The 57671-nt window shown below is 52.1% G+C and carries 57 protein-coding genes and 1 pseudogene (2 of these 58 cut by a window edge); 20 read left to right on the top strand and 38 right to left on the bottom strand.

The genetic code is table 11. The features are described 5' to 3' along the window. The 4 genes in view from frdA to frdD are tightly spaced (at most 10 nt apart) and all read left to right on the top strand, a layout consistent with a single transcriptional unit that may run on beyond the window. On the top strand, window positions 1-959 hold the 3' portion of the coding sequence (gene frdA / locus ACSF8W_RS20380) for a fumarate reductase (quinol) flavoprotein subunit (RefSeq protein ID WP_500848964.1). 853 nt of this gene lie to the left of the window's left edge; 959 of the gene's 1812 nt are visible here — the last part of the coding sequence; its start codon lies beyond the left edge, outside the window; it ends in the stop codon at window positions 957-959. Continuing rightward, window positions 959-1699 carry a succinate dehydrogenase/fumarate reductase iron-sulfur subunit gene (locus ACSF8W_RS20375; RefSeq protein ID WP_428478433.1) on the top strand — a complete coding sequence of 247 codons (741 nt, stop codon included), beginning with the start codon at window positions 959-961 and terminating at the stop codon, window positions 1697-1699. The genes frdA and ACSF8W_RS20375 overlap by 1 nt, the downstream gene beginning before the upstream one ends. Before the next feature lie 2 nt (window positions 1700-1701). Beyond that, entirely contained in the window at window positions 1702-2085 is a 384-nt protein-coding gene (gene frdC, locus ACSF8W_RS20370; protein ID WP_047874550.1) for a fumarate reductase subunit FrdC, read from the top strand. A 10-nt stretch (window positions 2086-2095) separates the two neighbouring features. Next, window positions 2096-2458, top strand: coding sequence for a fumarate reductase subunit FrdD (gene frdD / locus ACSF8W_RS20365; protein ID WP_428478432.1), 363 nt, complete (start codon window positions 2096-2098; stop codon window positions 2456-2458). Window positions 2459-2564: 106 nt separating this feature from the next. Here frdD and ACSF8W_RS20360 read toward each other — a convergent pair whose 3' ends face one another. Together ACSF8W_RS20360 and efp are read right to left on the bottom strand one after the other, a co-directional pair. Further along, on the bottom strand, window positions 2565-3953 hold the full coding sequence (locus ACSF8W_RS20360) for an SPFH domain-containing protein (RefSeq protein ID WP_500848963.1): 1389 nt from the start codon (window positions 3951-3953) through the stop codon (window positions 2565-2567). A gap of 213 nt (window positions 3954-4166) precedes the next feature. Beyond that, window positions 4167-4733, bottom strand: a complete 567-nt coding sequence (gene efp, locus ACSF8W_RS20355; protein WP_500848962.1) for an elongation factor P — start codon at window positions 4731-4733, stop codon at window positions 4167-4169. Window positions 4734-4766: 33 nt separating this feature from the next. On the opposite strand from efp, the gene epmB reads away from it, so the two are divergent. The 3 genes from epmB (at window position 4767) to ACSF8W_RS20340 (ending at window position 8076) form a co-directional block, all read left to right on the top strand. Then, window positions 4767-5789 (top strand): EF-P beta-lysylation protein EpmB, encoded by a 1023-nt coding sequence (gene epmB / locus ACSF8W_RS20350; RefSeq protein WP_500848961.1) that lies wholly within the window; start codon window positions 4767-4769, stop codon window positions 5787-5789. A 721-nt stretch (window positions 5790-6510) separates the two neighbouring features. Next, window positions 6511-7419: a 30S ribosomal protein S6--L-glutamate ligase gene (gene rimK / locus ACSF8W_RS20345; RefSeq protein WP_428478428.1), complete on the top strand. Its 909-nt coding sequence runs from the start codon at window positions 6511-6513 to the stop codon at window positions 7417-7419. Between the two features lie 150 nt (window positions 7420-7569). After that, window positions 7570-8076, top strand: coding sequence for an MgtC/SapB family protein (locus ACSF8W_RS20340; RefSeq protein WP_500849014.1), 507 nt, complete (start codon window positions 7570-7572; stop codon window positions 8074-8076). 901 nt (window positions 8077-8977) lie between these two features. Here the strand turns inward: ACSF8W_RS20340 and groL are convergent. Then, window positions 8978-10624, bottom strand: a complete 1647-nt coding sequence (gene groL, locus ACSF8W_RS20335; protein ID WP_500848960.1) for a chaperonin GroEL — start codon at window positions 10622-10624, stop codon at window positions 8978-8980. Window positions 10625-10665: 41 nt separating this feature from the next. Beyond that, window positions 10666-10956 carry a co-chaperone GroES gene (locus ACSF8W_RS20330; protein WP_428478426.1) on the bottom strand — a complete coding sequence of 97 codons (291 nt, stop codon included), beginning with the start codon at window positions 10954-10956 and terminating at the stop codon, window positions 10666-10668. 210 nt (window positions 10957-11166) lie between these two features. Between ACSF8W_RS20330 and ACSF8W_RS20325 the strand changes: the two genes are divergently transcribed. Beyond that, on the top strand, window positions 11167-12510 hold the full coding sequence (locus ACSF8W_RS20325; protein ID WP_500848959.1) for an MATE family efflux transporter: 1344 nt from the start codon (window positions 11167-11169) through the stop codon (window positions 12508-12510). Between the two features lie 75 nt (window positions 12511-12585). Here the strand turns inward: ACSF8W_RS20325 and ACSF8W_RS20320 are convergent, their stop codons facing one another. Next, window positions 12586-13134 carry an FxsA family protein gene (locus ACSF8W_RS20320; protein ID WP_500848958.1) on the bottom strand — a complete coding sequence of 183 codons (549 nt, stop codon included), beginning with the start codon at window positions 13132-13134 and terminating at the stop codon, window positions 12586-12588. 631 nt (window positions 13135-13765) lie between these two features. Here ACSF8W_RS20320 and aspA point away from each other — a divergent pair. From aspA to ACSF8W_RS20300, 4 genes and pseudogenes are all read left to right on the top strand, one after another. Further along, entirely contained in the window at window positions 13766-15229 is a 1464-nt protein-coding gene (aspA, locus tag ACSF8W_RS20315; RefSeq protein WP_500848957.1) for an aspartate ammonia-lyase, read from the top strand. 102 nt (window positions 15230-15331) lie between these two features. Further along, window positions 15332-16639, top strand: coding sequence for an anaerobic C4-dicarboxylate transporter (locus ACSF8W_RS20310; RefSeq protein ID WP_500848956.1), 1308 nt, complete (start codon window positions 15332-15334; stop codon window positions 16637-16639). Window positions 16640-17257: 618 nt separating this feature from the next. Further along, the gene (locus tag ACSF8W_RS20305; protein ID WP_500848955.1) at window positions 17258-18175 is read left to right on the top strand and encodes a LysR family transcriptional regulator; all 918 of its coding nucleotides are present in this window, start codon (window positions 17258-17260) and stop codon (window positions 18173-18175) included. Window positions 18176-18568: 393 nt separating this feature from the next. Continuing rightward, window positions 18569-19915, top strand: a pseudogene (locus tag ACSF8W_RS20300) (protein-disulfide reductase DsbD); the annotation flags it as partial. A gap of 180 nt (window positions 19916-20095) precedes the next feature. On the opposite strand, the gene ACSF8W_RS20295 reads toward ACSF8W_RS20300, so the two are convergent. After that, the gene (locus ACSF8W_RS20295) at window positions 20096-21232 is read right to left on the bottom strand and encodes a GGDEF domain-containing protein (protein ID WP_500848954.1); all 1137 of its coding nucleotides are present in this window, start codon (window positions 21230-21232) and stop codon (window positions 20096-20098) included. A gap of 183 nt (window positions 21233-21415) precedes the next feature. Here ACSF8W_RS20295 and ACSF8W_RS20290 point away from each other — a divergent pair, with 183 nt between their 5' ends. From ACSF8W_RS20290 to ACSF8W_RS20280, 3 genes are all read left to right on the top strand, one after another. Next, window positions 21416-22054, top strand: a complete 639-nt coding sequence (locus ACSF8W_RS20290) for a response regulator (protein ID WP_500849013.1) — start codon at window positions 21416-21418, stop codon at window positions 22052-22054. Between the two features lie 220 nt (window positions 22055-22274). Next, window positions 22275-22541, top strand: a complete 267-nt coding sequence (locus ACSF8W_RS20285; protein WP_500848953.1) for a DUF4212 domain-containing protein — start codon at window positions 22275-22277, stop codon at window positions 22539-22541. An 11-nt stretch (window positions 22542-22552) separates the two neighbouring features. Next, window positions 22553-24256 carry a sodium:solute symporter family protein gene (locus ACSF8W_RS20280; protein ID WP_500848952.1) on the top strand — a complete coding sequence of 568 codons (1704 nt, stop codon included), beginning with the start codon at window positions 22553-22555 and terminating at the stop codon, window positions 24254-24256. A 197-nt stretch (window positions 24257-24453) separates the two neighbouring features. Here the strand turns inward: ACSF8W_RS20280 and ACSF8W_RS20275 are convergent, their stop codons facing one another. From ACSF8W_RS20275 to flgB, 24 genes are all read right to left on the bottom strand, one after another. Beyond that, window positions 24454-25194, bottom strand: coding sequence for a hypothetical protein (locus ACSF8W_RS20275; RefSeq protein WP_500848951.1), 741 nt, complete (start codon window positions 25192-25194; stop codon window positions 24454-24456). Further along, window positions 25187-26233 carry a plasmid segregation protein ParM domain-containing protein gene (parM, locus tag ACSF8W_RS20270; RefSeq protein ID WP_500848950.1) on the bottom strand — a complete coding sequence of 349 codons (1047 nt, stop codon included), beginning with the start codon at window positions 26231-26233 and terminating at the stop codon, window positions 25187-25189. Before parM ends, ACSF8W_RS20275 begins: the two co-directional genes overlap by 8 nt. A gap of 151 nt (window positions 26234-26384) precedes the next feature. Beyond that, window positions 26385-27599, bottom strand: a complete 1215-nt coding sequence (gene fliB / locus ACSF8W_RS20265; RefSeq protein ID WP_500848949.1) for a flagellin lysine-N-methylase — start codon at window positions 27597-27599, stop codon at window positions 26385-26387. 1 nt (window position 27600) lies between these two features. Further along, window positions 27601-28596 carry a flagellar motor protein MotB gene (locus ACSF8W_RS20260; protein ID WP_500848948.1) on the bottom strand — a complete coding sequence of 332 codons (996 nt, stop codon included), beginning with the start codon at window positions 28594-28596 and terminating at the stop codon, window positions 27601-27603. A 2-nt stretch (window positions 28597-28598) separates the two neighbouring features. Then, the gene (gene motA, locus ACSF8W_RS20255; RefSeq protein WP_500848947.1) at window positions 28599-29447 is read right to left on the bottom strand and encodes a flagellar motor stator protein MotA; all 849 of its coding nucleotides are present in this window, start codon (window positions 29445-29447) and stop codon (window positions 28599-28601) included. Window positions 29448-29458: 11 nt separating this feature from the next. Beyond that, a complete protein-coding gene (locus ACSF8W_RS20250; protein WP_500848946.1) occupies window positions 29459-30214 on the bottom strand; it encodes a FliA/WhiG family RNA polymerase sigma factor in 756 nt (251 codons plus the stop codon). Window positions 30215-30223: 9 nt separating this feature from the next. After that, window positions 30224-30712 (bottom strand): flagellar basal body-associated FliL family protein, encoded by a 489-nt coding sequence (locus tag ACSF8W_RS20245; protein ID WP_500848945.1) that lies wholly within the window; start codon window positions 30710-30712, stop codon window positions 30224-30226. A gap of 58 nt (window positions 30713-30770) precedes the next feature. Next, entirely contained in the window at window positions 30771-31994 is a 1224-nt protein-coding gene (locus ACSF8W_RS20240) for a flagellar hook-length control protein FliK (RefSeq protein WP_500848944.1), read from the bottom strand. Window positions 31995-32008: 14 nt separating this feature from the next. Further along, entirely contained in the window at window positions 32009-32371 is a 363-nt protein-coding gene (locus ACSF8W_RS20235) for a hypothetical protein (RefSeq protein ID WP_500848943.1), read from the bottom strand. A gap of 1 nt (window position 32372) precedes the next feature. Continuing rightward, window positions 32373-32780 carry a flagellar export chaperone FliS gene (gene fliS / locus ACSF8W_RS20230; protein ID WP_500848942.1) on the bottom strand — a complete coding sequence of 136 codons (408 nt, stop codon included), beginning with the start codon at window positions 32778-32780 and terminating at the stop codon, window positions 32373-32375. Between the two features lie 105 nt (window positions 32781-32885). Then, entirely contained in the window at window positions 32886-34448 is a 1563-nt protein-coding gene (gene fliD / locus ACSF8W_RS20225) for a flagellar filament capping protein FliD (RefSeq protein ID WP_500848941.1), read from the bottom strand. A gap of 242 nt (window positions 34449-34690) precedes the next feature. Then, complete coding sequence (locus tag ACSF8W_RS20220; protein ID WP_500848940.1) at window positions 34691-35989, bottom strand: flagellin N-terminal helical domain-containing protein; 1299 nt, start codon at window positions 35987-35989, stop codon at window positions 34691-34693. A 373-nt stretch (window positions 35990-36362) separates the two neighbouring features. Then, entirely contained in the window at window positions 36363-37460 is a 1098-nt protein-coding gene (locus tag ACSF8W_RS20215) for a hypothetical protein (RefSeq protein WP_500848939.1), read from the bottom strand. Window positions 37461-37494: 34 nt separating this feature from the next. Continuing rightward, window positions 37495-38424, bottom strand: coding sequence for a flagellar hook-associated protein FlgL (flgL, locus tag ACSF8W_RS20210; RefSeq protein ID WP_500848938.1), 930 nt, complete (start codon window positions 38422-38424; stop codon window positions 37495-37497). A gap of 12 nt (window positions 38425-38436) precedes the next feature. Next, window positions 38437-39840, bottom strand: coding sequence for a flagellar hook-associated protein FlgK (gene flgK / locus ACSF8W_RS20205; RefSeq protein ID WP_500848937.1), 1404 nt, complete (start codon window positions 39838-39840; stop codon window positions 38437-38439). After that, entirely contained in the window at window positions 39837-40358 is a 522-nt protein-coding gene (locus ACSF8W_RS20200) for a rod-binding protein (RefSeq protein WP_500848936.1), read from the bottom strand. Before ACSF8W_RS20200 ends, flgK begins: the two co-directional genes overlap by 4 nt. A 21-nt stretch (window positions 40359-40379) precedes the next feature. Then, window positions 40380-41501: a flagellar basal body P-ring protein FlgI gene (locus ACSF8W_RS20195; RefSeq protein WP_500848935.1), complete on the bottom strand. Its 1122-nt coding sequence runs from the start codon at window positions 41499-41501 to the stop codon at window positions 40380-40382. Beyond that, window positions 41486-42151, bottom strand: coding sequence for a flagellar basal body L-ring protein FlgH (flgH, locus tag ACSF8W_RS20190; protein ID WP_500848934.1), 666 nt, complete (start codon window positions 42149-42151; stop codon window positions 41486-41488). The genes ACSF8W_RS20195 and flgH overlap by 16 nt, the downstream gene beginning before the upstream one ends. Before the next feature lie 10 nt (window positions 42152-42161). Continuing rightward, window positions 42162-42947 carry a flagellar basal-body rod protein FlgG gene (flgG, locus tag ACSF8W_RS20185; RefSeq protein ID WP_500848933.1) on the bottom strand — a complete coding sequence of 262 codons (786 nt, stop codon included), beginning with the start codon at window positions 42945-42947 and terminating at the stop codon, window positions 42162-42164. A 69-nt stretch (window positions 42948-43016) separates the two neighbouring features. Continuing rightward, on the bottom strand, window positions 43017-43745 hold the full coding sequence (locus ACSF8W_RS20180) for a flagellar basal body rod protein FlgF (RefSeq protein ID WP_500848932.1): 729 nt from the start codon (window positions 43743-43745) through the stop codon (window positions 43017-43019). A gap of 17 nt (window positions 43746-43762) precedes the next feature. After that, the gene (gene flgE / locus ACSF8W_RS20175) at window positions 43763-44971 is read right to left on the bottom strand and encodes a flagellar hook protein FlgE (RefSeq protein ID WP_500848931.1); all 1209 of its coding nucleotides are present in this window, start codon (window positions 44969-44971) and stop codon (window positions 43763-43765) included. 25 nt (window positions 44972-44996) lie between these two features. Then, window positions 44997-45674 carry a flagellar hook capping FlgD N-terminal domain-containing protein gene (locus ACSF8W_RS20170; protein WP_500848930.1) on the bottom strand — a complete coding sequence of 226 codons (678 nt, stop codon included), beginning with the start codon at window positions 45672-45674 and terminating at the stop codon, window positions 44997-44999. 9 nt (window positions 45675-45683) lie between these two features. Then, the gene (gene flgC, locus ACSF8W_RS20165; protein WP_500848929.1) at window positions 45684-46103 is read right to left on the bottom strand and encodes a flagellar basal body rod protein FlgC; all 420 of its coding nucleotides are present in this window, start codon (window positions 46101-46103) and stop codon (window positions 45684-45686) included. Window positions 46104-46105: 2 nt separating this feature from the next. Beyond that, window positions 46106-46480 (bottom strand): flagellar basal body rod protein FlgB, encoded by a 375-nt coding sequence (gene flgB / locus ACSF8W_RS20160; protein ID WP_500848928.1) that lies wholly within the window; start codon window positions 46478-46480, stop codon window positions 46106-46108. A gap of 111 nt (window positions 46481-46591) precedes the next feature. On the opposite strand from flgB, the gene flgA reads away from it, so the two are divergent. The 3 genes from flgA (at window position 46592) to flgN (ending at window position 48114) form a co-directional block, all read left to right on the top strand. Beyond that, the gene (gene flgA, locus ACSF8W_RS20155; protein WP_500848927.1) at window positions 46592-47299 is read left to right on the top strand and encodes a flagellar basal body P-ring formation chaperone FlgA; all 708 of its coding nucleotides are present in this window, start codon (window positions 46592-46594) and stop codon (window positions 47297-47299) included. Window positions 47300-47419: 120 nt separating this feature from the next. Beyond that, entirely contained in the window at window positions 47420-47680 is a 261-nt protein-coding gene (locus ACSF8W_RS20150) for a flagellar biosynthesis anti-sigma factor FlgM (RefSeq protein ID WP_500848926.1), read from the top strand. Continuing rightward, complete coding sequence (gene flgN / locus ACSF8W_RS20145; protein WP_500848925.1) at window positions 47680-48114, top strand: flagellar export chaperone FlgN; 435 nt, start codon at window positions 47680-47682, stop codon at window positions 48112-48114. Before ACSF8W_RS20150 ends, flgN begins: the two co-directional genes overlap by 1 nt. Here flgN and ACSF8W_RS20140 read toward each other — a convergent pair. Genes ACSF8W_RS20140 through ACSF8W_RS20105 form a run of 8 tightly spaced genes read right to left on the bottom strand, consistent with a single transcriptional unit; the run spans window position 48111 to window position 55875 of the window. Beyond that, a complete protein-coding gene (locus ACSF8W_RS20140; RefSeq protein ID WP_500848924.1) occupies window positions 48111-48536 on the bottom strand; it encodes a flagellar FliJ family protein in 426 nt (141 codons plus the stop codon). The two genes, flgN and ACSF8W_RS20140, sit on opposite strands and share 4 nt — an antisense overlap. Further along, window positions 48536-49879, bottom strand: a complete 1344-nt coding sequence (fliI, locus tag ACSF8W_RS20135) for a flagellar protein export ATPase FliI (RefSeq protein ID WP_500848923.1) — start codon at window positions 49877-49879, stop codon at window positions 48536-48538. Before fliI ends, ACSF8W_RS20140 begins: the two co-directional genes overlap by 1 nt. Beyond that, entirely contained in the window at window positions 49872-50582 is a 711-nt protein-coding gene (gene fliH / locus ACSF8W_RS20130; RefSeq protein WP_500848922.1) for a flagellar assembly protein FliH, read from the bottom strand. The genes fliI and fliH overlap by 8 nt, the downstream gene beginning before the upstream one ends. Beyond that, window positions 50579-51586 carry a FliG C-terminal domain-containing protein gene (locus ACSF8W_RS20125; protein ID WP_500848921.1) on the bottom strand — a complete coding sequence of 336 codons (1008 nt, stop codon included), beginning with the start codon at window positions 51584-51586 and terminating at the stop codon, window positions 50579-50581. The genes fliH and ACSF8W_RS20125 overlap by 4 nt, the downstream gene beginning before the upstream one ends. Continuing rightward, window positions 51573-53279, bottom strand: coding sequence for a flagellar basal-body MS-ring/collar protein FliF (gene fliF, locus ACSF8W_RS20120; protein ID WP_500848920.1), 1707 nt, complete (start codon window positions 53277-53279; stop codon window positions 51573-51575). The genes ACSF8W_RS20125 and fliF overlap by 14 nt, the downstream gene beginning before the upstream one ends. 12 nt (window positions 53280-53291) lie before the next feature. Beyond that, complete coding sequence (fliE, locus tag ACSF8W_RS20115) at window positions 53292-53636, bottom strand: flagellar hook-basal body complex protein FliE (protein WP_500848919.1); 345 nt, start codon at window positions 53634-53636, stop codon at window positions 53292-53294. A gap of 29 nt (window positions 53637-53665) precedes the next feature. Then, a complete protein-coding gene (locus ACSF8W_RS20110; RefSeq protein WP_500848918.1) occupies window positions 53666-55105 on the bottom strand; it encodes a sigma 54-interacting transcriptional regulator in 1440 nt (479 codons plus the stop codon). A gap of 11 nt (window positions 55106-55116) precedes the next feature. Further along, a complete protein-coding gene (locus ACSF8W_RS20105; protein ID WP_500848917.1) occupies window positions 55117-55875 on the bottom strand; it encodes an OmpA family protein in 759 nt (252 codons plus the stop codon). 685 nt (window positions 55876-56560) lie between these two features. Here ACSF8W_RS20105 and ACSF8W_RS20100 point away from each other — a divergent pair. Next, a complete protein-coding gene (locus ACSF8W_RS20100) occupies window positions 56561-57463 on the top strand; it encodes a flagellar motor switch protein FliM (RefSeq protein ID WP_500848916.1) in 903 nt (300 codons plus the stop codon). Window positions 57464-57465: 2 nt separating this feature from the next. Then, window positions 57466-57671, top strand: the 5' portion of a protein-coding gene (gene fliN, locus ACSF8W_RS20095; RefSeq protein ID WP_500848915.1) for a flagellar motor switch protein FliN. 154 nt of this gene lie beyond the right edge of the window; the window shows 206 of its 360 coding nt (coding positions 1-206); the start codon lies at window positions 57466-57468; its stop codon lies beyond the right edge, outside the window.

The following is a 57671-nucleotide window of genomic DNA, read 5'->3' as shown; positions in this document are numbered from 1 at the left end:
TGGGTCCACGTGACAAAGTTTCTCAAGCCTTCTGGCACGAGCAGCAAAAAGGCAACACCATCAAGCACCCACTGGGCGATGTGGTTCACCTTGACTTGCGCCACCTAGGTAAAGAATACCTGCACGAGCGTCTACCGTTCATCTGTGAGCTAGCAAAAGCGTACGTGAACGTGGATCCGGCAGAAGAGCCTATTCCAATTCGTCCAACCGTGCACTACACCATGGGTGGTATCGAAACAGACAACCGTAACGAAACCCGCATCAAGGGTCTGTTCGCTGTCGGTGAATGTTCGTCTGTTGGCCTGCACGGTGCAAACCGTCTGGGTTCAAACTCTCTGGCTGAGCTTGTGGTCTTCGGTCGTTTGGCCGGTGAAGGTGCAGCGAAACGTGCAGAAGCATTCCAAGGCTGGAATGACGATGCCATCGCGACGCAAATCGAAGCGGTTCAAGCGCGCATTGATGCCCTAATGGCACAAGAAGGCGATGAAAACTGGTCTGATATCCGTACTGAAATGGGTCACTCCATGGAAGCAGGTTGTGGTATCTACCGTCAGCAAGATTTGATGGAAGCAACGGTTGAGAAGCTGGCTGAACTGCGTAAGCGTTTCAAAAACATCAGCATCAAAGACAAAGGCAAAGTGTTCAACACTGATCTACTTTACGCCATCGAAATCGGTTACGGCCTAGAAGTCGCAGAAGCCATGGCGCACTCTGCCATCAACCGTCGTGAATCTCGCGGTGCACACCAACGTCTTGACGATGGCTGCACAGAACGTGACGACGTGAACTTCCTGAAGCACACGTTGGCCTTCTACAACGGTGATGATGCACCACGCATCGAATACAGCGACGTGACCATCACTAAATCTCAGCCTAAAGCCCGTCTATACGGTGCGGCCGCTGAAGAAGCAGCAGCAAAAGAAGCCGCTGCAGAGCAACAAAAAGAGGAGCAGGCATAATGGCGGACAATCGCATTCAAAAAGTAGAGATCATGCGTTATGACCCAGCCAAAGACGCAGAACCGTACTTTGAGCTATTTGAAGTGCCGTTCAACGACACCATGTCTGTGCTTGATGCTTTGGGTTACATCAAAGATAACCTAGATAAAGATTTGGCGTACCGCTGGTCTTGCCGTATGGCGATTTGTGGTTCGTGCGGCATGATGGTTAATAACGTGCCTAAATTGGCGTGTAAGACCTTCCTACGTGAATACCCGAATGGTCTGAAAATCGAAGCACTGTCTAACTTTGCTATCGAGAAAGACTTGATCGTAGACATGACACCGTTCATCGAGCGTCTAGAAGCGATCAAGCCGTACATCATCGGTAACGATCGTAAGCCAGAAGACGGTCCAAACAATCAAACACCGGCACAGATGGCGAAATACAAGCAGTTCGCTGGTTGTATCAACTGTGGTCTGTGTTACGCCGCGTGTCCACAGTTCGGCCTGAACCCTGAGTTCATCGGTCCGGCTGCACTGACACTGGCACACCGCTACAACCTAGACAGCCGTGACAACGGCGCTGATGAGCGTATGAAGCTGATCAACGGTGAGAACGGTGCATGGGGCTGTACATTTGTAGGTTACTGTTCTGAAGTTTGTCCGAAGAGCGTAGATCCTGCAGCAGCGGTTAACCAAGGCAAAGTGGAATCGTCTAAAGATTTCGTTATTGCCATGCTGAAACCTCAGGAGGCATAAGGATGAGCAACCGTAAACCTTACGTTCGCGAAATGACTCGCACATGGTGGAAGGATCACCCTTTCTACCGCTTCTACATGGTGCGTGAAGCAACTGTACTGCCATTGATTTTCTTCACTATCTGTTTGACCTTCGGTCTGGGCAGCTTGGTGAAAGGCCCTGAAGCATGGGCGGGCTGGCTAGAATTTATGGCTAACCCTGTCGTGATCATTCTGAACATTCTTGCGTTAGCGGGTAGCCTGTTCCACGCACAGACATTCTTCAGCATGATGCCGCAAGTTATGCCTATCAAACTGAAAGGCAAAGCGGTTGATAAGAAAATCATCGTTCTTGCTCAGTGGGCAGCGGTAGCCGCTATTTCACTGTTCGTACTTGTACTTGTTTAAGGAGAGCACTGTGGTCAATCTAAATCCTAAGCGTTCCGACGAACCAGTATGGTGGGGCCTATTTGGTGCAGGCGGTACATGGTTTGCCATGCTAACCCCTGTGACCGTTCTTGTGATGGGTATCATGGTGCCATTGGGCATGCTTGATGCTGACGCCATGAGCTACGAGCGCGTGTCTGGTTTTGTGACCAGCCTGATCGGTGCGTTGTTCACTATCGCGACCTTGGCATTGCCAATGTGGCATGCGATGCACCGTCTACACCACGGTATGCACGATCTGAAATTCCACACCGGTACTGTCGGTAAGATCGCGTGTTACGCAGCGGCCTTCTTGGTATCTGCACTGGCTGTGATCTTTGTCTTCATGATCTAATCGCCTGTTCCCCCAATGAAAAAGCACCGCTCTGCGGTGCTTTTTTTATCCTGTTTTTAATGCTTATATCGCTGCAAGAAAGGCGGCAAGATTCACGTCAGAGAACTTACTCACCCGCAGCCAGCTTCTCACTCTTTTCCACAATGCCCAATGCCCCAAACCCGGTGATCACATCCAGGTTCGTGGTGAGCTTGCCCCCCTCACTGCCACCAAAATAGTTCTTTGGCATTTCAATCTGGTAGTTTTTCAGATTGTTATACAGCGCGGTAGACACATCACGGTTCAACTCAGCCAGATACACATCACGGTTAGACCCGTAGGCATCGTATTTCGCCTTGAGGATCTCCGCTTCTGCCCGCCCTTTAGCGAGAATGGCTTTGGCTTCATATTCCGTCGATAACGAATTGGCTTTCTGGATCGCCAAGTTTGCTTGAGCAATCGCCAATTCTTTTTCTTTGTCGACTTCTGCCAAGCGTTTTTTCTTCTCGACTTCCACAATTTCACGCTCAGCGATCTGACGGGCAATCTCGACTTCTTTTTGCTGCGAGATAATCGCCAACTCTTTATTACGCTGGGCATCTTGCACTTCACGGGTACGCTGAATTTCCTTACGTAACTGCTCCGTTTCAGCCTGTGCCTTAGAGGTTTCCTGCTCCTGAATCGCACGAATTCTATCGGCGACTAACCGCTTTTTATCTGTCAGCAATTTGTCCAGCTGCTCTTCCGGTTGCGGATCGCCAATCGTTACCTGCGTCACGGCAATGCCATACTGGCTCAGCGGGTTATCCTGACGGATTGGCTTACCGTTGGCATCCAACACCGGCACCGTCTTCCATACCAACTGCTGGGTGCGCTGGAGCTGGTTAGAATTGGACTGATTCACCCCCACCGGTGCTAAATCAATTTGTTCCACTTCCACCTGACGGCGTTCCGTCATGTAAATACCATCACGCAATTGATCGCCCAATTTGGATTTAAACTGATTCAGGCCACCTTGGAAGAATTCTTCTCCGGTGTATTGGGTCGCGGTAATCACTGTCACGTTACGGGCATTTTTCACCAACAACGCATCAATCAAATTACTGTTGTTACGAAATTCCTGGTGCATCTTAATAACCGCTTCAGGGTTAAGCGACAGTTTGAAGCGGAAGGTGACCGGGATCTCACCGATATACGTATCGGCAAAACGCACCTGAATCGCCGGTAGGCGCTGATAGAAATCCTCCCCCGTGGTATTGCCATAAGACACCGTGATCACTTGATCATACTGGGTGATTTTGGATAAAAACGGCATCCGAAAATGGATCCCCGGCTGATTAAACACATCCAAATCACCGGTCACATTGTTCTGATGCACATAGGTGTAACCCGCATCCGTCATCAAAATAGACTGGTTGATCACGCCCCCGATCGCCGCCAATCCTAAAATCCCGCCCACCAAAGGCAGCGACACACGCCGTTTCAGCGTCGTTTGTACTTCAGGCTTCATATCCATATTCTCACCGTTATTCATCACAACAACCAACGGGTAGGATAAGAGATCCTCAGCGGGATTTTCAGGGCGTTTGCCGTGCAGGGGGTAAAACTGTCGCCTCACTCGATAAAAACTGCAACAGGGGGTGTATACGCGCCATAAAGGCACGCAAAACACGTTTTTCAGGCAACAAAAAAGGCCGCCTAAGCGACCTTTTTCATCAGCAACGTAAACTTACTTTACGCGACCAACATATTCAGCTGAACGTGTATCCACTTTGATCACTTCGCCGATAGAGATGAACAAAGGAACACGCACTACCGCACCGGTAGACAGTGTCGCAGGCTTACCGCCTGTACCTTGTGTATCACCTTTCAGACCTGGATCCGTTTCAACAACTTCTAGCTCAACGAAATTCTGTGGAGTAATCGCAATCGGGTTGCCGTTCCACAGTGTTAGCGTACAGGTGTTGTTTTCTACCAACCACTTCGCGTTATCACCCGCGGCTTTAACGTCAGCTGCGATTTGCTCGAAAGTTTCATTGTTCATGAAGTGGAAGAATTCACCGTCGCTGTACAAGTAATCCAGCTCAGTATCAATGACGTCAGCAGCTTCAACAGACTCGCCCGATTTGAACGTCTTCTCAAGAACCTTGCCAGAAAGTAGCTTACGGATACGAACGCGGTTGAATGCCTGGCCTTTGCCTGGTTTTACAAATTCATTTTCTAGAATGACACACGGTTCATTATCTAGCATAATTTTCATTCCGCCGCGGAATTCATTGGTGCTGAAAGACGCCATTTCTATCCTCTTAACATCTTCGAGTTGTATTTAATGCCGCACATCATAACCCGAAACGCACCAACTGTTGAGCAAAACTGGCTTAATGAGCTTGCGAATGCGATATCTGATCCGATCCAGCTCCTTAAAACCCTACAAATTGATCCTTCCCCGTGGGAGAAAGGATTGTCGGCACGTCAATTATTTGCACAGCGTGTGCCTAAGAGCTTTGTCGATAGAATGGAAGTTGGCAACCCTCACGACCCATTACTGCGACAAGTACTGCCGTTGGCGGAAGAGTTTGAGGTGCATGACGGCTATTCACAGGATCCGCTGGACGAACAAGACAATGCCATTCCGGGCCTGCTGCATAAATACCGTAACCGCGTGTTAATGATCGTCAAAGGCGGCTGCGCGATAAACTGCCGCTACTGTTTCCGCCGCCATTTCCCGTATCAAGACAACCAAGGCGGCAAGCGTAACTGGCAACTGGCGCTCGATTACATTGCCAGCCAGCCCCAAGTCAACGAAGTGATCCTGTCTGGCGGCGATCCACTCATGGCCAAAGACAGCGAACTGGCGTGGTTACTGGACGGTATTGCCGCGATTCCGCACGTTTCCCGCCTGCGTATCCACTCACGCCTGCCTGTGGTGCTGCCTAATCGCATTACCGACACCTTGTGCCACCTCTTGCAGCAGAGCCGTTTGAACGTGGTGCTGGTCACGCACATCAACCATGCCAACGAAATCGATAACACCTTACGCCACGCTATGCGACAGCTTAAGCTGGCCAATGTCACCCTGTTCAACCAAGGCGTCCTGCTAAAAGGCGTGAATGACAATGTGCCGGCACTGATCGCCCTCAGTGAAGCCTTATTTGAGGCCGGTATTTTGCCGTATTACCTGCATGTGCTTGACCGTGTACAAGGCGCGGCTCACTTTATGGTCGAAGACAATGACGCACGCCAGCTGATGGCAGGCTTAATGGATAATGTGTCTGGTTATCTGGTGCCACGACTAACCCGAGAAATCGGTGGCCGTAGCAGTAAAACCCCCTTGGATTTACACCTCGAATAAGCCCTTTTCGGCCTATCAGGCGTGTTACTCACACGCCTGTTTATTCGGCCATCTATCGACTATGTTGCGCCTTTATTCCCGCCTTTTGGGACCTCATTGAGCCTCCGTTTTTGCCCACTCCGGCATCGTTCATGGCATGGACAGCGCAACCACGTACAGCTTTAAAGAAAAAACCCACCCTTTACCTGCTCAAAACAAGCCATTAATCCAATCACACCAACACCAATCGTAAGGTGTTGTTTTTAAATACATTATTTGCGTGCAGCTTTTTGAGCTTTTTAACGGATTAGCTCGCCACTGCCTTTTTCCTTATTCCTTGATACTGATGCATTCTCCATGGGCTACCTCGACAGCCAAAACGAACAGCTTTTCATTAGAAAAACAGCAAAAAGCCGCACACTTTGAGCAACATAGCAACCCTTACATAGCCAATCATTTAAGTGATTGATTTTTAATGGTTAAATAAGTGTACAGCTTTTCACGCTTTTTGATGGGTAAGCTCACAGAGAGCGTTGCGCCTATAATAGGATAAATAGTCAGCAATTTTACCCTTTACGCATGAAATATTCTTATCGGGGCAATAAAAAAAGATCATGCTCCAAATGCTCGCTTTTTAGACCAATGAAGCGCATAGTCGCGCTCCACTCTGCTTATATAAGTGAAGGCAGCCAAACTTCACGGCATGCAGTCTCACTGAAACATCCTTATAAAGAGTAACGCAATGAAAATTGGCATTCTCTCCCAGAACGAAAACCTATACTCCACCCGTCGTCTACGTGAAGCGATTGAAGAACGTGGCCACGAGGCTGTGATCATTAACGCACTGCGTTGCTACATGAATATCAACTCCGTCAAACCCTCGATTCATTTCGAAGGTCAGGATTTAGTGGATTTTGATGCCATTATTCCGCGTATCGGTGCTGATATTACGTTTTATGGCTGTTCGGTATTACGTCAGTTTGAAATGATGGATGTGTTTTCGGTCAACCAGTCGATTGCCATCACGCGTTCACGTGACAAGCTACGTTCATTGCAGCTACTTAGCCGTAAAGGCGTGGGCATGCCTGTAACGGGTTTTGCAAGTAAGCCGGATGATGTGCCAGATCTGATCAAAATGGTCGGCGGTGCCCCACTGGTGATCAAGCTGCTGGAAGGCACACAAGGGATCGGCGTGGTACTGGCTGAAACCCAAAAAGCGGCAGAGAGTGTGATTGAAGCGTTCATGGGCCTGAAGGCCAACATCATGATCCAAGAATTCATTGAAGAAGCGGGCGGTGCTGACATCCGTTGCTTCGTGATCGGCGACAAAGTGATTGCCGCAATGAAACGCCAAGGCGCAGAGGGTGAATTCCGCTCTAACCTGCACCGTGGTGGCAGCGCATCGCTGATCCGCATTACGCCGGAAGAGCGTAAAACCGCCATTGCCGCGGCGAAAGCCATGGGCCTTAGCGTGGCAGGTGTGGATTTGTTGCGTTCTAACCGTGGTCCATTGGTGATGGAAGTGAACTCGTCACCAGGCCTTGAAGGCATCGAAGGCGCAACCGGCAAAGACATTGCAGGTATGATTGTTGAATACATCGAGAAAAACGCAGGCAAACCTGCTCACCGTCGACGTAACGATCAGCAATAAGCCTCAGCCATCCGCACATGATGTCTGAAACACATTAAAAAGCAGCCTTCGGGCTGCTTTTTCCGTATCGTCACACCAATAACGTTTTTCACCCTCCCTTTTTTACCTTCATTCGATAACACACCCAATAACATCAAGGACAACAACGTGATACTGCCTGACATCCCCCCTTTCACTTGGCCGGCCATTTTACAATGTGCGGTTTGTGGTGCCGTCATTGGTCTAGAACGACAATTGCGCGGTAAACCCGTGGGGATCCGTACCTCAACGCTGATCATTCTCGGCACCTATTTCTTCATCACGCTGGGCGAAACCCTGTCAGCCAATAATGCGGATGTTTCTCGCGTGATGGCACAGGTGATCACCGGCATTGGCTTCCTTGGCGCAGGCGTCATGATGACCCGTGACGGGCAAATCCACGGTGTGACCTCTGCCGCCGTGGTATGGATGCTCGCCGCACTGGGGATCACCATCGGCTTGGGCTACGGACAAAGCGCCATGCTGGTCACAGGCTTGATTGTGCTCATTTTGTTTGGGGTCGATAAACTGGAAAACAGTGTGCGCTTTTTACGTCACGGGGTGCATGCACATCTGTCTGATCGCCGTCAGCGCCATCAGAAAAAAAACGCCGTGCCATCAGGCAACACTGAGCAATAACCCTCAGCAATCCCTCAACGCAAACTCTTGCACCGGCTTCCCCTCGCCCTCATGCATGTACTCTGATCCCTCATCAGTGCATAAAGAGGGCGAGCATCGTCTCCTCTTCTTCCTTCTCTTATTCTTTTCTTTTTCTCTTTATACAATGTACAACAATAAGCCTCATGCGCATCTTTTACCTGTACGCATTTAGGGGGTTCTATCAACCGCCCATAACCACAAATAAGTAATTGTTTTTAAATGATTAAAATAACGTACAGCTTTTTGAGCCTTTTGTTTGAGTAACCCTATATTCCATATTCGTTATTTTAATCACTCCTTTGTCATAAAAAGATCAGCTTTTATCGCGATTAACAGCAAAAAGCTGGACACAAAATGATACCTGTAGGAAAATCGAAATGACGCAACTAAACCATTGTTTTTAAACAAAATTAAAAGCGTACAGCTTTTCAGGTTTTTTGCCAAACGAACCTTAACCAATGCATTATGCCTATGGCTGTCTTTTTAATGTCATACAACGACACGTTGTCGTAAAGGGGACGCATAACATAAGGAAAAGACTATCAGCCGGATCGCCGTCAAACACGTACACCTTTTTTCCGTGGTGTCACCTTTTTGATGTACGAATTTCACTCATAGATAAAATACAACAACCACGAGGCTAAGTAATTGTTTTTAAAGCAATAATTTTACGTACAGCTTTTCGAGGGTTTTGCCCCATAAACTCTGTACACCCACAATAAAAAGACACGTATTGGACGAAGGAGGGATAGATAGCGATATGTATGGAAGATAGAAAGATAAGGAGATAGGAAAGATGAAGCAAATAACAGACATAAAAAAACGGAGACCGACGTCTCCGTTTTTACAAAAGGTGTACTATCTCAAAGAGATAGGGGCATTACATCATGCCGCCCATACCACCCATGCCACCCATACCGCCCATGTCAGGCATTGCTGGTGCATCTTTCATTGGACGGTCAGTGATCATCGCTTCAGTGGTGATCATCAGGCCTGCCACAGAGGCTGCGAACTGCAGTGCTGAACGCGTTACTTTCGTTGGGTCTAGGATACCCATTTCGATCATATCGCCGTACTCACCCGTTGCCGCGTTGTAACCGTAGTTACCTTCGCCCGCACGTACGTTGTTAGCAACCACTGACTCTTCGTCGCCTGCGTTCTTGGTGATTTGACGAATTGGCGCTTCCATAGCACGTAGGGCAACGCGGATACCCACGTTCTGCTCTTCGTTATCGCCAGTTAGGCCCGCTACTTTCGCTGCTGCACGGATAAGCGCAACACCACCACCGGCAACCACGCCTTCTTCTACCGCTGCACGTGTTGCGTGTAGGGCATCTTCAACGCGGTCTTTCTTCTCTTTCATTTCAACTTCAGTCGCGGCGCCGACTTTGATCACAGCAACACCGCCCGCTAGCTTCGCAACGCGCTCTTGCAGTTTCTCTTTGTCGTAATCAGACGTCGCATCTTCAATCTGCTGACGGATCTGAGCAACACGGCCAGAAATCATCGATTCTTCACCAGAACCATCAATGATAGTCGTGGTTTCTTTGGTGATCGTCACGCGCTTCGCTTGACCTAGGTCTTCTAGCTGTACTTTTTCTAGCTCTAGGCCGATTTCTTCAGAAATCACCGTACCAGAAGTCAGTACTGCGATATCTTGTAGCATCGCCTTACGACGGTCACCGAAACCAGGTGCTTTAACCGCAGCCACTTTCACGATGCCACGCATGTTGTTCACCACTAGCGTTGCTAGGGCTTCGCCTTCTACGTCTTCTGCAATGATAAGCAGTGGACGAGAGGCTTTTGCTACGCCTTCAAGGGCTGGCAGTAGCTCACGAATGTTCGATACTTTTTTGTCAACCAACAGAATGAATGGGCTGTCTAGATCAACGCTGCCCGCTTCTTGGTTGTTGATGAAGTAAGGAGAAAGGTAACCGCGGTCAAACTGCATACCTTCAACCACATCAAGCTCGTCTTGCAGTGCTTGACCTTCTTCTACCGTGATCACGCCATCACGGCCGACTTTTTCCATCGCTTCTGCAATCAGGTTACCGACTGTCGAATCAGAGTTCGCAGAAATCGTACCGACCTGTGCAATCGCTTTAGTGTCAGCACACGGTACAGACAGATTTTTTAGCTCTTCAACCGCAGCAACGACGGCTTTGTCGATACCACGCTTAAGATCCATTGGGTTCATACCCGCAGCAACGGCTTTTAGGCCTTCAGCGATAATCGCTTGTGCCAAAACAGTTGCAGTTGTGGTGCCGTCACCTGCCGCGTCATTCGCTTGAGAGGCCACTTCTTTCACCATTTGTGCGCCCATGTTCTGGAATTTGTCTTCCAGTTCAATTTCACGCGCAACAGACACACCATCTTTGGTGATCGTTGGGGCACCGAAAGATTTATCCAGTACCACGTTACGGCCTTTAGGGCCCAATGTTACTTTTACCGCGTCAGCCAGAATGTTTACACCTTCTAGCATCTTAATGCGTGCATCGTTACCAAACTTTACGTCTTTAGCAGCCATGTCAGTCTTCCTTTCTTAATTTTTAATTTGAGGTGATCGGATTATTCAACGATTGCCATGATGTCATTTTCAGACATGATCAGAACGTCTTTACCATCAATTTTTTCAGTCTTCGTGCCGTAGCCTTCAGCAAAGATCACGGTATCGCCCACTTTAACGTCCAGTGGCTGTACAGTACCGTTTTCAAGAATACGGCCTTTGCCTACTGCAAGTACGGTACCGCGCGTCGATTTTTCTGCCGCAGAACCAGTTAGGACGATGCCGCCAGCAGATTTAGATTCAACTTCTTGGCGTTCAACGATAACTCGGTCATGTAATGGACGAATGTTCATCGGTCGTCTCTCCTGATTTAGGTAATAACTATACGATTAATAAGGCAAGCGCCCTGTGGCGACTTACTTTTTCTGTTACCTAGACATGTTGGGTCGAATTTTGAGAACCCAAGTGCTGGGGGGCAATTTTTTCTAAAATATCTGCCAGAATTTTTGCTCGATCACACTCTTTGCATTAGGGTAGGCAAGCATTCCAACCCCGAGATCATTATGGCTGTAGCAAACACGCCCGATAAACACGGGCTATTGTCTGATCCGATCCCAGCTGCACTTCAACGTCTGGCCATTCCGATGATTTTCGGCATGGTGGCCATCTTGATGTTCAATCTGGTCGATACCTTCTTTATTTCACTGCTAGGCACCGATGCCTTAGCCGCGGTCAGCTTTACCTTTCCCATCACCTTTGCCCTGAACTGCATCACGATGGGGATCAGTGTCGGGATCTCCACCAGCATTGCCCGCTTACTGGGCGCGGGCGACAATCACAGCGCTGCCCGGCTGACCACCCACGGCTTATTATTGGCGGTGGTGATGGTCATGGTGGCTGCCACGGTGGGCTTTTACACGATTGAGCCGTTGTTTTCATTGATGGGCGCAAAAGCCAGTCTATTGCCGACCATTTACGATTACATGTCTGTCTGGTACCTCGCCATCCCGTTACTGGTGATCCCGATGGCGGGCAACAGCGCCATTCGCGCCACGGGCGACGCCAAAACCCCCGCCAAGATCATGATCTTAGCGGGGGCGATTAATGGTGTACTGGATCCTTTACTGATCTTTGGCGCCGGCCCCGTGCCGGCATTGGGGGTAAAAGGGGCCGCGATTGCCAGTGGGATCAGCTGGGCGTTTGCCTTGATAGGCTCACTGCACGTTCTTATTCGCCGTGAAAAGCTGCTGGCACGCCCCCAACCTCGCGCGTTATGGCACGATTGGCAGCAAATCTTGCAAATTGGCACCCCAGCCGGGCTCTCTAACGCCTTAAACCCATTATCCGGCACCCTACTAATGAGTTTGCTGGCCGCACAAAGCACGGCGTCGGTGGCAGCCTACGGTGCCGCAATGCGGATCGAGTCGATCCTCGTCACGGTAATGATAGCGTTGGGATCCGCACTGATGCCGTTCATGGCGCAAAACCTCGGGGCAGATAAACCGGAGCGGGCGTTTGGTGCGCTGTTTACCGCCATGCGCTTTGCGATTTTGTTCCAACTGCTGATTTTTATCATGATGGTGCCGCTGAGCTGGCCGCTGTCATCCCTGTTCAGTCAGGATCACGCGGTGCAATCGCAGCTCTGGCATTATTTGGTGGTGGTACCGGCCAGTTATGGTCTGCAAGCGGTGTGTATGTTGCTGATCAGCGCCCTGAACGCCCTCCACCGTCCGCTGGATGCATTGATCTGGAACGTGATGCGCCTGTTCGGCTTATTGCTGCCAGCAGCGTGGGTGGGGAGCCATTGGTGGGGCACGGAAGGGCTATTCATCGGTATCGCTCTGGCCAACATAATAAGTGGCTTAGCTGCCTATTTTTATGCACTCACACTGCGCAAGAATATGTGAACAGCATGAACAAAAAAGACAGCCTAGGCTGTCTTTTTTTTATTGTTGCAAAGTGTGTCGTCGTGACGCCATGCCCTACGGCAAGCGGGGTGAGTCATCATCATTACGGGGTTTATTGGCATCTTTACGTTCAAACTCGCCGTCAAACACATCCCCTTGCTGGCTGTCTTGCTGGAACGGGTTGCGCTCGAACGGATCGCGTTGCTGTGACTGGAACGGGTCCTGCCCACCGAAACCAGCACTAAAGCCCGCTCCAGACTGCATGCCCTGCACCTTCACGCGGCTCATTAGCTGTTTCGCCAGCCACGCACGCGGTGCCGGTAACAAGACGGCCATCCCCATGGCATCGGTCATGAAGCCCGGTGTTAACAGCAATACGCCCGCGACGGCCAGCATCACCCCTTCGACGATCTGCTGGGCCGGCAATTCACCTTGCTGCAAACGACTCTGCACCGACAGTAACGTGGCGATCCCTTGGCTGCGCACCAAGCTGGCGCCAACAAAGGCGGTAAGCAAGACCAGCCCGACGGTCGGCCATAACCCTAAAAATCCCCCCACCTGAATAAACAGGGCGATTTCGATAATCGGCACGGCAATAAAAAGTAACAAAAGTATCGGAAACACGATTTACCTCTAGCTGGTTAGCAGTTATACCCAAGCGGCCTCATCGTTTTAATATATAGACGATGATCGGTCACTTTTGCCGTCGCGCACACCACTGTGTGTTGACGCCCTCTGTATTGTCCGGATTACACGTACAAGCAACACGTTTTCTCCATCAATTTGTGAGGCAGCTTGGGTATAAACGTTGCTTTCTGCCAGCAATGGCTATCGCCACATACCCATTTCATCCCGTGCATAGCGTGGGGCGGGCTTACCTATCTTCTATATGGGGCTCCCGTGGATGATTTCAATCTTTCCCTGACCATGCGCAAGACGCATCGCGGCGATTCCCTTTCCACCCTCATAAACAGAAATTTCACATTCTGTTATATTTGGTCATTTTTCATCATAAATTCACGTGCTACTGTTAACAGTTTTTGTGAGCCATATCGCATTACAATGCAAATGTTTTCAGTCAGATTCAAAAAGTGATCTGGGTTATGTTTTTACCCCTAAAGGGGAGTATTATCGGCTTCAGATTATAGATGTCAGGTACGATCATCTAGCCAAAATCTCTGCGGAATGGATTCTAAAGTGTAAGAATTGGCTCAATATTTGAATTTAATTAGCAGATTCCCCTAAGGCTCTCCTCATGTCTCAGATGATTGATTTAGAACAAAATGAAGCAATGCTAAACAACGTTGCAACCCGTATCGAAGAAGATCTTCTTGGTGAACGTCACGTTCCTGCTGACGCTTACTGGGGTGTGCACACGCTACGTGCCGTTGAAAACTTCAACATCTCTCAAACGACAATTTCTGACGTGCCAGAATTTGTTCGCGGCATGGTTTTCACTAAGAAAGCTGCAGCAATGGCGAACAAAGAGCTAGGCGCTATCCCTTCAGAAGTGGGCGAATACATCATTAAAGCGTGTGATGTGATCCTTGAAACAGGCAAGTGCATGGATCAGTTCCCTTCTGATGTTTATCAGGGTGGCGCGGGCACGTCTGTTAACATGAACACTAACGAAGTGATCGCTAACCTTGCACTTGAACTGATGGGCAAGGAAAAAGGCGAATACGACATCGTTAACCCGAACGACCACGTGAACAAGTCACAGTCTACAAACTGTGCTTACCCAACCGGTTTCCGTGTTGCGGTATACAACAGCATCATGCAAATGCTTGACGCGTTGGCTTACCTACAAGAAGCGTTCGACGCAAAAGGCGTTGAATTTGGCGACATCCTGAAAATGGGCCGTACCCAGCTTCAAGACGCCGTACCAATGACTGTGGGCCAAGAGTTCCGTGCATTCGCTATCTTGCTAAAAGAAGAAATCAAAAACCTTCAGTACACAGCACAGCTACTACTGGAAGTTAACCTAGGTGCAACCGCTATCGGTACAGGCCTAAACGCAGCAACCGGTTACCAAGAGCTTGCGGTTCAGCGTCTTGCTGAAGTAACAGGCCTACCATGTGTACCTGCAGAAGACTTGATTGAAGCAACGTCTGACTGTGGTGCTTACGTAATGGTACACGGTGCACTTAAGCGTACTGCCGTGAAACTGTCTAAGATCTGTAATGACCTTCGTCTGCTGTCTTCAGGCCCACGCGCTGGCTTCAACGAATTGAACCTACCTGAAATGCAAGCGGGCTCTTCAATCATGCCTGCTAAAGTTAACCCTGTAATCCCAGAAGTGGTTAACCAAGTGTGTTTCAAAGTGATCGGTAACGACACCACTATCACTTTCGCAGCAGAAGCGGGTCAGCTTCAGCTAAACGTGATGGAGCCAGTTATTGGTCAAGCACTGTTTGAATCTATCGACCTACTGAAAAACGCATGTGTTAACCTGCGTGACAAGTGTATCGATGGCATCACAGTGAACAAAGAAGTGTGTGAATACTTCGTGTTCAACTCTATCGGTATCGTGACTTACCTGAACCCGTTCATCGGCCACCACGAAGGTGACATCGTTGGTAAGATTTGTGCAGAAACCGGTAAGAGCGTACGTGAAGTTGTCCTAGAGCGCGGTCTACTGACTGAAGAGCAACTAGACGACATCTTCTCTGTGCAGAACTTGATGCACCCAGAATACAAAGCTCAACGTTACAACTAATTAGTAACCTAAAGCTCGGCGGATTTTCAGGATGAAGATCCGCCTTTTTTTTGCTACAGATTCCCTTTTTAACATTTTTAACACTTCAGACAGGACAATCTTATGGTTGGTATAGAACTTTTAGTCGTTCTCGCGTTTATCTATTTGGGTGCGCGTATTGGCGGTATTGGTATTGGTTTAGCCGGTGGTGCCGGTGTGATCGTGCTTTCTCTGATTTTGGGCATGCCGACAAGCCAAAGCTACATCCCTATCGACGTTATTTTGATCATCATGTCCGTGATCACCGCGATTGCCGCAATGCAAGTGGCCGGTGGTATGGATTGGCTGGTCGAACTGGCCGAAAACTTCCTGCGTAAAAACCCGAAACACATTACGTTTTACGCGCCTATCGTGACTTACATGATGACGTTGATGGCCGGTACTGGCCACACGGCGTTCTCAACACTTCCCGTTATCGCTGAAGTCGCTAAAGAGCAGGGCATCCGTCCTTCTCGTCCACTGTCTATTGCCGTGGTAGCGTCACAAATTGCGATCACAGCTTCGCCTATCTCCGCAGCGGTTGTTTTCTTCTCAGGCCTTCTTGAACCGCTCGGAGTAGGCTATCTAACCCTACTGGCTATCTGTATTCCAACCACGTTTGTGGCGTGTATGGTCGGTGCGTTTGTGGCGAACTTCCTTGGCTGCGAACTGAAAGATGATCCTGTGTACCAAGAGCGCCTTGAAAAAGGCCTGATCAAGCTACAGGGTTCCACCAAGCGTGAAATCCCAGCGACAGCGAAGAAAGCAACATTTATCTTCCTGACTGCTATCGTGATTGTTGTGGGCTACGCCGCGGCAATTTCTGACTCTATTGGCTTGATCACCGATCCTGCACTGGGCCGTAACGAAGCCATCATGACATTCATGCTGGCAGCCGCAGCGGCTATCGTGTTCACCACCGGTATCGATGCATCGAAAATTCCATCAGCACCGACGTTCCGCTCAGGTATGACAGCGTGTGTGTGTGTGTTGGGTGTGGCATGGTTGGGTTCAACCTTCGTTAACGGTCACGTTGATGGCATCAAAGAAGTGGCAGGCGAGCTATTGAGCGACTACCCATGGATGCTGGCACTGGTTCTGTTCTTTGCCTCTATGCTGCTGTACTCACAAGGTGCAACCACCACAGCATTGATGCCTGCGGCACTGGCGATTGGTGTGGCACCGCTAACGGCTATCGCGTCTTTCGCAGCAGTAAGTGCACTGTTCGTACTACCAACTTACCCAACGCTACTGGCGGCGGTTGAGATGGATGACACAGGTTCAACTCGTATCGGTAACCTGGTCTTTAACCACCCATTCTTCATTCCGGGTGTGGTCACGATTTCAACCTCGGTTATCCTTGGTTTCATCGTGGGCGGCATGGTGCTGTAATCTGCCCCCATGCATCAAAAAGGCTGCCCTCAGGCAGCCTTTTTTGTATCAATGTCAGAGTCAGGTAAGCGCAATAAAACAGAGGCGGTATCAAGCCAGCTATCACTGCATACAATACCGAACAGAGACATCATTGAGGCTTGATATAACAGCCATTAGGAGTTAGTGAACACTTACACTATCAAGGGATTCACGACGCATCACACCGCCATAATACCGCGTTGCCCTCCCCGTTTTTCGGGATCGACAACGCGCTGCCGCTTATTGGCAAAATACATGGACAGAATACGCAGATACATCAAAGAAAAAACGACGAAGATAAAGAAGAATACATGCGATGGGGTTCAAGGGATGAACGACTGAAACGGAGTGACTCGGACGTCAGAAGAATAAGTGAAATAAGTGTCTCCGCCCCATCCTAGGGCGAAGACCGTGGATAAAAACGGATTCCCATCGTTTTTATCCTATCCGGTAACGTGTTAATCCCAACACGGTCACCGGCATCATGTCTCTTTTTTGCTACAGAGCAGGCCAGACAGGCAGCCTGCCCAAGTATAGTAGCCCTTGGGAACGCTGAACGATAGAGGTAAAAGCGTTATGCAGCGATGCAAAAATGGTATGAAATTAGACGACCTGCGCACCCTGATTGCGATTGCCCAACACGGCAGTTTCCGCGCGGCCGCCGATGCACTCGACATCCCCCCTGCGACCCTCAGTCGCCGCTTGCAGCGACTGGAAGATACACTGGGTAGCCAGTTGGTGATCCGCGACAGCCGCAATGTCGCCCTGACCCCGCTCGGGCACGATTACTACGAACGCTGCCAGCCATTATTGGAACAACTGGAAGCGGCCACTACCGAGTTGCATGACAACAGCCACAGCCAGCCGCGTGGGGCTTTGCGCATCTCCGCGCCGGTCGGGTTGCTCACCTATCAGCTTATGCCGTTGTTTAATCAGTTTCTGGCGCAGCACCCGGAGATCACCTTGTCGCTGACCCATTTGTCGAACCAACACCACGATTACAGCCCTGAGCAGTACGATGTGGTGTTTCGGGTCGGCCAACAGCCAGACTCCAGTTTCGCCGCGGCGAAAATCGGGGAATCTCAGCGTATTTTGGTCGCCAGTCCAGCCTACTTGGCACAGTTTGGTGAACCTGCTCATCCGGACGATCTCAATCACCATTCTCGCTTAGCCAGCGTGCCAGAGTTTGAGTGGGCACTGACTTGCGATAACGCCAAGCATCCCGATGAAATACTCTGGATCAACTCGCCGGTCAAAATGGCGATTGCCGATCTCAACAGTATCAAACAAGCCGCGATCCACAGTTTAGGCATTGCCAGCCTGCCGAACTATGTGGTGGACGATGCGCTGCAAAATGGCCAGCTGGCCACCATGATGGACGGCTGGCACTCGCCGCCTCGGCCGATTTATATGCTGTATCAAGGCATGGGCTACATTCCCGCCCACGTCCGCCAGTTCATCGATTTCATGCGCGACAGTCTCGTGAAGCAGCGCCCACTCGCTGACATGGACTGAAACAGAACGCTGCTCAAGGCGGTTTGAAAGGGTATAGTGAATAGACTGACACGCGATGGTGAGCCCTCTTTGATGACCCTTTTCCGCTTTGCTCCGCGCGGCCTTGGCCGCACTTTCGTCACCCTGCTCTGCGCAGGTTTACTACTCGGTACAGGCTGGCTACTCACCAGCCTGCCTGCGCAAGCCTTCGGCCAGCCCACAGAACCGACAAGGGTTCAGGTGGCAACGGTACAAGAGGCCGCTGTTCAGGTAACAACTACGGCACAAACTCTGGCGCTAACTCAGGCGAGAGAGACGACCGTTGAAACGACGGCTGTAATGACGACCCCCTCCAGCGAAGTGTTTACTTACTTACAGAACACGTCTTCACCAGGGAATCACACCGCCTTACCCGCTTCATCCCCCCCTGCCTCCCAACAAGATCAACTGGCCTCAGGGCTGGCCGAGCAATGGTGGACACCGCTGCTGTTCTTGGCACTGGGTGTCGGATTAGCCTTCACACCGTGCGTGCTCCCCATGTACCCCATCTTAAGCAGCATCGTGTTGGGCAACGGACAACTCAGCCACCGCCGCGCTTTTGGCTTGGCCTTCACGTACGTACAGGGCATGGCGCTGACCTACACCGTACTGGGGTTAGTGGTTGCTTCGGCAGGCATGCAATTTCAGGCCGCGATGCAGCATCCGTACATCCTGATCGGCCTCAGCGGCCTGTTCGTGGTGTTGGCACTGTCAATGTTTGGCGCGTATACCCTGCAACTGCCCAGCCGCGTACAAACCTGGCTCAATGGCCTCAGTAACCAACAACAAGGGGGCCACCGTGGCGGAGTCTTTGTGATGGGGGCGATATCCGGTTTAGTCTGCTCCCCCTGCACCACCGCCCCGCTTTCCGGCGCGCTGATTTATGTCGCGCAAAGTGGGGACTTACTGACCGGCGCCATTGCCCTGTACGCCTTGGCGATCGGCATGGGGATTCCCCTGATGTTGGCGGCCATGTTTGGTAACAAGCTACTGCCCCAAGCGGGACCATGGATGACGTACGTTAAAACCGTGTTTGGCTTTGTTCTGCTCGCCGTGCCGCTGTTTTTGCTCGAACGCATCCTGCCCGCACACATCATGCCAATACTGTGGGGCAGCTTAGGGATCGCCACCTTTGGCTGGCTGTACTACGTGAAGATGATGCTCGATAAGGCACAACAGCGTAAAACCGGCCAAGCCAAAACACGGTTAGATCAGAAAGCCCCCCTCCGTACGTGGCACAGTTCCGCACTGGGTGTGGTGGCGTTTTTAGGGATGTTTGCCTCTGCCGTGCCGATTTACCAGCAGCTGGTCGACATATCGGCCGCCTCTCCTGCCGTGAGCGTGACCTTCAAGCGTATCGAGAATATTGATGATTTGGCGATCGCCTTGGAAGATGCCCGCGCTGAGGGCAAACCGGTGATGCTCGATTTCTACGCCGACTGGTGCGTGGCATGTAAGGAATTTGATGAGCACACGTTTCACGATCCCGAGGTGGCGCAGCAGTTGGATCACTTCGTCCTGTTGCAAGCGGATGTCACCGCCAACACCCGCACCGATTTCGAGCTGCTACAAGACATGGATGTGCTCGGCCTGCCGACGGTCGATTTCTGGGATGCCGAGGGCAACCGTCTTGAGCGGGCCCGCCTGACCGGCTTCACGAAGGCGGCGCCTTTCCTCGCTCACCTTCGCGATCATCAGCTCTACACGCCCCCGTCGCCTTAATCGGGCTTCTTAATCGGGGATCTTAACCGGCAAAGACAAAAAAAGCGTCTGAGAAATCAGACGCTTTTTTTTATTGACCATAAACGGTGAGTGAGTATGTCTGCTGACAGCTCACGCTTCGCTTTCTCTCATGGCATCACAACATCACGGTACTCGGTACTCGGTACTCGGTACTCGGTACTAAGTATCAGGATCTGGCTGCCAGACCACAATCTCTTCCGTCTCACGCTCATGCAGGCTATCAAGCTGTTGGGTCAATGCTCGCTTAAACTGCTTAGCCGACACATCCGGCTGCCATTCCATCACCAAGCCTTTCACCAGCACTGGCTTTTTCAGCCGCGCCTGAATCGTGTCATCGCAACTTTGGTGAATCAGCCCTTGCAGACGTTCAACCACCACGCGTGCCCCGTCGAGATCCGTATCGGGCAGTAACACCACAAATTCATCCCCATTCAAACGGGCCAGAAAATCACGCGGGCGGAAAATGCCCCGTCGCAGGCTGCGCCCCACTCGCTTTAGTACGGATTTCGCCGCGTCCTGTCCGTAAGTCATGCCGTACCAACGCAAGGGATCAATGGTTAATGACACCAAGGTCAATTGTTTGTTTTCACGGCGTGCCGACAACACCTCACGCTCAATCACCATGTCGAAATGCTTGCTGTTTTGCAGGCCGGTCAGGGGATCAATCAGCGCCACATTGGTCAATTCCAGCCGCAAACGCTGCTCTTCATAACCGTGCCACACCGACGAATGGAACCAGAAATAGAGGTATTCCCGCACCATGATGACAATCAACAACCGCACCAGCACCGTGAACAGAATCAAGGATTCCGGCATCCCCGTCACCACCATGTCCGACACCACCCAGGCCACCAGCACCGGTAACACCGCCAGGTATGTCGCACTCCGGTAACTGAAAAAAGCGATAACGGCAATGATGATAAACAGATCGCTGTACAGCGCCACGGAAGCCAGATGGGTACCGTAAAGCGGCAAACTGAATAACCCCGCCCAGCCGCAGCCATACACCCCCGCCAATATCGACGAGATGATCTGCCAGCGCTGCATGGCGGGCAACGTCTGCTGAAGCAACGCCAGTGCCCCCAGTACCGCCAACACCGACACCGCAATCCAAAGGAGGGTGCCCTCCGCGGCGGCCGGCACCGCAGTGCGCACGGCAAACACTTCAATCGTGACCAACAAAAACAAGGTGAAAAATGTAAACGAGGCTAACTTCCAGCCCTGCCGCTGACGAAAATATTGCTGAAATTCAAAATAGCTTTGCCCATCCATATCCGTGGTTAACAACGGGGCCATAATCCATGCTTCTCAAAAAGGTAAAATGCTTTAATTCACAGCGACCGCGTGGGGGAAAACTTAACGTCTCGAGATCTCAAATTCATGATCATCAATGATCCAGCACTGATCTTGCGTGTTAACAAATTGATCTCTTTTTGCACCAATGATAGCGTGGTAAAAAACAACAAGATGTATCTGCACATGGACGCTCACTACACCATCGTTATTGCCGACGACCACCCGTTGTTCCGTAATGCGCTGTTTCAATCAGTGCACATGGCCATCAGCGGCGCCACACTGCTTGAAGCAGACTCCCTCACCAGTTTACTGACCTTGCTGGAAAAAGATCCCGAGGTCGACTTACTTCTGCTTGATCTGAAAATGCCCGGTGCCAATGGCATGTCTGGCCTGATCCAGTTACGCAGCCAATACCCGGATCTGCCCATCGTGGTCATTTCTGCCAGCGAAGAAACCAACGTGATCCGCCAAGTTCGCAGCCATGGTGCGTTTGGTTTTATCCCCAAATCCAGTGATATGCGGGCGTTGATCAGCTCGCTCAACCAAGTGCTTGATGGGGAACCGGTCTTCCCGGACGGGCTGGGTGAGGTTGATGCCGAATACCACGCCCTCACCGAACGCATTGCCGCCCTCACCCCGCAACAATACAAGGTGTTAGGCATGCTCTCCGACGGGTTACTCAACAAACAAATCGCCTATGAGCTCAATGTGTCGGAAGCCACCATCAAAGCCCACATGACCGCGATTTTTCGCAAATTAGGGGTAAAGAACCGCACCCAAGCGGTCATCTTGCTGCAACAGATGGATCTCACACCGCAATAAAAAAGGGAAAAAATGCCTGTCGCTATATAGACCTTTGGCTAAGACGGCTTTTTCCGTATAGACCCCAATCCCTGCTCAAACTCACAAAATCGCCGCCAGAACGGCGATTTTGTCGTTCTCCGCTCGACTAAAGTTGGACTGTGCCACGCGCCAAACGTTGCTATTGTCATCTCGTAACATTTCATTAACGTAGAAAGTAACGACATGAAAGGAGATAAGAATGGCGTTTGAATCCAAGGAGCAGGCACAAGCCTACTGGAAAGAAAACCTCGCCACGATGGGCTCGCTACTGGCCATCTGGTTTCTCGTGTCTTACGGCGCCGGCATTATGTTTGTCGATGCCCTCAACCACATTCAATTTGGGGGCTTTAAGCTGGGCTTCTGGTTCTCACAACAAGGTTCCATTTACACGTTTGTCGCGCTGATCTTTGTCTACGTGGTGCGTATGAATGCGCTTGACCGTAAATTCAACGTACAGGAAGACTAAGGGAGAGAGTCATGGAAATCCAAACTTGGACATTTATCTTGGTCGGCATCACGTTTGCCGTCTACATCGGCATCGCCATCTGGGCACGTGCCGGATCCACCAGTGAGTTTTACGTCGCCGGTGGCGGTGTCCACCCGATTGCCAATGGCATGGCGACCGCCGCGGATTGGATGTCAGCCGCATCGTTCATTTCAATGGCCGGTATCATCTCTTTCATCGGTTACGATGGCGGTGTGTACCTCATGGGCTGGACCGGTGGCTACGTGCTCCTTGCGCTCTGTCTTGCGCCTTACCTGCGTAAGTTCGGCCAGTTTACCGTGCCGGATTTCATCGGGGAGCGTTACTACTCCAAAACCGCCCGTATGGTGGCCGTGTTCTGTGCCATCTTCGTCTCGTTCACTTACGTGGCCGGTCAGATGCGTGGTGTCGGCGTGGTGTTTGCCCGCTTCCTGGAAGTGGACATCAACATGGGTATCATCATCGGGATGGGTATCGTGTTCTTCTACGCGGTCTTGGGCGGCATGAAAGGGATCACCTACACCCAGGTAGCTCAATTCTGTGTCCTCATTTTTGCTTTCCTGGTTCCTGCGATTTTCACCTCTATCATGATCACCGGTAACCCGGTGCCACAAATTGGCCTCGGCTCTACCGTCAGCGGCTCAGAAACCTATGTCCTGGATAAACTCGATGGCTTAACCACAGAACTCGGCTTCACCGCCTACACCGACGGCTCGAAAAGTATGGTGGATGTGTTCTTCATCTGTGCCGCACTCATGGTCGGTACGGCAGGTCTGCCTCACGTTATCATTCGCTTCTTCACCGTGCCACGCGTAAAAGATGCCCGTATCTCTGCTGGTTGGGCACTGCTGTTCATCTCTCTGCTGTACACCACCGCACCGTCTGTGGCCGCGTTTGCCCGCGTCAACATGATTGAAACCATTAACGGACCAGACATGAAAGGTGTCGCGGCAGAGCAAGCCCCAAGCTGGGTGACGAACTGGGAAAAAACCGGTCTGGTTAAATGGGAAGATAAAAACAACGACGGCAAAATGTTCTACTCTGGCGATGAGCGTAACGAGATGGACATCAACCGTGACATCATCGTACTGGCAAGCCCTGAGCTGGCAAGCCTGCCAAACTGGGTCGTTGCCCTGCTGGCAGCGGGTGGCTTAGCCGCGGCCCTATCAACGGCAGCCGGTCTGCTACTGGTGATATCCACCTCTATCTCGCATGACTTACTGAAGAAAGGGTTCCGCCCGAACATGACCGACAAACAAGAACTGCTGGCTGCCCGTATCGGTGCTGCTGTAGCGATTGTCGGGGCCGGTTACCTTGGGATCAATCCACCGGGCTTTGTGGCACAGGTGGTCGCGTTCTCCTTCGGTCTGGCAGCCGCCTCGTTCTTCCCGGCCATTATTCTGGGTATCTTCTATAAGAAGATGAACAAAGAAGGCGCGATTGCAGGGATGATCACCGGTATTGCTTTCACCGCGACCTACATCATCTACTTCAAGTTCATTAACCCAGCCGCGAGCACACCAGAAAACTGGTGGTTCGGTATCAGCCCAGAAGGCATCGGTACGCTCGGTATGTGTCTGAACTTTGTCGTCTCGATTGTTGTGAACAAGTTCACTGCAGAAGTACCTGAAGATGTTCAAGAGATGGTGGAGTCAATTCGTTACCCGAAAGGCGCTGGCGAAGCACACGATCATTAATCGTCAGTATCGAGCAGCGAGATCCTAGAACCTAGATTCTAAAATCTAGGAACTAGAAACTAGAAACTAGAAACTAGAAACTAGAAACTAGAAACTAGAAACGTATTCCAACACACCTCCTAACGACAAAACGGCGCCCGAAGGCGCCGTTTTTATTTGGGGGTATATCGCGAACAGGGCGATAAAAAAGCAGGCCGTTAGAACAAGCCTTTCTTCTTCACCTTACGCATACTGGCAATTTGTTCGCTCAGGTTCGGGCCGGCATCCGGCTCCGCCACAGGCTCTACCGATGCCGCTTTTACACCACTGTGTTGCAGCGCTCGGATCATCTGGCTTTGGGCAGAAATCAATGCCTTCAGCTCGGCAATTTCTGCCGCCTGACTGTGCGCCTGATGCTGCGCCTGCATTTCACTGGCCAACTGCGCCACGATATCGGCCGTCAGATCTGCCTTCAAGCTCGCCATCTCATCCTGCATCGCAGACAGGGCATCACCCTCCGGCTTGTCAGGGGTTGCTATGGCATGTTGCAAGCTATCCAACTGGGTCGAAACCGACTGCTGAAAACGGGCCAATTCCTGGCTTAGCGCCGCCTGCTGATCATCCGCTTTTTCTGCAACCGTCGCTTGCCCCGGCAACACCAAACCACACATTTTCAGCTTCTGCGCCAACATCTCCATGTGGATCGTCTGCTCAGATAACACCGCGGATAATTGGCTGGTCAATGCCGGGCTCAGCAAATGCAAAAACAGCCCGGATAAATAGATATCCTTATGCCGATGCAGGTTGTGATGCAGCTCTTTGCCCGCGCTTGGGGTTTCGACTAACTGTCGACGTTCTTCCACCCAGCGCTGCATAATGCCGACCGCATAACGGTCAGCATCGGAATTCACCGGATCAAGAAAGAGAGAGCAATTAACCCGCTTGAGCTGATTAGTCATCAGCAACCTCAATGAGGGTCTCTGGGTTGACATCCACATCGATGTCATCAGCGTGGTACATGCACAATTCACGCGCCAAGGCTGACTGTGATTCATTGATCAACACCACGCGCTCACCCAAGGTCGCATACGCTTCGGCAATCGCAGGGTAAATCAATGGTGCGCCGCCGCCCACCAAGTACACACGGTTCGGGTTCTTGGCAAACTTCTTCGCTTCATGCGCAACTGCACTGCCTAGCTCGGCTATCTTGTTTTCGATCTTGGTCAGAATGGTGTCGATTTGCGATTCATCATTCACGACTTCTTTGACAAAATCCATGTTGTGACGGTGCTTGATCAGCTCGTTCGCCACCAAGTAGCTCGCATCGCTGTCTGCGGCTGCCAACGCTTTACGCGCCGCATCCGTCACCATAGACACACCAATTTCTTTGTTACCGTACACCGCTGACACGTCATCAAACTCGCCAACTACCACGCCCATATCCAGCGTTGTGCCACCACAGTCAATCACCAGTGAACGGGTAAACTCATTGCAGTTTGAGTTCATCAGGGTAGACAGAACCGCCGGTACGCTTTCCGGCATCACGTTCACGTCCACAATCTGGAACAGTTCGCCTTTGTTCAGTTCAATCGCACGCATCAGGTTCTGGCGTTTTTTCTCGATATTCGCTTCATCACGCTGGCAATCTTCCGGATCATAAAATTCCGTGATCGGCAGTGTCACCACCAAGGTCACCGGACAAGGCGTAATACCCGTTTGTAGCAACGCATGGTGTACCGCCAACAAGTTCAGATCATCGTACTGGTAATCCACGTGCGTGGTTTCCAGTGCTTTATCTGAGGTGGCATCATAGGTGTATTTCGTCGTACCAATAGTGTAGTTATACACCTGCTTATCACGGCGCAATGCGGCACTCTTCCAGTCTTTACGGAAAGAGTTCGGTGAAACAATGGTCTTTAGCTGGTTTTGTTCAATCCAGCTTACCTTTACATTGGTAGAACCATCATCCACGGCAATGGTTAACGTTGATACCGTCATAATACGCACTCACAAAAAATAATATAAAAACGGTGGGGTACGGGTGACTCAACAACAGATTCAGTCATAAAAGGCGACCCCACAAAAATACAATCTGCCACACACCGAAAGCTCAAGGCGCATAGCCGTCAAAAAAGTATGCTACTGGCGATTAGTTATCGGCAACCTTGAGCAAAAGTAAAGGCAACATGGCCAAATCCACATCAAGTTTTTTCGCTAATCCTGCATATATCGTATCAATACGCGAACCGTGTTGGCGGCTACGGTAATAAGAACTCACCACCAACGACAGATCATCGATATTCAGTGCGTTACCCGCACCAATCAGCCCTAGCACACCGCGCAGGTAAATATAATCCAGTAACATCGCGCGAAACTGCGTGGCAGGGGTTTCCGATGGGAAATCTGTGTTGTACATCTGGTAAATAAAGAAATTGCCCCATACCGTCGGCTGTGTCATGACAAAGTCGCGGTAACTGGTTTCTAGCCCTTGTGTAAAGCGCTGCACCTGCAATGGCTTATCGTCTCCTGCGTCATCAAGCCCCAATGCGATACGCTCACGCAGTTGCTCATAACGTCGGTGGGATTGCGCTTTCTCTGTCAATACCGACCATGCAAACTGCCCATTCAGCGTCTTCAGAATACACTCAACATTAAAGGCGGTGGTTGACGGCATATTATCGAAATACGCCCCCACCTCACCGGAGACTACGTGATCGATCACTTGTGCTAACGCGCTTTGCTGATCGTCTTGGGTCGTATCAACACTCTCTAGGCGGTTCAACACCATACCAAGAGTAAACAAGCGCTTATCGAGAGGCATAGATTCATCGCCCAGCAACTGCAAAAACAGATCGCGCACAATATCCATGTACCACGGCGGGTTATACACCGGCGCAACGAAACCTTTTTTCAATTCCGTATTAAAAGCAAACTGCATCGCCTCCGGATCAAGCAACACCTTACGTACCACTTCAGGGCAAGACAGCGACAACGAATGATGCACCTGATTGCCACGGACATGCTTCAAACGCGGATAAATTCGGCAGGTGTTCGAGAGGCGCTCAGGGCCATGCTCTTTGTGTACACGGCATAACCCCTTACCGTCACGCAATGAACAAAAACCCTGATCATCAAGCTTAATCGAGGCATAAGCTTTCTGCCCTGGTGTGCGCAAAAAAATCGCTTTCGCTTCATGCCGAAAGACACTTTTCTGCGTCATGAACTGATAAGTACCTTTATCAATATCGATTTTCCAACCGTAACAGCAGTTATCTTCACACTTATCGGCGATGCACTGAAAATGCTGATAAAACGTGGGGGTTACTATGGTCTGTGGCGCTACGGCGGCATTGTTTTTTTTCATTTTAATTTACCATGACGTCTAAACGGGAAATCGGCTGGTTGCTTTCCGCAAACGTGCGGGCACGCTCAACGGCCACACCGGGTTGCGACCCTTTACCAAATAATTGCGCCAGTTGTTGATCGGCTTCGGGGGTCAGGATCATCACTTCAATGCGGCGGTTCTGCCCACTGCGTGGATTCACCTCATCAATCAGCATGCGCTCTGCCATCGCCACCACTTGCAACACGTTCGTTTGCGGTAAACCGGAATCAACCAAAAACTGGCGAGCAGCCATGGCGCGATCCCCTGACAACTCCCAGTTGCTGTAGGTCGATGACTTGAAGTGGGTATTATCGGTATGACCACTGATCACCAGACGGTTTTTGATCTGTCCGAGCATCGGCGCCAGTTCAAACAGCATGTCTTCAAAAAACGGCGTAATAATCGCACTGCCACGGCCAAACATGGCTTGCTTGTCCGTGTCTTGGATCAGAATGCGTAACCCTTGCGGCACCAACTCCAATACCAGATTACTGCTGGCCGATAGCGCATCAGCCATCTCCGACACTTCTTGTGCCAGCATTTCCAACTGCGCAGCATTCAAGTGCTGGCCTTTCAGGATCGAATTTAATTCTCGGCCTCGGCCAGCATTCGCCCCTTCCGCCCCTTCCGGTAAACGTTGATGCAAAGACGGGCCCAATGAATCCGGGCCATTCAGTTTTGACTGTACCGGATTTTCAAACGGCGAGGCCTGCCCACCGAAATCAATCGGAAACGGGCTATTACGCAACGCAAACAGGTTATCCATGTTATCGAACACACTGCTGTTCTGGAGCTGGTACTGAATTTCTTGCCGCTCTTCCGCCGAGGCAATTTCCATGATCCATAGCACCATGAAAAACGCCATCATGGCGATGGCAAAGTCGGCAAACGCCACTTTCCATGCCCCGCCATGGTGCTCGTCGTGATGACCACGGCGCTTCTTTTTAACGATAATAATTTGATGATCGTCTGCCATGATTAACCCTTGGCTACCCAACGTTCCATTTCAGCAAACGACGGTTTGTACTCAGAGTGCAACATCTTACGCCCAGCATCCAATGCCAGCAGGGTCGGCTTGCCTTGCACCTGCGCCACCAAAATCGCCGAGGCCATATTCAGCGCCATCATTTCTTTCTTTACCTGACCAGCCATGCCGGTGGCCAACGGTTCAAACACCCCGTACGCCATCAACACCCCGAAGAAGGTACCGACCAATGCCGCCGCCACTTTAACCCCGATCAGGGTCAACGGGCCGCCGATGTTCTGCATGGTCACCACGATACCCAGTACCGCCGCCACAATACCGAACCCCGGCATGGCTTCGCCGATTTTCGACATTGCTTTTGACGGACGCAGCAAATCCTCTTCCAGCGTATGCAGCTCCATCTCAAGTGCCGCTTCCAGATCATGGTGGCTCATTTTACCCATCGCCATCATGCGCAAATTGTCCGTGACAAAACTCAGCAACACGTTCGATTTCGCCACCTCTGGGTAACGGTTAAAAATGTCACTGGAGCCGGGATTTTCAATGTGATCATCCAGCTTTTTAATGCCGTCTTTGCGGATCACTTCCAGCAGTTCAAACATCACTTCCAGTACCGATTTGTAATAGTCGTTACTGTAACCTTTGCCCATCAACATTTTGATGCGAGTCAGAATATTTTTCAGCACGTAGGTCGGGTTAGAAATGATCAACGACCCAATGCCCGCCCCCAAAATAATGATGAATTCTGCCGGCTGCCACAGGGCGGCCATTTTACCGGTCGCCATTAAATAGCCCCCGGTCACACTGCCAAAGACAATGAAAAAGCCTAGTATCGTTTGCATGTCACGCTCCGTTACACCGATTCCCGCCAATCGGCTAACAATGAATTAAGGGTCTTTAAGGCCTTGCTGTGAAGTTGACTGATACGGGCTTCTGTCACTTCAAAGGCTAAGGCGATCTCTTTCAGGTTCATTTCGTGTTCGTAATAAAAGCTGAGGATCAGCTGATCCCGCTCATCCAAGGCCGACAGCGCGGTCACCAACGCCTGTTTCAGGGCAGCGCGTTCATGGCTTTGACACTGAAAGCTCAGGCCAAAAAACTGTTCGCCCCCTTCTTGCAGCGCTTCAAGGCTGCCCAAGTGTTCGGCTTCGTTATCCACCCGCCGTTGCTGCACCTCGCACACGCTAATGTCGAGTTCATCGGCCATTTCCTGCGCCGTCGGCCCCCGTCCTAACCGACGACTCAGGCGACGCTCACAATCGCGCATTTCATGACCACGCTGGCGCGTACGTCGAGAACGCCAATCCATCCGGCGTAACTCATCCAGCACGGCCCCGCGGATCCGCTGGATCGCCAGCCGTTCGATGGCTTCGCCGTCCAAGTCGGGATAGCGGCGGATCACATCCAGCAACGCCACCAGGCCAATTTGCTCCATGTCTTCCATCGACAGTAAGGATGTCACCTGTGCCGTCATATGGCGGCACACTTGCCGTACCAGCCCCATGTGCTCATGAAGTAAACGGGCCTCTCTGGCCCGATCCTGCACCTGCTGGCTCTGCTGATAGGCCATCAACCCTTCATGGGGATAAGCGTTACACGCACCCTGCACAGAACCTCCTTACTGGATGACCATTTTGGTGATCAACACCTTTTCGATCCCGTTCATACCGGCCATCTCATTCATCACGGTACGAATATCGTCACGCAACTCGATTTCCAGCGACTGCATGGCCTCTTTGGCAATCAGATCGTCATAGCCTTTCTGGCTGACGGCTGACACCACGGCGTTGTGCACCAGCGGTTTAAATTCTTCGATCAGTTCAATGTGGGTACTGTCATAACTCATCAAGGTGATTTCCAGCATCAGGTAATGCAAACGCTGCTCACCCGGCACACTCATCACAAACTTGTTCAAAGGCACAAACACCGGTTTTTTGATCAAGGCCGCCGCTGGCACCCCGTTGGTATCACTCACTTCCACCAACTTGGTCGCTTGCTGTTGTTGCCAGAACCACCAGCCCCCGCTGCCTAAGAGCGCAGTCACAGCAACCACCAGGGCCGCAATCACCGCGGTGTTTTTTTTCTTTGGTTGTACATCTTCTGTCATGTTCTTTTCCTTGGCCCACTCATCATCAGGCCTCTGTTAACCGTTACACCATTAACCGTCAGACCATTGCTTCAAACCGCGAGCCCAAGGCATACGCAGGGATCGAGACACTGGTGGGTACCACTTCATTGGTGGCAATCGCCATCTCATCCGACGCCGTTGATTGATCGCCGTGACGCTGCTGTTGCCCGCCACTCGATACCGAGACATCGACCAGATTCAACGCACTGCCGTCAAAATCCATGCGTAAACGATCCGCATTGGCCGCCAATGCTTCACGTAACTGCGGGTGCGCGGCACCAAAATGAACAGAGGCTTTATCCCCTTCTACGCGAATGCTCACTTCCAATTTTCCCAGCTCAGGCGGGTCTAACCGGATAAGCGCTTTTTGCACCCCTTCTTGCTGGGTGAAGGCCATACGGGCACGCAGTTGATCCACCAAGGCTTTGCCCCACTCAGGCGAACTGATATCCACACTGGCTTGCAGGTGTTGCGTCACGCCCTCGGTCAGATTGGCATTCTGCGCCGCTGATGAGGACGCCGCGGGGTGCATGTGCGGTTGCGCCAGTGCATGCACGTTATGCAGGGCGATACCTTGCCCCGCCCCTTGCGCGCCCCCTTGTCCTGAATGCGGCATCAGCTGTTGCAGGGCATCCAACAACGCCGCCGTCGGCACAGGACGACCGTCGACTGACGGCGCTTTCACGTCATGCCCGACGCCTGCCAACTGCGCTGACATCACATCCGTGGCGAAGGAACGGGTTGGCTGGTTGACCGCCATGTTGTCAGCCATCTGGGTGTTCAACGTACGCATCGACAGTGCCTGAACACTTGCCCCAGCCGTCCCCCCAACCATGCCCGCCTCCTGACGGCGCAATGCCGTAAGGGCTGCTAAGGCTTGCGTCAACTCACCTTGTTGCCCGACGGATAATCCCAGCTGCTGCATCAGGGTCTCCAGCGCTTGCGCGGGATCAGGCTGAGCCTGTAACCATTGCGCCAATTGCTCGAGCGCAGGTGCTTCGCCAGAAGCAGAAAGATCGCCGGATAGCGGCGCCGATACGGATTCGGTCAACGGTTCTAATGCCGCATCCGCTGGCGTGCCTGCTTGCGCATACGCCTGCTCAAACGATGCCGTGTCTGATGACCCCATTTGATCATGTGAACCCGCAGTCTTACTGGGTTTCCCTGCGGGTCCCGACGCGGATCCAGACGCTGCTCCCGATACGGAAACAGACGTGCCGGACGCAGCAGAAGCGCCCGCCGATGAGACGGAAACGTGCATAGTGTCTTTACTCGTTATTGGTGTTGCAGATACGCCATCACCCCTTCCCGGGTGCTGGCTTGTTGGTTGATTTGCTGTTGGATATCGGCTTTCTTGGCCTGACCGGCTGCCAGCATCGTGGTGTAAAACGCGCTGATCTGTTCCAGCTGGGCACGGGTCGCGGGTTCATGTAAACGCGCACGCAAAGTCGGTAATAACTGCTGCAGCGTCTTATCCAGCACCGCCAGTTCATCCCAATCCTGTGCCGCCAGTGCCGCCTCAAACGCCGAACGTAATACCGCCACCTGACGCGCCCATGTGGTGCCCGGCCGTGCGGTCAAGGGCACCGTCGAGGGTGCGTTCTGAGTCGGTACGCGCGCAAAACGGGATGCCGTCATCTTATTGCTCACTGCCGACCTGCACTTTTTCCGGTTTCAACACCACCCATCCCTCAAGGATGTCAGTGATCAAGCGGCTCACTTCATCAATGCCTGCCACGTCGTTATTGCAGTTGGCTTCAAACAAACGGCGGCCACAGTAGTCATACAAACGGAACAGCTCTTGGGTTACGTCGCCGCCTTTCTCTTCATCCAGCACCGAGCTCAGGCCATTCAAAATGTCGAGACACTTAGAAATGGTTAAGCCCTTGTCGGCAATCTGGCCCCGCTCCATAAAGCCACGGGCGCGGCTTAAATTATCCAGCAAGCCTTCCAGTAGCATCTGGATCAAACGGTGCGGACTGGCCGCGGCGGCTTGGGCGTGGTTCTGGGCATGTTGGTAGGCACCAAGGCCTTCTTGATTCATCATGGTTATGTCTATCTTTCGTGTTCAGTGTTTATCGCAGTTGCTAGCGCGTTAATGCAGTGTTTAAACGACAAAACCGGGCCTCACGGCCCGGTTCATTCAGCCTGCTTACATCAGCATGCTGATCATCATGTTTTGGGTTTGGTTCATCTGGGCAATTTGGCTGTCCATCTTGGCGTAGTAGTCACGCAGGGAAATCGATTTGGCTTCCATGCGTTCATCCAGCTGAGCACGCTCATCACCAATGCGCTCATTGTCGAGTTCCAAGCGGTCTTGGCGGATATCGAACAAACCACCGTTCTTGTGGTAGTCATCCAATACCGTCAGCATCTTGTCCATCATGCCCGGTTGGGTGTCATCCAGTGGATTGCCCATGAACAGGTTGGCGATTTCGTCGAAGTTCTCTTCCAGCGCCTTGTCCATTTTATCGGCGTCGATTTCCAGCGTGCCGCTCACCGTGGTGGTGATCCCCAGCTGCGACAAGGTTTCCAGCGTGGAGGCGCTGTACTCCGCCGAAATCACTTCGCGCAAGCGCGTCACCATCGAACGTACACCGGCATCGCCCGACAAAGCGGCAGCGCCGTCTTCACTCGATTTGGTGTAGGTGTTAACGGTTTCCATCACCTTGTTGTAACTGTCGATGAACTTCTTCACCGTGTCTTTCACGCCCGCTTCATCGCGCGCGATATTGACGTTCACGGTGCCCGGCTCTTTCAGGGTCAACGTAATACCGTCAATCACGTTTTCCATTTTGTTGGAGCTCGACGTCAGCTCCATGGTGCCGAACATCACTTTGGCATCTTGACCTGCTTGCAGCGTTTCATGCCCGCCCGCAAGGGTGCCTGTCGCATTCACATCCCCCGCCGCAGGCACGCTGGTGACGGTAAAGCCGTTCGCGGCGCCGGTCTCATTGGCATTGAGCACCAAGCTGACATTGTCGCCACTGCGTACCAAGGTGGCTTTCACGCCCTCGTTGTCCGGATGGTTATTGATGGCCACCTGCACTTCTTCCAGCGAGACGCCGTCATTTTTCAAGCGAGCGATTTTATCGTCATAGCTTTTCTGGCCTTCGTTGAAGGTATCCAGACGCTTCTGGTCAAAATCTTTGTTGTCTTTGTTCGTCAGAATATCTTTGGCTTTGTCTTCCCAACCCGCTTCGCTCTTATCAATATCGAATTCTTTGGCAATGTTATCCAGCGTGCGGGTTTCATGTTCCGCCTTCTTGGTGGCCTGCTCGCCTTCCAGCTTGGTGGCTAAGGCCGCGATATCGACCTCGACCGTTTTTCCGCCAGCGGTAAAGCCGACCTTGCCACTCTTGAGGTAGCTGTCTTTGCCCAGTGAAATCAGCTGATCACGCTGTGCTTGCGCAAGATCGATCACTTCAAAGTTATATTCACCAGCAACCGCGCCCGCACCGACCGCCACACCGAGCGTCTCACTGTTACTCAGCTCCGCTTTGAGTTTGTTCAACTCGTTCACGGAGTTCAGATCTTCGACCGTGTCACGGAAGCTGTTAATGGTGTTCTGAATTTCTTTCAGCGCGTCCATTTCAGCCGTATTCATGCCTTCCTGGCGGTTGAGTTGGTTGTCTTTCGGTGCCCGCTCGGAGGCAACAATCACTTCGATCATTGAGTTGAAATCAATGCCCGAACCAATACCTGTCATAAACATATGGTGTCTCCTGTTATACCTCGGCCGAGCAAGCGAATAATGTGCTGCAAGCGCCCATGGACCTTGGGGTAATAGGGGTAATAAGCAAAAAACATACCAATCTATTTTTATGATTTTGAGACGTAGATGGATGGTTTTCAGCGGATTAAAGGGTATTTAAGAGGGTCAGATACAAAACGAGCGGAAGTAATACTTCCGCTCGGTATGCATCATCGAATCATGCTATGTGTATAGCGCGTCGATTAACGTAGAAGCTGAGACACCATGCTTGGCATCTGGTTTGCTTGAGACAGTACCGTGATACCCGCTTGCATCATGGTGTTCTGCTTGGTCATGTTGGCAGATTCTGCCGCGATGTCTGCATCCATAATACGACCTTTCGCCACAGACATGTTTTCTGCGATGTTGCCCAGGTTGTTGATGGTAGACTGGAAGCGGTTCTGCGTTGCACCCAGATCAGCACGTACAGCGCCAACGGCATCGATCATTTTGTCGATGTTGTTCATTGCATCACCGGCTTTAGCTGCATCAGTGATGCCAGCAGACAATGAATCAGTGCTTAATGAAGTGCTATCCAGCTTCACGCTGATTACGTTTGGATCTAGGCTTTTTAGCTCTTTACCAAGACCAGTCATTGCAGTATGCAGAGCTGTCAAGTCTTCGCCCTGAGTAATATCTTTTAGTTTGCCTGTTGTTGTATCAACATTGGCTGTTACGGCATCAGCTAGCGCTTTTACTTTATCAACTTCACCCGCATCACCAGCAGCATCAAGCTTCAGCTTCACTTTACCTGCAGCGCCATCAGCTACTGTGGCGTTAATACCGAGGTCATTAATTAGAGCTTCAACTCCTGCTTTATCTGTCGCACCTAGAGCAGTGATATCAACTTCAGCCCCTTCAGTTGTACCAGCCAACTTATCAAGCTCCACCAGTGTTTTATTCAAAGAATCCAGTTTCTTAAGGCTTGCTTCTGAGGTATCCAGACCTAGCTCACTCAAGCCAGATTCAACGGCATTCTTAACATCATCAGCAGAAAGCTTACCTGCACCTACATCAGCAGCTGCAAATGTTTTAACATTTGTGTCTGCACCCACTTGGAAATCGACACCGGTACCCAACTTATCAAACAACTTCTCGCCCTTACCGTATGTCGTGGTGTCCACAATGCGGTCTAGCTCTTTGGTCAGCGCTTTAAATTCTTTGTCTAGAGCAGCACGGTCTGAATCTGAGTTGGTACCGTTTTTCGCCTGTACAGACAGGTCACGCTGGCGCTGAAGAATGTTAGTGAATTCCTGCAGTGCACCTTCTGCCGTTTGCGACATAGAGATACCGTCGTTGGCGTTACGCTGCGCCACTTTCAGGCCGTTAACCTGAGAGTCCATACGGTTCGCGATCTGCAGGCCCGCAGAGTCGTCTTTTGCGCTGTTGATACGTAGACCCGTCGACAGACGCTGTAGTGACGTGTTCAGAGAGCCTTGTGTACCGGTTAAGTTACGCTGTGCATTCATTGATGCAAAGTTGGTGTTGATAGTCATAGACATAGGGGCATTCCTCTATTCGGGATAATAGCGCCGGGCAATAGTCGCCGGGGCTTAAAAAGGTTCTATCCACAACCAACGACCACCTTTGCGAGTTACTTAACTCTTTTTTTGCAGTTTTTTTAATGTCACTCGCAAAAGGGAGGGGGATCACAGGAAAAAGGGGCGAGGTTCGAGTCTAGAGGGACGAGGAAGAGCGGAGGAGCAGGGGCGGGAAAGCAGTGACGCGTGGCGAGTTTGAAGTGGCGAGAAAAAACGAAGAACAGGGACGAGTGCCGAGTCTAAAGGAACGAGAAAAACGCAAAGAGCAGAAACGGTTTCCCCTTTCTGCTCTTACTCGAACCTCGTCCCTTCAGACTCGCCCCTGCCTTCGCGCTTACAACGCTGGTTCGAGTAACGCGACCACGTTGTGGCGGGTGGCGTTGGCTTGCGCTAGCAAGGTCGGGACGGCGTTGTCGATCAGTTGCAATGACACGTCTTCCGGCGCTTTCAGCCAGCTGGCTTCAATGCTGCCGTCATTGTTGATGACGCCGCTTTTGATCGACAGGCTGCGGGTGACGGCGGCCAGCTGATCGACCACGGCCTGCTGTTGCTGGTCGATGTGCGTCAGTGACTGCGACACTTTCTGCAACATCCGCTCGATATCGGCCAAAGCCTTACGGGTGGACTGCGGTTTGCCAAATTCTAACTGCTGAGGCTCAACCTGCGTTTTGTCGTGGTTTTCCAGCTTGGCTTTCACCGGATTGCCTGACGGTAAAATTTGCCCGCTGCCTGACATCCACACCCCACGTCGGATCGACGGCCATTCGGCTTTCGGGGCCGAAAATGCCAAGTCACCGTATTTGTCCGCCTTGACCTGAATGTCACGGGGGGCAAACGCGGTGCTGAGGGTGTCCGCCACTTCGTCCAACGACATGTGAGATTCCACTTTGGCCCGCACTGATGACGGTTGACCGTCTTCAAACTGGAAGCGCAAAATTTCATCTTGCTGGCGCAAGGTATTAAAGCGCATGCCTTTAATGCCGAAGTGCTCGCTGTGCTGCTCGCCGTCTAACCGGGGGGTTAAATCGTGGTGCAGCACCGGTTGGCCGTCGTATTTGGCCTCGCGGGTCAAACGGGTAAGTTTGCCTTTCAGCTGATGCAGTGATTGCTGCAGTTGATCTTTTTTGTTTTCTTGCGCGCTGAGTGAACGGCGCGCCAGTGTGCGCAACTGCCCCAGCAGGTTACTGGCTTCCTTGAGCGCCTGTTGCGCGCTCTCGGCTTGTGCCACCTGACTGTGGGCCCGTGCGGTTTGTACCAATAAACTGCCCGAGGCCAAGTGGCCCTGGGCGGATTTGCGGGAAGAGGCATCGGACTCTTTCTTCTCGGTGACGCGTGCCACCGCCGCGACCGGTTGCTGGGTCGCAATCCGGTTGGGCTGGGTACTGTCGCCACTGCGCAGTGTACTGGTACTGGATACGATGTGATTGACCAAAAATGCCTCGCGTCGATGGTTGACGATCTGACGATTACATCATGTTGAATAACGACAGATTCTGGATCTTGCTGTATGTCATCTGCGATGCCTGTAGCGCCGCCATCTGGGTGTTCAGTGATAAAATCGCTTCACTGTAATCCAGATCTTTGACTTCGCTGATCAGGTTCTGATTGAGCAGGCTGTTGTCGTCGTGCGAACCGCCTACACTCTCCAGTGAACTCATGTCGCCACCCACTGCGGTCCATACCTGATTCACCGCCGTCAGCGTGTCATCAATATGGCCTTGTGCCGTCGTCACTTGGGCGGTTAATGCCTCGCCAGAGACCGACGGATCACGCAGGGTGGTGACCAGTTCATCCAAGGTGTTGAATATATCACTTCCCTCGGCGCCAGCTCCACCTTGGAAGAACAAGGTATCGGCCGTCTGGTTAGCCGGAATCGTCATGGATTCGGCCACGCGCACCTCACGCTGCTCGCTGTTGCCCTGATAGACAAATTTGCCGGTCTCGGGATCGCGGCTGACCGGCTGGGTGTCCGTCATGGTGCCAGCAAACAAATAATCGCCGCTGGCAGATTTGCTGTTGGCCGTATCGACCAACTGATCCAACAAGTTATCCAGTTCGGTCGCAATCGCTTCGCGCCCGGCTTGGGTCGAGTTGCTGGCATTCAACACGCTGGTCGCCAGCTCCTGAATGCGCAATACCGTGTTATTGCTGCCATCCAAATGCGATTCCAGCTGGCCCAATTCCCCGGTAAGGTTGGAAATGTTCTTCTGGAACTGATCAATCGTGGCTTGTTCACGATCGAGCATCATGAGCTGCACCGAACCCAACGGATCATCAGACGGCTTGAGCATTTTCTCGCCGCTGTTGAGCTGGATAAAGGCTTTGTTCACCCCGGTGGTCGAGGTTTGCATGCTGGTCAGCATGACATCATTCAGTTGTGACGTGCTTAAACGCATAGTGCTTTCCTGTTAGCGGAACATCGACAAGGTGACATCAAACAACTGCTGCGCGGTGGAAATCACCTGCGCATTGGCCTGATACATCTGGGTATAAGTCATGATGCTGGCCGCTTCTTCATCCAGCAGCACACCGGCAATGCTGTCGCGCTCACCTTGCGCCTGTTTCACCAATGCTTCACTCGCGCTGGCATCGGTTTCTAGCTGGGCGGTTTTGATCGACCAATCACCGCTCAGGCCGGTATAGCCGTCGTAAATGGACTTGCCATCCAAGCGGTCAATGGCGTTCTGGTACTGCGCCAGTACATCGGGATCCATGCCGGTGGTATCAATACTCACGGCACTGTTACGCAGATCGTTCAGCGCTTCTAAGTTCCCGCTGTTACCCGGTTCACCGGCCGCTGAAGAGAAGGCCAAGGCTTTCGGGTCATCAATCAGCAGGGTCAGATTTTTCGCCGCCCCTTCCACCGAATCAACACCGCCAAACATGGCTGCGCCCGGGTTGTCATTCAGATCAAAGCCTTTGGCGTGGGTGTCATTGAACTGGGTGGCAAAGCTGTACGCCATCACATCCAATTCATGTTGCAGATCGTTCAGCTCGCCATCACGGTACGCCATCAGGCCGCCGATGCTGCCACCCAGGTTGTCATCCAACGCCAGTTCGCTGTTGCCACGCACGACGGTCAGAGTGCCGTCTTGGGCTTTTTTCAACTGACTGGCGCTGTCACCGGTCACTAACGGCTGGCCTTTGTCGAGCGTCAGGCTCACGGTGCCGTCATCGTTGTAGGTGGTGTTCACGTCCATCATGCCCGACAGCTGACGCACGGCTTCATCGCGCGAATCCAGCAAGCTGGTCATGTTCTGGCCGTTCGCCCCGGCAGAACGAATGCTCTCATTCATGCTGGCGATGCTGGCCATCAGGGTATTGGCTTCAGAAATCGAAGCGGTCAGCTGGCCATCAACCTGCTTGGCCTGTGTGTCTAACTGGCTGCTCAGGTTATTAAAGCGCTGCACCATCGACTTGCTCTGGCTCAGAATGGTCTGGCGGTGGGCGATGTCTTGTGGGGCGGTTGACGCTTCGCTCAGGGCGGCATAAAAGCGGTCGAGCCCTTTGCTGATACTGGTGCTGTCGTTGTTGAGCAGGGTTTCGGTTTTCTGCATGTACTGCGAGCTGATCGCATTGAAGCCCCATGAGCCCTGCTGCTTGTAAATTTGCTGGTTGAGGTAGTTATCCGCCATGCGCTCCACGCTGCTGACCCCCACACCGGCCCCCATCGTGCCGCTGACCTCAGCGCCAAACCCTACCCGTTGGCGGCTGTAACCCGGTGTCAGGACGTTTGTCACGTTATGGGCCGTCACCGACAGCCCGGCATTGGCGGCACTCATGCCGGATAAACCAATATTAATTAAGCTCATAGTTCTTCTGGATCACCTAGGTTGTTGAGATGCTCAGTCAACGTACTCCCCGGCGCCTGCCAATCAAACCCGGCATCCATCGAATGGGCTGGGCTATAAGCGTGGCGGCTTACGGGGGTAAATGTCGGGCTATTGGCGGCGAGCGTCGCGGGGCCTTGTTGTGTCATAGCGACCAGTTGGGACTGGGGCTTAAATGCTTCGTGCTGACCTAATTGCTTCACCAGCATGTCGGCAATCCCCACACTCTTCTGTCGGCTCATTTCCATCGCCAGCTGACTGTCGTGCATCGAGCGGTAGAACTGCTGCTGGCGGCTGTTAAACGGGTTGTCTTCTTCGTCAGCCTGCAAGGCTTCACTGGCTTGACGCATATGTTTGAGCACGGTCTGCAAAAAGACCGCTTCAAACTGTTCGGCCGCCTGTGCCAACGCCTGATCTGAATCCGGATTCGCTTTAATGGCGTGCAGACTGCCCATGTCGTTATACAGGGCCGTGTGCGTGTCGTTTTCTGTTATTTTCATCGGTGTGACCTATGCGTTGCCTTAAAGCACAATCAGCTCGCCTTCGAGGGAACCAGCCTCGTCCAGCGCAATCAATATCGACATCAAATCGGTCGGGGACGCCCCCAGGCTGTTCACCGCATCCACAATGGTCTGCAAGGACGTGGTGCCTTCACTTTGTGGCCAGATAAACACTTTGCCGCGCTCTTCATCGATGCTGACATCGGACTCTGGTGTTACTGTCGTATTGCCACGACCAAACGGATTTGGCTGGCTCACGTTGTAGCTTTCCATCACGCTGACCGTCAGGTTACCGTGGCTGACCGCGGCGGTATGGACTTTGACATCCTGCCCCACCACAATGGTGCCGGTGCGGGAGTTGAACACCACGCGGTTATGCGCCTTTTGCGCCTGAACATCGACGTTTTCCAGCATCGCCAAAAACGTCACGCGTTGGTTGGCGTCATGCGGGGCACGCACGCGAATACGCGCGTGGCTTTCTGCCATCGCCACCTCAGGACCAAACAAGTCATTGATCGCCCGCTCAATATTACGCGCGGTATTAAAGCCCGGCTCTTTAAGGTTCAACACCAATTCCGGTGAGGACTGAAACGAGGAGACGATCTCACGTTCAATGATGGCGCCATTCGGGACGATACCCGCGGTCGGGATATTGATGGTGACCCCGCTGCCGCTGCTGCCTTCCGCCATCACGCCGCCCACCACAAGGTTGCCCTGCGCCATCGCATAAATTTGCCCATCCACCCCTTTGAGCGGTGTCATCAGCAAGGTGCCACCGCGCAGGCTCTTGGCATCACCAATCGACGAGACGGTGACATCCAGATCCTGCCCTTTACTGGCTAACGGTGGCAACGTGGCATGGACGGCCACAGCGGCGACGTTTTTCAGCTTGGGATCATCTTGGGCACCCAGTTGAACGCCGAACTGGCTCAGCATGTTTTTCACCGATTGGGAGGTGAATTTCGTCTGGCTTTTATCCCCGGTGCCACTCAAGCCCACTACCAGACCGTAGCCCACCAGCTGGTTTTCGCGCACCCCTTGAATATCCACCAGGCTCAACAGCGGCTGTGCCGTGGAAACCGCAGGGAGCAACGTCAACGCTGCGGCAAGAAAGAGTTTTTTGAACATTAGATTGGGAACCATGAGGTATTGAAGAAACGCGATAGCCAGCCGGCTTCGTTGGCACTGGCCAGCGCACCACGGCCAGAGTAAGTGATCCGAGCATCCCCCAAACGCTGCGACGGCACACGGTTACCGCCATCGATATCATCCACCCGCACAAGGCCGGATAATCGAATGAATTCGTTCCCTTGGTTGAGCTTGAGCCATTTTTCGCCGCGCACGCGCAGCACACCGTTCGGCAGCACTTCCGTGACCATCACAGTAATGTTGCCCGACAGCGAGTTTTGCTGCGAGCTGGAGGCAGAACCGGCAAAGTCACGCTCTGCATCCACCCCGATGGACGCGTCGTTATAGACTTTGCCACCCAGCGTCGGAGCGGGCATGCTGATGCTGCTCGACTTGCCAAAACTGGTGCCTGCTTTTTTGCTGGAGCGCGTCTGCTCGTCCAGTTGCACCGTGAGAATGTCACCAATGCGAAATGCACGGCGGTCCTGAAACAACGCCATCCCGTAGTTGGCACTGAACAGGCTGCCATCCGGATCCACGTGATAACTCGGGAAGGCCATGACCATGTCCTCTTCTTCCGGTTGGTTATCAATGAACTCCGAAACCGGGGCCACACAGCCAGACAACAACAAGGTTGTCGTCAGTAGCCACGTCGGTTTATGCATGCCCTACTCCTTACATTGACTGGCTGACAAACTGCAGCATCTGATCGGCACTGGACACCACTTTGGCATTCATTTCATACGCGCGTTGGGTGGTGATCATGTTCACCATTTCTTCCACTACGCTGACGTTAGAGCCTTCCAGCGTATGCTGGCTGATCGCACCCAAGCCGTCTTCACCGCCAATCCCTTCAATGGCCGCACCGGAAGAGCCCGTTTCGCGGAACATATTACCGCCCAGCGCTTCCAAGCCTGATGGGTTGGCAAAGTTCACCAACGAAATCTGCCCCAATTCCTGCGGCATGCTGTCGTCTTGCGTGGTAATGGTCACCATGCCGTCAGTACCCACGGAAAACGTTTTGGCATTTTCTGGCACTTCAATGTTCGGGATCATCGGCAAGCCCTGCGCCGTCACCAATACGCCTTCCGAATTGCGGTGGAATTGGCCATTACGGGTATAACCGGTATTGCCATCAGGCAGTTCAACCTGAAAGAAACCCTGACCCATGATCGCCAAATCCATCGCTTCTTGCGTATTTTGGTAAGCGCCGGTTTTCATCATCTTTTGGGTGCCAATCACTTTGACACCGTTGCCTAACTGCAAACCGCCCGGCACTTCATTTTGCTGATCCGCCATGGCGCCCGGCTGCTTCTTCATCTGATAAAACAGATCTTCAAACACGGCACGGTCTTGCTTAAAACCGACGGTGTTGACGTTGGCCAGGTTGTTAGAAATAACCTGCATCTGGGTGTCTTGTGCTGCCAGACCCGTTTTACTGACCCACAACGCTGGATGCATAATCCCTTTCTCCTTAATAAAAACAGCAGCAGGCAAACACCGGCTGCTGAAAATCACGTGACAACCGCGTTAGGTGCGGATAATTCGATTACCGGTTGACGCTAAATCGCCGGCGGTTTTCATCATCTTGATCTGAAACTCAAAGTTTCGAGACAACGAGATGTTGGTGACGAGCGCATCAATCGCATTGACGTTGCTGCTTTCCTGATACCCCGAGGCCACAGTCACCGCCTCATCGGCGTCAGCATCATTGGCGCCAATCACGCGAAACAGGCCATCTTCGGCCTTGAACAACGCTTGTTTCTCTGGGTTCACCAACTTCAGGCGCCCGACTTCCTGCACCAAGCCACCGCCGAGCGGCACAACGGAAATCGTACCGTCGTTACCGATATCCACATGCTCATATTCCGGCAGTACAATCGGCCCGCCCACGCCCATCACCGGGCGATCCCCCAGCATCAATTCACGATCCGCCGTCAGGTGGAAATTGCCACTGCGGGTATAGGCTTCATCAAACTCCGATGCCTGCACCGCAAAGAACCCCTCGCCGCGGATCGCGACATCAAACGGGTTATCGGTATGCTGCAGAGTGCCCGAGGAAAAATCGGTTCCGCCCATGCGTGCGGCAACTAACGAGCGGGTCGGTAAGCCGTCGCCCTCGATGTCGATCGTTTCGGCCTGTTCGATGTCGGCACGAAAACCGGCGGTGTTCACGTTCGCCAGATTGTTGGCGTGTACTTGTTGCGCCAGCATGGTACGGCTGGCGCCCGACATGGCCGTAAACAGCAACTTATCCATCTAATTACGCCTCGGCCTTATAGGTTCTGGAACAGGATTTGTGTCATTTCCTGTGCGACCTGAATGGTCTTGGCATTGGCCTGATAGTTACTCTGTGCAGACATCAAGCCCACCATTTCACTGGTCAGATCCACGTTCGAGTTTTCATACATACCGGTACGCAGTGCGCCTAGTTGACCGGTACCCGGCGCGCCCACCAACGGAGAACCCGACGCAAACGTATGTGTCCATGCGGTGCCGCCCGCCTGCTGCAAGCCTTCCTGATTCGGGAAGCGAGCCAGTGCCACTTGCCCTTGCTGCTTCACTTCGCCGTTAGAATAACGTGAGTAAACAGAGCCATCAGAGTCAAAATACCAACCGGCAACCTGACCCGGCGCATGGCCATTTTGGGTGTTTTTATTGATAGAAAAATCACTGCCGAACTGGGTCATTTCGCCAATGTCGAATGCAATGTCTAACTCGCCTGCACCGTTAGTTGGGGTATACGCGACGCTCAGGCTACCGGGATCCGGCGCGGTTAATTGCCCTTCGCTATCAAACGCCAGACTGGTCGTCGTTTTTTGGTCAACATCCCCGTCCACCACAGCATGCACTTGCCATTCGTTATCGGCGGTTTTCACAAAGTATTGCGTCACTTCATGCTCGCCCCCCAGCGAATCAAACACTGTGGTGGTGGCGCTAGAAGTAAAAGTAGAGGGGTCTTCCGGATCAAACGGGCTGGCTTTCACATCCGTGATGGCAGCGTTCGCATCCAAGTTAATGCCCAATTCCGCTTTATCGGTTTGTTTGGATGGCATGTCACCGGTTTCAACACGCAGATCAGACAAGGTGCCGGTTTGCAGCGTGCCCGTTGCGGTTACGCCATACCCTTGCAAACGACTGCCATCACCGCTGACGATGTAACCGTCAGCATCCATCGTGAATACACCATTACGGGTAAACAAATCCTGACCGTTGCTGTTGATCATGAAGAAGCCTTCACCGTTGATCGCGAGATCACCGTTACGGCCCGTCGGGGTAGTGGTGCCCGTCATAAAGCTTTGACGTACGGCTGCCACTTCCACACCGTTCATCTGGCCGCCACCAAATTCAGGGGCGTAAATGTCCTGAAACTCGGTACGTGATGATTTGTAGCCAATGGTGCCCACGTTGGCGATGTTATGGCTGATGGTGTTCATTTGTTCAGAGGTGGCGCGCAAACCGCTCAAACCCACATTAATTGACATGATGCTTCCTTATTCTTGTGATTATTTAAGCGGTGATTTCACGCATGTCGTACATCGACATAACGCCTACGCCTTTCAGACTCAGCATGATGGCGCCGCCATCGGCCGGGATGTTGACCGACTCAACGTCTGCCGCGATCATGATCTTCTGTGACCACGCCTCACCGCCGGTTTCGGCCATCACTTCAAAGCTGTATTCGCCAGTGCCCAGCTCATCACCATCAATGGTGAATTCCGCCATACCCGCGCCCTGCGGCCCTAACTCAATTTTGTCGACTAACTCGCCGCTGTCGTCATACACCATCACTGTCGCTTTATCGACAGCCTGATCAAACTTCACGCGGCCTTCTAGCGTCTGGCCTTCGCTGACATCCAGCTCGCCTTTGACATCCATCAGCACTTTTTTGCCGACCAAATTCGTCGCTTGCAGCATCTCTAGATTGGTGATGCCGATGTTCATGTTCATCATGCCCATCTTGACCCCTTCCAGACTTTCCACCGCAGACATCATGCCGAGCTGGGTCAGGTACTGGGTACCGTCGGTCGGGTTAAGCGGGTTTTGGTTTTGGATTTGCGCGACCATCATGGTCAGAAAATCGTTACTGCTCGGAACGGTGCCATTGCCGTTAACGGTCGGCTCGTTCTCGGTGCGAACTTGCTCTTGGCTGTATTGGGCCGTGGTTCTAATTTGCGCTAAGCTCATGCTCTACTCCTAGCCTGTCTGGCCAAGGCGCAAGATACTTTGCTGCATACTGCGCGCCCGACTCATCACATCCACATTGGTTTCAAAATTTCGCGAAGCGGCCATCATGTCTGCCATTTCTTCCACCACGTTCACCGTGGAATGGAACACGTAACCGTCTTTATTGGCTTGCGGATGGTGTGGTTCGTAACGACGACGCAAAGGTTCATCGCTTTCAATCACATCATCAACCTGCACTTTCGCCCCGGGTACGGCACCATTTAAATCAAACATCACGGTAGAAAAAACCGGGCGCTTGGCACGGTAACCGTCAAGCTCTGAGCCAGAAACCACGTCCGCATTCGCCATGTTGCTCGCCACGGTATTCAGACGGATGGTTTGTGCTGACATTGCGGAACCCGCAATTTCATAAATACTGGAAAAAGACATGCTTACTGCCCATTAATGGCCTGTTTCAGGCCGCTGATTTTCATATTGAGAAAGCTCATGCTGGTTTCAAATGCCATGGCATTACCTGCAAATTCCGCTTGCTCAACCCCCAGTTCCACCGTGTTCCCATCTTGCGAAGGTTGCTGTGAAACCCGGTACATCAACGCGTGTTCATCCGGTCGCTGGCGACGCGCCATATGCTGCTGGCGCGACGTGCTGGCCGCCTGCTTCATGGCCTCATCAAAACTGATATCCCGCGCTTTGTAATGGGGGGTATCGACGTTGGCAAGATTACTCGCCAAGACCTTGGCGCGTTGTGTTCTAAAGGCCAATGTATTAGGGTGTACCCCCAATGCTTGTTCAAAATTGATTGCCATCAGAGTCTGCTATTCCGAACCATAATGGGTGACTCTATACACTATTCATGCCAACTTTATTTCAATTGAAAATCAAAGACTTAATAAGTGACCATTCTGAATGAACACCCGGTGCGGAAACCCTGCTTCCGCTCGGACACCGGCCGGGCCATCGTCCTGTGCTCATTGCTCGGTACCGCCTTGCCCGCGCAGGCGGATTCGCTCTCGCAGCAGGTTAAGCACTATCTGCAACAAACGGTTGGCCGCTATGCAAAAACACTCGGCAGTCGAGACATCACGATCCAGCTACGATCCCTGCCCGGTGAGGCTGATTGTGATCATCCCGTCACCCTACGCCTTAATAATCCTGAGCAACCGATCGGACGCGTGAGCGTGTTACTGGAATGCCAGCGCCCGCAATATTGGAAGGCCCGCGCGTATGCGGATGTGGATATTTACTTATCCCTGGTCACGACCACACGCCAGCTCGGGCGGGGGGATCCCGTGACGGCGAACGCCCTGACGCGGACCCGCACCAGCTTACGTCATCTACGTCAGGGCTATTTCACCCAACCCAGTCAGGTCATTGGCCAGCACAGCCGACGTAAAATCCAACCGGGCACGGTGCTGACACCGCGTATGATCGAACCCGCAGAGTTGATCGCCCGCGATGATGTGATCACCATCATCGCCAAACGACAGGGGTTTCAGGCCACCATGAAAGGGATTGCACTCGAGAATGGGCATTTAGGGGAAAAGATTTGGGTGCGCAATCTCTCCTCGGGCAAGAAGATCATGGCGAGTATCGCGTCTTCACACACAGTGACGACGCAATTTTAGTCAGAAAAGCGGGATCCTTTTTTTGACGGTAATTTCAAAAATAAGGGTTAAGCGGATAGAATTTCGGTCGCTTATGACTATTGGAACCTTGTTGCATCTACAGATATTCAGGCTATCAGCATGATTGGAAAAATCACCTATAACACACAACCGGCTTCGCTGTCTCAGTCCCAGCCAGAAGCCAAAGTGGCCAATAAGGCCACCCTCAATGACACAACACTCTCGCCGTTGCAGCAAGCGCGCCAAGCGTCTGCCCAGCAAAGTGATGTGGATATGGATAAAGTCGCTGCCGCGAAAGCCTTGCTGCGCAGCCGTGACACGGGCGTCAATATCGACAGCCTTGCCAGCAAAATGATTGATTTTTATCAGGATGATGCGTAATGGCAAGCCACGGCCCACTGATCAAACAATTGCTGAATGACTTGGCGCAGGATGTCAAAGGCTATCAGCAGCTTGCGTTGCAACTCAAACAGCAACACCTGCTGCTGACAAACCGTGACAGCACGGCTTTAGTGACCCTGAATCACGATCTTGACCGCCTGATGGGCACGCTGAGTGCGCATGCAAAACAACGTGTGACCAGTATGACAGCGATGGGATTGAGCCCTGACGATAACGGCATGCAGCGCTTATTCAGCGCCTTACCGGATCCCCTCGGCCAGCAAGGTCGTCAATTGTGGCAGCAACTGCATAAGCTGACCTTAGAGTGCCAGAACCTGAATAACCACAATGGCCGCCAACTGGCGCACCAAAAACAATTGATGGATAAACTGCTTAAACCCGAACAGCAATACTGCTATGGGCCTGCTCGTTAACGGCGCATAAAGCGCTGCATCGCCAATTCATCCAACATCTTTTGTTCTTGCTTATCCCGTTGTTGTTGCATCACAGCTTCCCGTTTGGCCACCACCGTCTCGCCCATTTTGACTTGACGGTGCTGCGCCACCAGTCGCTGGTTAAGGCTACGCATTTCCACTTCCGTTAGCGCGATTTCCTGACGCTGTAAGCGGGTAAGGTTATCCACCTGATGCCGAAAACGGCCAATGCCCTTTAGCATAATGGCGGACGTCTGACCGCCACTGGCCACGGTGTAATGCCCTGGAAGCTCTTCCAATAACGCAAGACGCTGCTGGTGCGCTTGATACTGCTGCTGCATGTGACCCTGGCTCTGTTTGAGATCATCAAACTTGCCCTGTTGCTGTTGCTGCCATGTTTTCAATACCGCTAAGCGACGCATCAGAACATCCCTCCAGACAGTTGCAGTAGGTGCATCTGACTATCTTGCAGCGTGACCTTTTCATCCATCCGCTGCTGCAAAAACTGGCAAATGGCCGGATAACTGCGTACCGCTAAGTCCAGTTGTGGATCCTGCCCCGGCTGATAGCCCCCCAACGAGATCAAATCCTGCACCTGACGGTAGCGCGCATACAATTGCTTGATCCGCTGGGCTTGCGCTAATTGATCCGGGCTCACCACTTGTGGCATGGCACGGCTGATCGACTGTTCAATATCAATCGCCGGATAATGCCCTTGCTCAGCCAGTTCACGGTTAAGCACGATATGTCCGTCCAAAATGGCACGGGCGGCATCGGCGATTGGATCTTGCTGATCGTCCCCTTCAGACAACACGGTATAAAACGCGGTGATGGACCCCCGCTCCGTCGCCCCGTTTCCGGCACGCTCAACCAACTGCGGGAGCAAGCTGAACACGGACGGCGGATACCCTTTGGTCGCGGGTGGCTCACCGACCGCCAAGGCGATTTCTCGCTGCGCTTGGGCGTAACGGGTGAGTGAATCCATCAACAGCAACACGTCATGCCCCTGATCACGAAAATACTCCGCAATACGGTGGCATAACACCGAGGCCCGTAAGCGCATTAACGGGGAATCATCCGCGGGTGAGGCAATCACCACCGCATGTTTCATCCCTTCTTCGCCCAGCGAGTGCTCGATAAACTCACGCACTTCTCGACCTCGTTCACCGATCAAGCCCACCACGGTAATTTCAGCGGTGGTGTTACGGGTCATCATGCCAAGCAAGACGCTTTTCCCCACGCCACTGCCAGCAAACAGCCCCATACGTTGCCCTTTACCGACACTGAGCATGCCATTAATCGCTTTGACCCCCACATCTAACTGTTGGGAGATCGGCAAGCGTTTTAACGGGTTAATGCTCTCGCCTTGTAAGCTGATCCGGTGTTCTTGTACAACCGCGCCTTTGTCATCCAACGGCTCACCCAAGCCGTTAAAGACTCGGCCCAACATGCCATAACCCACATTGATTTTACTGTCACCGTGCAGGGGCAAGACCCGGCTGCCCGGGCGTAATCCGGTCGCATGGCGGATAGGCATCAGTACCGAGGCTTGACGATCAAACCCCACCACTTCAGCCTCAATCAGATCGCCCTGATCGTTTTCCACCATACAACGCTGCCCGGTCGATAGTCGGCATCCGACCGCTTCCATGGTCAATCCCGCCATGCGGACCAGACGGCCATAAGTGCGAGCCACAGGCACATCCGGTACCCGATCCATCGCCATGCTGAGCTTTGCGGCCAACTCTTCAGATAAATTACGCATCGGCCAGTAAGGTATCCTTCACCACATCCATGCAGGCCGCCAGTCGCTCTTCACTGTCAACCAAGGCTTCGGAATCAGCGGTGACGACGCGGCAACTGCCGATCTGCAACGTCTCATCGGCTTTGAGGTTCCATTGTGCGACCTGATCCGGCACCAACTCTTGCAGACGCTGGCAGTCCTGTGGACTCAAGAACACGCTCAAATCCGGTTGATGCTCAGGCAATTGCCCCAGCGTTTCTTCAATAAGGTTTACCATTTGGCCCGGCTGTAGGGTCAACTCGGCACGGATCACCTGTCGCGCCACCTTCATCACCAAATCACACAACATCTCACTCTGTTGATGCACGTGCTGATGAAAAGCCTGTTGGATCTGCTCTTTCAGGTGTCCCGTTGCCTGCATCACACTGGCAACGTGCTGTTGGGCGTGTTGACGCCCTTCTTGTAACCCTTGCTGACGGCCTTGCTCCAGCCCGTCCATTTGGCCGACTTGGAGCCCTTGATTGACGCCGTCTTGATAGCCTTGCTCGTGGCCTTTTTGCTGGCCATCTTGAAAGCCATTGTTGAATTCATCTTGGTAACTGCTTCCGCCTTCGTCACCGAACAAGTCATCATCAGGCACCGTTACCAATGGGGGGTAACGGTAATTCCTGAACTCCCCCAGCCTTGGGGCCAAGACGGAAATCGGCCGTTCTTTTTTCATCATTCGACCACCGGCTCACTGAACATCTGCAATTCCACGTCCCCACGTTCGGCCAGCGAACGCAATAGCTGAACCAGCTGATTACGCGCCTCTTCAACCGCACTCAAACGCACGCGGCCTTTGCCTTCAATCGCTTCACGCAAGTACTGCGCCGCACGTTTTGGCATGGTGCCATACAGGCGATCCATCAGATCCACGTCCGCCCCTTTCAGTGCGGTCGCCAACATGTCTTGATCGGCTTCTTCCACCAAACGCTCGAGGGTTTCGTCGCTCTGACGCATCAGCACGCTGAAGTTGTACATCTTGTTTTCAAGTTGATTCACCAGCACAGGATCCAGCTTACGTAGCCCCGCCATCACCCCTTCACTGCGGGTGCCATCGAGACGGTTAATGATCTCACTGGCTTTCTGCGCCCCATCAATCAAGGTACTGTTTTGCTGACCCACCTGAGACAGGAATTTCTCCAGCAACACCTGCACTTCATAGATCATGTCAGGGTGAATTTCGCTCAGGTTTGCCAAGCGGTACAACAAGTCATCAAGCCCGTCTTGTGGCAGCAACGCCAATAACTTGGTTGCCACTTCTGGATCCAAGTACGCCAAGAAGACCGCTTGCATCTGCGGGTGTTCACCGGCAATCAATTCCACCAACTTGTTCGGTTCAAGCCATTGCAGACGTTGCAGGTTGTGCTTGAGCGAATCCCCGTAAATGGAATCCAGTAGTGGCTGAGACAAGGACTGCCCCAGCGCTTTATTCAAGGTGCGCTCAAGGTAATGACGCGAGGCCCCGGAAATCCCCGATTCGGTTTTGAAATCATTGAAGAAGCGGCTGAAGACCGCTTCCACTTGATCTTTCTTCACGGCCGGGATCCCCGCCATGGCGATAGAAAGCTGACGCACCTGCTCACGCTCAAGTTGCTTAAGCACATTGGCGGCCGCTTCTTCACCCATACTCAGCAGCAAAATCGCAGCTTGTTCAATATCGGGTTTACTTTCAGTTGTCTGCATCTTTCGGGGTTATCCATTGTTTAACAACATGCGCAACACGCTCAGGCTCTTTCTCTGACAGCATCTGCAAATACGATGACTGTGCTTCCAGTCCCGTTTCCGGGCTCGGGAGATCGGCCAACATGGCATCATGCGCCATCACCGCACGCGTACCATTGGCAACGGTGGCCGGTACGGTTGTGTCACTGTCTGGCGACACATTTTTCACTGGCGCGTCAACGGCCACAGGCGCCGCCCCTGACACTGATGGCGTGGTGGCGATCGCCGTACTCGTTGCCGCAGCAACCGGTAACGCGTCTGCCGGCGCTCGGGTACGCGCTTCACCCGTCAACAAACGCATAAGCGGACGTACCACCACCAACAAAATCACCAGCATCACAATCGCAGGCAGCAGATAGCGTAAATATTCCAACCAAATCGGCTGCATCCACCACTCAGGCTCACTCTGAATATTGCTGGTTTCAGCGACCGTGAACGGGAAGACATTCACGCTAATGGTATCGCCCCGTGCCGCACTGATGCCCATGGCATTGGTCAGCATGGTTTGCATATCCGCAAGCTGCGCGGCCGTGAAGCTATCAGGTTGACCGTTTAACAGCACCGAAACGCTCAAGCGCTCTAAGGTGCCTTGCTGAAACTTGATGTGTTTTAAGGTTTTATCAATCAGGTACTCGCGCGACGCCTCACCACGTTCATTGGCGTTATTCGGGTCGGCATCCTCGTCCTCTTCCGGTGGGCGGTTACTCAGCGCCCCGGGTACCCCTTTCGCTTCTGCGGCGGTACGACGGTCATAGGACGAGAATTCAGAACGCAGTACACCTTCAGGTGCATAGCGCTCTTCCGTGGCTTCCGTACGATCAAAGTTAATATTGGCCGCGACTTCTATCTGAAAGTTGCCCATGCCCAACATCGGCTGAAGCATCTTGGTAGCACGCTCGATATAGCTTTCCTCAAGGCGTGCCAAGTAATCCAAGTAAGCCCCGTTGGCTTGACCGGCATGCTGCTGCCCTTCATGCGCCGACAGCAGGTTACCGTGCTGATCTATCACATTAATACGATCTGCCGGTAAGTCCGTCACACTACCTGACACCAAATTCACAATCGCGGTGACTTGTGCCGATGACAGCGTTTTTCCCGGCAACAACGACACAACAACCGAAGCGGATGCCAATTCTTTATCACGACGGACAAACAACGTTTGTTTCGGAATGGCTAGATGCACGCGCACATTGCCGACGGCATCCAGCGTCATAATGCTTTGTGCGAGTTCACCTTCAAGGCCATGGCGATAACGGGCACTTTCCATAAATTGACTGGTACCGAGACTCGCATCCTGCGACAAGATCTCTAATCCCGTCGGCACTTGTGCTTTCACGCCTGCGGCAGCCAATGCCATGCGCGCCTGTCCGATGACGCTGCGCTCCACCATGACACTGCCTTGCTGGGGCTCAATGTAAAAGTCCATGCCTTGCTCTTCGAGCACCGCAATCACCTGCGCACTGTCAAACTGCTCATGCTCGCCATACAACGGACGGTACTGACTGTTTCCTTGCCAGAGCGCAAACACCACACCCGTGGTGACCAAACTGGCCACCAACACCAGCAAAACGACCCCACGCCATGGGGCGGGACGCGCTGTCGATACACCACGGCTCGTCAGACGCTGCCATTGCTGTTTTATCACTTCAGTCACTCAGACGCTCCTTTACACCGGCATACGCATAACATCGTCATACGCGGTCAGCAGCTTATTACGTACCTGCACCATGGCAGCAAATGACAAGCTGGCTTTCTGACTGGCAACCATCGCGCCAACCAAATCATCACTCTGCCCCAAGTCGACCGCTTCCATCTTGGCCGAGGCGGCACGCCCGCTTTGATCCACCTCTTTCACCATGTTGGCGATGATATTGGAGAAATCGACACGCTCACCCTGACCAGAAAAACGCGGGTTGGCCGCAATCTGCAATGGCTCACCCGTTTGTAGCTGGGCTTGAATTTCATGCATCTGGCTTAACGGCAATTGCATGTTCATGATTTTGTCTTGCATCTATCGGATCTCAGTTATCGGTTTGAGGCTTAATTGATCATTGCTTGCTCGGCGGCACTCTCCGCGCCAGCCAACAATTGATTGATATCGAAACCCTGCTCGCGCATGGTCTGAATTTTGTAGCGCAACGCCCGTGTCGTCACACCCAGCTCTTGGGCCGTTTTATTACGGTGACCATTGAAGCGACGTAAGGTGGCGATAATCGTGTCGAATTCCGCTTGTTTGCGGCTTTCCTGTAAATTGGGTTTAACCGCCCAGGTCAATGCCTTGACCTCAGGCTGCGCGACTGGGGCGGCATAATCATTGAGCCCGTCCGGCGAGGACAGTAATGCTGTCGCTGTCGCCATCGCGGTCACAGGCAGCATCAATTCTTCTTCGCGGATAAAACACCCTCGACTCATGACTAATGCTCGCTGCACAACGTTATCAAGCTCACGCACATTGCCCGGCCAATGGTATTCACGCAGGCGCAATTTGGCTGACTCCGTGAACATCGTCGCCCCGTTAGGCTCATGGCATTTCAGCAGGTGATTCGCCAGCGGTACAATGTCGTCCGGTCGCTCACGGAGCGCAGAACACGTCAAAGGGAAAACGTTCAGACGGTAGTACAAATCGGTACGGAAAAGGCCCTGAGCCACTTGCTGTTCAAGGTTTTGATTGGTGGCCGCCAAGATGCGGATATTCAATTTTATCTTCTGGTGGCTGCCTAAGCGTTCGACTTCTCGCTCTTGCAGGACACGCAATAATTTGGTTTGCAGCGCCAGCGGCAGTTCCCCCACCTCATCCAAAAACAAGGTGCCATTGTTCGCCACTTCCAACTTTCCCGCCTGTGCAGAGGCGGCGCCAGTAAACGCCCCTTTGCTGTGACCAAACATGATAGATTCAATCATGGTTTCAGGGATGGCCGCACAGTTAATCGCGACAAAGGGGCCTTGCGCACGTGACGATGAACGGTGAATAAATTGCGCCAGCACTTCTTTGCCCGTGCCACTTTCACCATTGATCAATACGGAGGCATCCGTCTGAGCCACCCGTTGAGCCAGTTGAAACAACTGACGGCTTTGCTCTGATTCCGCGACAACTTGCGCTGACGGGTCTTGCATCACGGCCATGCGTTGCAGTAACTGTGACAAATGACGCGTCTCAAACGGCAGCAACAGGTAATCCATCGCCCCTTTCTTTAGCGCACGCGTCACTTGGCCTGCCTGATGCACATCCGACAGGATCACCACGGCGGCACGATTGCCTTGCCACGACAACTGAGGCATCAGCTCTGCCGCTTCTTGGCCATCGTCCAACATGGCGGGGATCAACAACATATCCCACCGCCGTTCGCCGACCGCCGCCAAAAAGGGCGCGAGTTCACGGACCCAAACGATCTCAATCTCTGGCGTAGCTGATGCCGACAATACATTTTCCAGCACTTCATGATGAGGATGGAAAAGCAGGATATGATTTTTTTGCAACATGTCGTGCCTCTTTACAGTTGAACGATCCGAACTCGAACTCGGCCTTTACCCGCAGGCTGACCCTCTTCCTGAGGATACCGGCCACCATGTGCTCGAACTTCAATTAAAGAAGGCGTAATGCCTTTCTCCACAAACAATGAAGCCACCTCATCGGCCATTTCCTTGGACTGACGCAACTTCACACTACTACGCGCTTGACTGTTCATGTACCCGTCAACCAACACCGCTTTGATGTTCTGTTGTGACTGCAGGTATTGCGCGATACCTTCTACACGGTGCCACTCTTCACGGGTTAATTCCGTCGAAAATGGAGACAAATAGAACGTGCTATCACGGACTTCACGGTAGCTCATCGGCAACAGCTGATTTTTACAGTTTAAGAACGCCATCGCTGCCGTCGGAAAACGGACATTCGACACTTCAACCGTCACGGGTTGCTCCGCTAACGACAAGGCCAGTGAAACCCAGTCCCCTCGGTACAGCGCAGCCAAGATGGCATCGGCTTCATCAATGATGATTTCGCCAGTCAAGGTGGAAACGGTCACCGCGCCGTGTTCATTCAACGGATAAGGGTCAAAGGTATCCCAGCTCGCTGGGATACCTTTGACCCCCACAAATTCAATGCGGGTATCGATATCATTACTTTTGATCTGAAAAACCAGCGGCTCACCGGCATCAAGAATTAATGAGACGTCACCGAAGCCGTCAATATCCTGACTGATTCTGCACTGTTGAGCCGTGCTACTAAATAACCAAGAACTTTCGTCCATGTCATTCATCCATTTATTTTGAGACGAATTTGACACAACAGAGAAAAATAATAGAAAAGACGCCAGAGAGGTCCGGGTATACATTTCAGCACCGTCAATAAAATGATTAATCCAATTTAAATTTGATATAAAACTGCTTGCAGATATTTATATCAATAAATACATCCATATTTTTTCATCTTGTAATAAAACGATTTTTCGATGAGAAAAAGTTAACATTCAGCACAATGACACTCACACAAGATCAACGTGGTGTTCATGTTTTTTAATACTGCTGTACGATACTTTGGAGGGGCGTAGAGTAATACAAGAAGGCATTACTCGTACAGTATCAAGCATTAAAAGAATATATCATGCAGAAAAGTCATTTTTTTGACAATGCACGTCAAATGAATCATGTACACGTTTATGAACAGAACGTGACGGTATTGCATTGTAATTTAATCAATAATAAATCAAAGCCATACATTACGCAGGGTATTTTTCAATCAATAAGACGATAATATTGACAAATTTATAAAAGTTGGAAAAAAGATCATACTTTTTTCAAACATACATTAGTAAATAATGACGCATTATTTATAATCGACCGATCTGCACCGTAGCCCTATGCACTGTTTGTTTATTTATGTGAAATAAGGCATACGCTTAATCCACTTGTTTAATATATTTGATAATGAAGCTAATGAAAAAGAGTAAAGTCATTGCCAGCACAGAGCAGGTTGATATTCGAGACTTCGATTTAGCGAGTCCGGAACACCGTATTGGTGCACTGCAATCGATTATCGATAATATCGGCAAGCAGTTTGAGCGTTTAGCAAGACACGCTTTCCATCACATGCTTCGTCAGTCCACAGACATCAAATTGGTGCAACAAGATACCCTCAAGCTGCAAGAGTACCTGCAGCAAATGAAGAAACCCTCTCTCTATCGAGAGTTCATGGTCTCTCCCCATGATCTGCACGGGACGATTGCCATCGACGGCGACCTACTGTTCTTCATGGTGGATCTCTTCTTTGGTGGCAATGGGATGTCAACCACGAAGCACAACGAATTAAGCGATACAGAACTCCGCCTCGTTGAGCGTTTCTTCACGACGATTTTGCAGCAATTCTCCACCAGCTGGCACAGCATTACCGACTGGCAAAGTCAGCTGCAGGCCAAAAATACCCTGAATCTTTTCAGCCCATTACAGAACAATCAACTGTATCAGGTGTGCCGTTTCACCATAGACATCGCCGGTCAGAAAACCGGGTGGCTTGAAATTGCGCTGCCTTTTGCGGGGCTGGATTTCCTGCGTGATCAGCAGTGCCAACCAACCAACGTCGATACCGACCCTGAACTGCAGGCTAAAATTCAACAGAAAATCTGCCAAGCGCCCATTCGTCTGCACAGCACACTGGCCGAACGTCGCCTTATGCTGGGCCAAATCATGGATCTGAAACCTGGTGATGTCATTCCTATCGAACTGCCAGAGAACGTGATCGTCAGGGCGGGCAGCACCCCTTTATTTGAAGCCAAGGTGGCGGAACATAACGCTAGCTTAGTATTGCATATCCAACAGATTCTTAATCCCTCTCAGGTGTAATCATGTCAGAGCAACTTACTGATTTAAATATCGATCTTAATGATCTTGATCTAGGTGCGCTGGATCAGCAATCCCATGCGGGTGCCGCTGGCCACAGCGCGCAAGACATGAGTTTTATCCGCAATATCCCGGTCAATTTGACGCTGGAAGTCGCCAGTACCGAGCTAATGGTCGGTGATCTTATGAATGTGGGTCTTGGCACCGTGAT

The organism is Photobacterium sp. 270122K (genome assembly GCF_059941365.1).
Note: the sequence above shows the minus strand (reverse complement) of the source record. Positions and strands in the feature narration are given on the sequence as shown.

Coding starts and splice junctions, on each gene's coding strand:
- ACSF8W_RS20125 (WP_500848921.1), bottom strand. CDS start 51,586: ATGCAGACAACTGAAAGTAAACCCGATATTGAACAAGCTGCGATTTTG.
- aspA (WP_500848957.1), top strand. CDS start 13,766: ATGTCTCAGATGATTGATTTAGAACAAAATGAAGCAATGCTAAACAAC.
- fliI (WP_500848923.1), bottom strand. CDS start 49,879: ATGCGTAATTTATCTGAAGAGTTGGCCGCAAAGCTCAGCATGGCGATG.
- ACSF8W_RS20360 (WP_500848963.1), bottom strand. CDS start 3,953: ATGGATATGAAGCCTGAAGTACAAACGACGCTGAAACGGCGTGTGTCG.
- flgG (WP_500848933.1), bottom strand. CDS start 42,947: ATGCATCCAGCGTTGTGGGTCAGTAAAACGGGTCTGGCAGCACAAGAC.
- ACSF8W_RS20310 (WP_500848956.1), top strand. CDS start 15,332: ATGGTTGGTATAGAACTTTTAGTCGTTCTCGCGTTTATCTATTTGGGT.
- groL (WP_500848960.1), bottom strand. CDS start 10,624: ATGGCTGCTAAAGACGTAAAGTTTGGTAACGATGCACGCATTAAGATG.
- ACSF8W_RS20280 (WP_500848952.1), top strand. CDS start 22,553: ATGGAAATCCAAACTTGGACATTTATCTTGGTCGGCATCACGTTTGCC.
- ACSF8W_RS20285 (WP_500848953.1), top strand. CDS start 22,275: ATGGCGTTTGAATCCAAGGAGCAGGCACAAGCCTACTGGAAAGAAAAC.
- ACSF8W_RS20275 (WP_500848951.1), bottom strand. CDS start 25,194: ATGACTAATCAGCTCAAGCGGGTTAATTGCTCTCTCTTTCTTGATCCG.
- fliD (WP_500848941.1), bottom strand. CDS start 34,448: ATGTTTATGACAGGTATTGGTTCGGGCATTGATTTCAACTCAATGATC.
- ACSF8W_RS20235 (WP_500848943.1), bottom strand. CDS start 32,371: ATGACGGCATCCCGTTTTGCGCGCGTACCGACTCAGAACGCACCCTCG.
- ACSF8W_RS20150 (WP_500848926.1), top strand. CDS start 47,420: ATGATTGGAAAAATCACCTATAACACACAACCGGCTTCGCTGTCTCAG.
- ACSF8W_RS20305 (WP_500848955.1), top strand. CDS start 17,258: ATGAAATTAGACGACCTGCGCACCCTGATTGCGATTGCCCAACACGGC.
- ACSF8W_RS20110 (WP_500848918.1), bottom strand. CDS start 55,105: ATGTTGCAAAAAAATCATATCCTGCTTTTCCATCCTCATCATGAAGTG.
- fliE (WP_500848919.1), bottom strand. CDS start 53,636: ATGCAAGACAAAATCATGAACATGCAATTGCCGTTAAGCCAGATGCAT.
- ACSF8W_RS20220 (WP_500848940.1), bottom strand. CDS start 35,989: ATGTCTATGACTATCAACACCAACTTTGCATCAATGAATGCACAGCGT.
- flgE (WP_500848931.1), bottom strand. CDS start 44,971: ATGTCAATTAATGTGGGTTTGAGCGGTTTGCGCGCCACCTCTGAACAA.
- ACSF8W_RS20100 (WP_500848916.1), top strand. CDS start 56,561: ATGAAAAAGAGTAAAGTCATTGCCAGCACAGAGCAGGTTGATATTCGA.
- ACSF8W_RS20140 (WP_500848924.1), bottom strand. CDS start 48,536: ATGCGTCGCTTAGCGGTATTGAAAACATGGCAGCAACAGCAACAGGGC.
- ACSF8W_RS20295 (WP_500848954.1), bottom strand. CDS start 21,232: ATGGCCCCGTTGTTAACCACGGATATGGATGGGCAAAGCTATTTTGAA.
- ACSF8W_RS20330 (WP_428478426.1), bottom strand. CDS start 10,956: ATGAACATTCGTCCATTACATGACCGAGTTATCGTTGAACGCCAAGAA.
- ACSF8W_RS20195 (WP_500848935.1), bottom strand. CDS start 41,501: ATGGTTCCCAATCTAATGTTCAAAAAACTCTTTCTTGCCGCAGCGTTG.
- motA (WP_500848947.1), bottom strand. CDS start 29,447: ATGCAAACGATACTAGGCTTTTTCATTGTCTTTGGCAGTGTGACCGGG.
- flgB (WP_500848928.1), bottom strand. CDS start 46,480: ATGGCAATCAATTTTGAACAAGCATTGGGGGTACACCCTAATACATTG.
- ACSF8W_RS20105 (WP_500848917.1), bottom strand. CDS start 55,875: ATGGACGAAAGTTCTTGGTTATTTAGTAGCACGGCTCAACAGTGCAGA.
- ACSF8W_RS20180 (WP_500848932.1), bottom strand. CDS start 43,745: ATGGATAAGTTGCTGTTTACGGCCATGTCGGGCGCCAGCCGTACCATG.
- fliS (WP_500848942.1), bottom strand. CDS start 32,780: ATGATGAATCAAGAAGGCCTTGGTGCCTACCAACATGCCCAGAACCAC.
- ACSF8W_RS20260 (WP_500848948.1), bottom strand. CDS start 28,596: ATGGCAGACGATCATCAAATTATTATCGTTAAAAAGAAGCGCCGTGGT.
- flgH (WP_500848934.1), bottom strand. CDS start 42,151: ATGCATAAACCGACGTGGCTACTGACGACAACCTTGTTGTTGTCTGGC.
- ACSF8W_RS20240 (WP_500848944.1), bottom strand. CDS start 31,994: ATGCACGTTTCCGTCTCATCGGCGGGCGCTTCTGCTGCGTCCGGCACG.
- ACSF8W_RS20325 (WP_500848959.1), top strand. CDS start 11,167: ATGGCTGTAGCAAACACGCCCGATAAACACGGGCTATTGTCTGATCCG.
- flgN (WP_500848925.1), top strand. CDS start 47,680: ATGGCAAGCCACGGCCCACTGATCAAACAATTGCTGAATGACTTGGCG.
- flgL (WP_500848938.1), bottom strand. CDS start 38,424: ATGCGTTTAAGCACGTCACAACTGAATGATGTCATGCTGACCAGCATG.
- ACSF8W_RS20170 (WP_500848930.1), bottom strand. CDS start 45,674: ATGAGCTTAGCGCAAATTAGAACCACGGCCCAATACAGCCAAGAGCAA.
- parM (WP_500848950.1), bottom strand. CDS start 26,233: ATGACGGTATCAACGTTAACCATTGCCGTGGATGATGGTTCTACCAAT.
- epmB (WP_500848961.1), top strand. CDS start 4,767: ATGCCGCACATCATAACCCGAAACGCACCAACTGTTGAGCAAAACTGG.
- efp (WP_500848962.1), bottom strand. CDS start 4,733: ATGGCGTCTTTCAGCACCAATGAATTCCGCGGCGGAATGAAAATTATG.
- ACSF8W_RS20200 (WP_500848936.1), bottom strand. CDS start 40,358: ATGAAAATAACAGAAAACGACACGCACACGGCCCTGTATAACGACATG.
- fliH (WP_500848922.1), bottom strand. CDS start 50,582: ATGATGAAAAAAGAACGGCCGATTTCCGTCTTGGCCCCAAGGCTGGGG.
- rimK (WP_428478428.1), top strand. CDS start 6,511: ATGAAAATTGGCATTCTCTCCCAGAACGAAAACCTATACTCCACCCGT.
- fliB (WP_500848949.1), bottom strand. CDS start 27,599: ATGAAAAAAAACAATGCCGCCGTAGCGCCACAGACCATAGTAACCCCC.
- ACSF8W_RS20290 (WP_500849013.1), top strand. CDS start 21,416: ATGGACGCTCACTACACCATCGTTATTGCCGACGACCACCCGTTGTTC.
- flgK (WP_500848937.1), bottom strand. CDS start 39,840: ATGAGCTTAATTAATATTGGTTTATCCGGCATGAGTGCCGCCAATGCC.
- flgC (WP_500848929.1), bottom strand. CDS start 46,103: ATGTCTTTTTCCAGTATTTATGAAATTGCGGGTTCCGCAATGTCAGCA.
- ACSF8W_RS20375 (WP_428478433.1), top strand. CDS start 959: ATGGCGGACAATCGCATTCAAAAAGTAGAGATCATGCGTTATGACCCA.
- frdC (WP_047874550.1), top strand. CDS start 1,702: ATGAGCAACCGTAAACCTTACGTTCGCGAAATGACTCGCACATGGTGG.
- ACSF8W_RS20245 (WP_500848945.1), bottom strand. CDS start 30,712: ATGACAGAAGATGTACAACCAAAGAAAAAAAACACCGCGGTGATTGCG.